This window comes from Anaerotignum lactatifermentans (genome assembly GCF_014982935.1).
GTDB lineage: Bacteria > Bacillota > Clostridia > Lachnospirales > Anaerotignaceae > Anaerotignum > Anaerotignum lactatifermentans.
Window position 1 is genome coordinate 1 of record NZ_JADCKK010000002.1, and the last position, 57,671, is coordinate 57,671.

The window sequence follows — 57,671 nt, forward strand, 5'->3', positions numbered from 1 at the left end:
TAATAACCATCGAATCAAAGCAAAGTTAAAGGGCTTGCCACCTGCAATTTACAGACAACAAGCCCTTCTGGCTTCTTAAACAATTTTAATTTGAAAATATTGTCTAACTTTTTGGGTTCAGTTCAAAATACAAAGGATTCCGGCTATGATTTTTTATGAGGATTGTTCAATGATGTCCAGATTCTTACAGCATAGTCTGTAATGTTTTATCATAAGCCGCCGCAATGAAAGGCACGGAAATTTTCTTTTCTCTTGCCAGTCTGACAGCATTGCCCACAATCTGCTCCAATTCATTCTGGGGTACACCATCTTTGATGTCACGATAGAGGGAAGATGTGGAGTTCAGAGGCATTTCCGCAAATTCCTGCAGATACCGTTCCTGAATATCTTCCGGCAGATGTACCCCTGCCCCTTCCGCCAAGCGGTACAGATCGTCATAAGTCCCTTTCAGAAAAGCCATCCGCTGAGAATCTTCCAGAATACCACCGGAAGGACAATCATAATACAGGAAGGCACAGCTATTGCCGCAGATCATCATAAACTTTGCCCAGATGGGTTCCAGAATATCCGCTGTATAAATGGTAGGCAGTCCACCTGCCTGCATCATTGCTGCCAACTGTTCTGCTCTTTCGTTTTTCCGTCCGTCAGGGAAGCCAAAGCCTGCACGCAGCAGTGTACCCACATTGACAACTTTCCCCTTCTCTACAATTTTAGACAGGCAGTAAATGAAGCCATGGGCAATCTGACCTTTTCCCAATGCTTCCTGTGCCTGCTGGGCAGCCATAAAGCCATTCTGCAAAGGAATGACCAGTGTATCATCCCGGACGATACTTCTGTATCTGTCGCATACATCTTTCAAGGAATAGCTTTTGCATGCCAGTACCAGCACATCTACGGTACCGATTTCTGCCGGATCATCGCTGACCAAAGCGGGATGGATGACCTGATCTTCCAAAACTTCAGATTCCAGAATCCAGCCTCTTTTCAAAACATTTTCCTTTGTTTCCCCTCTTGCAATCAAAACAATTTCCGCGTTTTTATCTTTCGCAACGGCACCGGCTACGGTGGCACCAACGCCGCCTGCGCCCAAAATACCAATTCTCATATATTTCCCTTCTCTCTTTATTCACGAATCTGTCCATCACCATAAATGATATATTTTGTGGTAGTCAATTCTGTCAAACCCATAGGCCCACGGGCATGGAGTTTCTGGGTACTGATGCCGATTTCCGCACCAAAGCCGAACTGTCCGCCGTCTGTGAAGCGAGTGGAGGCATTCACATAAACTGCCGCTGCGTCCACTTCATTGAGGAACCGCTGGGCATTTGTATAGTTTTCTGTCACAATGGCTTCAGAATGACCTGTGGAATAACGGCGGATATGGTTGATGGCTTCATCCAAATCCTTCACCACTCTTGTGGAAATGATATAATCTTCGTATTCTGTTGCCCAGTCTTCTTCTGTAGCCGCTACGGCGCCGGGCACTCTGGCACAGGTGTCTTCATCCCCACGGATTTCCACCTGTTTTTCCTGCAACGCCTTACCAATCATAGGCAGGAAGGTATCTTTCAGACTTTCATGCACCAGCAGGCTTTCGCAGGCATTGCAAACGCCGGGACGCTGTGTTTTGGCATTGATAACAATGCGCACTGCTTTTTCCAAGTCAGCGCTTTCATCCACATAAACATGGCAGTTGCCCACACCTGTCTGAATGACAGGAACGGTACTGTTCTGCACAACATTCTGAATGAGTCCTGCGCCGCCTCTGGGAATGAGCAAATCCAGATATCCGTTCAGACGCATCATTTCGTTTGCGGTTTCCCGATTGGTGTCCTGTACAATCTGCACACATGCACCGGGCAGACCTTCTTCTTCCAATGCTTTCTGGAATACAGAAACTACTTTTTTGTTGGTGCCGATGGCTTCCTTACCGCCACGGAGAATAACTGCACTGCCGGCTTTCAGGCACAGACCGAAAGCGTCTGCTGTTACATTAGGGCGTGCTTCAAAAATGATGCCGATAACGCCCATGGGCACACGTTTTTGACCGATAATCAAACCATTATCCAATGTTTTCATGGACAGGACTTTGCCTACAGGATCGTCCAGAGATGCCACCTGTCTTAAGCCGTCTGCCATTTCCTGCAATCTCTTTTCTGTCAGTGTCAAACGGTCAATGAATGCGCCTTTGATGCCTGCTTCCACTGCCGCTTCCACGTCTGCTTTATTTGCTGCCAAAATCTCATCCTTTGCTGCCAGCAAAGCATCTGCCGCATGACAAAGGGCTTTATTTTTTCTGGGTGTGGGAAGCACAGAAAGAACCACTGCCGCTTCCTTTGCCTGTTTTCCCATTTCTGTCAACATACTCATAAATATAACTGCCTCCTTAATCAAAAAGCCGTTTCTTTCCATTATACTTGTATCCCATGGAAAAAAACAGCTTTTTTTCGATTCTCTATGAAATTCTTTGTACAATTGTTGCCACTACAAATACAGTGAAAAATCCTCCTGCCAGCGAGCATAAGAAACAAGGGAATTTCTTTCCTGCTGTCACTGTCCGCAATATGAGAAACCAGAAGCAGCCATAAAAACAGACAACCCCCACTGCCGACACAATGGCAACAAGGAAATATGGCAAAATACCCAGCCATACCAGCAGACCATAAGCCACTGCCGCCAAAAGCAGACCTATCTGCTCTCCTGTATTTTTATAAACAGGGTTTACATTTTCTTTGGCAGGAGAAAAATTGGCAGCCAGCAAAAACAAGCCTGGCAATCCATAGCCAGCCAACACCCCCGTCAACACACGAAGCAAATTGTTGCTCTGCCAGAATCCCAGATAACTGCCGACACCGTCAATGGCAATGGGCAGGAAAGACAGCGCTGCCAGCACCACACCAGATGGCGAAAACGGTCGATTTCCGTCTTTTCTTCCTGCCAGCCATAAGAATATCACACCCAGTATGATACCGCCTTCAATGGCTGTACAGCGGGCACAGAGGGGGCTTTGACAGCTCCCCCAGAAAAAACTGCGCTCTGCCATCTGGTGGCAGACAGCAGAGCCAAAAAAGTCAAATACATTCATGATTCTCAGAAGTTATAGGTAATAGTATAAGGTACCGCTGCCAGACCAGACAGACCACCGATGATGCAGCAGATCAGGCTCAGACCCAGCATAATGGCACTGATGATGGTAATCAGTTTACCAAACTTCTGATTATCTTCCACAGGGCTTTTCATCAGCGCAATACCAGCAATGAGACCTGCAATGGCACCAATGCCGCCTACCAAAATGATCAATACAATCACAATGACTTTCAGTGCAGGATGAATGCCTTCATTAACAGGCTTATATTCTGTATTGGTACCGCCGCTTGCCCATGTACCACTGCTGGTGTTTTCTGTACTTTCGAATTTCTGATAAGTGCCTTTGGCATCCTCTACCGTAAAAGAATCCACTTTTTCCGCAGGCTGCTCATCGGGCTGCGTTGTTTCGGGGCGGGTGTTTTCTTTTACACCGCAAATAGGGCAGCCCAAGCTTTCATCAATAATTTCTCTTCCGCATTTCGGGCAAAAACTCATATTTCATCTCTCCTTTTGATTCCTTTTCCAAAGCAAGTTCCTACATCTTCGCCAGCCAAAATCCGATGGATCACCGTGGGGTCTTCCCCATGGGCAATAGCCATGGCTGTCCCGGCTTTTTCACAGATTTTTGCCGCTTCCAGTTTTGTCTGCATGCCGCCGACACTGAAGGCAGAGCCTTTTCCGCTTGCCATCTTTTCGATTTCCGGCGTTACTTTTTCCACATAAGAAATCTTCTTCGCGTCTGCATGTTCTCTGGGATTTTTGTCATACAGGGCGTCAATATCTGTCAGCAATACCAGCAGATCAGCCCCCGTTACCTCCGCTACCATAGCAGAGAGGCGATCGTTATCGGAAAATTCAATTTCATATGTAGAAATGGTGTCATTGGCATTGACAATGGGAATGATACCCATTTCAAACAATGTTTCAAATGTATTATGGGTATTGGTATATCTTTCTTCCGTACCCATTTCCTCCTTTGTCAGCAAAATCTGGGCAACGGTCTGATTATACCGGTCAAAAAAGTTATGATAGATCTGCATCAGCATTGCCTGACCAACTGCTGCCGCCGCCTGTTTTTCCCGGGTAACAGTGGGACGGGAAGGCATTGACATACGCACAGCGCCTACACCAATGGCACCGCTGGTGACCAGTGCCACATCCATACCGCGATTGCGCAGGTCTGTCAGAACCCATGCCAGTTCTTCGATCCGTTTCAAATTCAATCTGCCATTGGGATAGGTAATGGTTGCGGTACCTACCTTAATGACGATTCTCTTACAGTTTTTCAGCGTTTGACGCATATGCAATAACCCCCTCCTTCACTTCCATATTGTGAGTATACACTATTTTCCTTTTGGAAAAAAGCAATTTTTCCAATCTCAATAAAATTGTAACATTGTTGAAAGAAACCATAAAAAAACAGAGAGACTTCCCTTTAGGGGGAAATCTCTCCATTTCATCAGGCAAAGCCTGTTTTTATTTCATTTTGAAATCCTGTGAAACCTGATTACTGGTTAGCCAGTCTTTTGTAGTTTTCCAGTCTTTCTTTTGCGTTCTTTTCGGACTGTTCGAACAGTTCTTCCGCTACTTCGGGGAATGTTCTCTGCAGTGCGCTGTAACGAACTTCGCTCAGCAGGAAGTCTCTGAAGCTTGCTGTAGGTTCTTTAGAATCCAGAGTGAAGGGGTTCTTGCCTTCTTCTTTCAGAGTAGGGTTGAATCTGTACATATGCCAGTAACCTGCTTCAACTGCACGTTTGATTTCGTTCTGAGCGCCGCTCATGCCGCCTTTCAGACCGTGGTTGATACAAGGAGCGTAAGCGATGATCAGGGAAGGACCATGGTAGCTTTCAGCTTCCAGCAGAGCTTTTACCAGCTGGTTCTTGTCTGCGCCCATTGCAACCTGTGCAACGTAAACGTAGCCATAGCTCATAGCCATCATACCCAGGTCTTTTTTCTTAACTCTCTTACCGGAAGCAGCGAACTGAGCAACTGCACCAGCAGGAGTAGCTTTGGAAGCCTGACCGCCTGTGTTGGAGTAAACTTCTGTATCGAATACCAGAACGTTTACATCTTCGCCGGAAGCCAGTACGTGGTCCAGACCGCCGTAACCGATATCGTAAGCCCAGCCGTCACCACCGAAGATCCACTGAGATTTTTTAACCAGCTGATCTTTGTTTTCCAGTACGTAGGAAACGATGTTCTTAGCTTCTGCATCTGTGCCAGCATAGCCTTCCAGTGCAGCTACCAGAGCGTCGGATGCTTCTCTGGATTTTTCACCATCGAACATTGTGTCAACCCAAGCATCAACAACACCTGCAACGGAAGCGTCGATTGCTTTCAGGTTTTCCAGTTTATCTTTCAGACCGTTTCTCATCTGTTTAACAGCGGAAGCCATACCCAGACCATATTCTGCGTTGTCTTCGAACAGGGAGTTAGCCCAAGCGGGACCACGGCCGTCTTTGTTTGTTGTGTAAGGCATAGAAGGTGCGGAACCACCCCAGATGGAGGAGCAGCCTGTTGCGTTTGCAACGTACATTCTATCACCAAACAGCTGTGTTACCAGTTTTGCGTAAGGTGTTTCGCCACAGCCTGCGCATGCGCCGGAGAATTCCAGCAGAGGCTGTTCGAACTGAGAACCTTTTACGGAACCTTTGCCCATAGGGTTAGCTTTAGGAGCAACTTCGTCGATTGCGTAATCCCAGTTAGCAACTTCAGCTTCCTGTGTAGCCAGAGGTTTCATAACCAGAGCTTTGTTAGGAGCAGGGCATACTACTGCACAGCTACCGCAGCCCAGGCAGTCCAGAGCGGAAACCTGCATTCTGTATTTCAGACCAGCAAATGCAGCGCCGCCTTTAGCGTCTACTGCTTTGAATGCAGCAGGAGCTTTTGCAGCTTCTTCTTCTGTCAGCAGTACAGGACGGATTGCTGCGTGAGGACATACATAAGAGCACTGGTTACACTGGATACAGTTTTCAGCGTTCCATTCGGGTACGTCAACAGCAACACCACGTTTTTCGTAAGCAGCTGTACCGCAAGGGAATGTACCGTCTTCTCTACCGGAGAATGCGGATACGGGCAGTTTGTCGCCTTCCTGTGCGTTCATAGGAGCTACAACTTTATCAACGAATTCTGTGGATTTTCTAGCAGCTGCAACTTCTGCATCTTCTGCAGTTGCCCAGGAAGCAGGGATTTCAACTTTCACTGCACCGTCTACACCACGATCAACAGCAGCGTAGTTCATGTTCAGGATTGTGTCACCTTTCTTACCATAGGATTTTGTGATAGCAGCTTTCATGTATTCTACAGCCTGGTCAATGGGGATGATGTTTGCCAGTTTGAAGAATGCAGCCTGCAGTACAGTGTTGATTCTGTTGCCCAGACCGATTTCTTTCGCGATTTCTGTACCATTGATGATGTAGAAGTTTGCTTTCTTAGCAGCCAGCTGTCTTTTCAGTTTCGCGGGCAGGTGCTGTTCCAGTTCTTCTACTGTCCAGGTTGTGTTCAGCAGGAATGTACCGCCTTCGTTCAGTTCTGTAACCATGTCGTACAGGTGAACGTATTCCTGTTTATGACAAGCAACGAAGTCTGCTGTCTTAACCAGGTATGTGGAGCGGATAGGTTTGTGACCGAAACGCAGGTGGCTCTGTGTGATACCGCCGGACTTTTTGGAGTCGTAGCTGAAGTAAGCCTGTGCGTACATGTCTGTATGGTCACCGATGATTTTGATGGAGTTTTTGTTAGCACCAACAGTACCGTCAGCGCCCAGACCCCAGAATTTGCAGCTGATTGTGCCGTCATCACCTGTAACGTTAACTTCTTCGCCAACTTCCAGAGAGTGGTTGGTTACGTCGTCCACGATACCGATTGTGAAGTGGTTTTTGGGTTTGTCCAGAGACAGGTTAGCATATACAGCGATGAACTGTGCAGGTGTAACGTCTTTGGAACCCAGACCATAACGACCGCCAACAACAACAGGAGCGTTTTCTACTTCGAACATTGCTGTGCAAACGTCCATGTACAGAGGTTCGCCCTGTGCGCCGGGTTCTTTTGTTCTATCCAGAACAGCGATTTTCTTAACTGTTTTAGGGATAGCTTCCAGCAGTTTTTCAGCTACGAAAGGTCTGAACAGGTGAACTTTAACCAGACCAACTTTTTCGCCTTTAGCTGCCAGGTAGTCGATTGTTTCTTCAATAGCTTCACAAGCGGAGCCCATAGCGATGATGATTCTTTCAGCATCGGGAGCACCATAGTAGTTGAACAGTTTGTAATCTCTGCCTGTGATTCTGTTGATTTCACCCATGTATTCTTCTACTACTGCAGGCAGAGCATCATAGAATTTGTTTGCTGCTTCACGAGCCTGGAAGTAGATGTCAGGGTTCTGAGCTGTACCTCTGATAACGGGATGTTCAGGGTTCAGCGCATTTCTCTTGAATGCGTTAACTGCATCCATGTCGATGATTTTAGCCAGTTCATCATAGTCGATGCATTCGATTTTCTGGATTTCGTGAGATGTACGGAAACCATCAAAGAAATGCAGGAAAGGAACACGGCCTTTGATTGCGGACAGATGTGCTACGCAAGCCAGATCCATAACTTCCTGTACGCTGTTGGAAACCAGCAGAGCGAAACCTGTCTGACGACAAGCCATAACGTCGGAGTGGTCACCAAAGATAGACAGAGCGTGAGCTGCCAGCGCACGAGCTGTTACATGGAATACTGCGGGAAGCAGTTCACCGGAGATTTTGTACATGTTGGGGATCATCAGCAGCAGACCCTGAGATGCTGTATAAGTTGTTGTCAGAGCGCCAGCTGCCAGGGAACCGTGTACAGTACCGGAAGCACCTGCTTCAGACTGCATTTCTACTACTTTAACAGTCTGACCGAAAAGGTTTTTCTTGCCATTTGCTGCCCAATCGTCTGTTTTTTCAGCCATTGGGGAGGAAGGTGTGATGGGGAAAATACCAGCTACTTCTGTAAACGCATAGGAAGCGTATGCAGCAGCTTCGTTACCGTCCATCGTTTTCATTACTTTAGACATTTTTTGTTCTCCTCCTTATTTTGTAAATCTTCTGTATTTTACAAAACTTTGCTTTCGGGAAACCCCTAGGTCTGCACGGAAAACCGTGCATGCCGTGCTGCCTGCCCGGAAAGAGTATATTTATGACAAAAGCCTTGTCATACAACAGTCTTCTTTTGCCTGACCGCAGCACTGCTTCAAGTTCCTGTTTATTATACAATCAAATTCTTATGATTTCAACCGCAAAATGGAAATAAAACCGTTATGTTTCTAACAAAAGACCCTTTGTGCGAATTGACGGTGCCTATCATGTATAAAAAAATATTTTTATGCAATTTACATTCCTTTTCACGATGTATCTGCAAAAATACCGCGCTTATATGTCAGACAAACATCTTTTTCTTAGCAATATTTTGTACTGAAATTCATACACAATTACCAAGATTGATACGAAAATATCAAAGACGCAAAAAATATATTGTATACACAAAAACACCCCTATGATAGTTTCATAGAGGTGTTTTGAAACATCTATTTATGCAATTAAAAACTTGTATTTATCCTTCCAAACACTCTGTGCCATTTCCGCAGGTACGGAAACTGCCTGATATGTGCCGGTTTCTTCATCATTGGACAGCAAAATCCATTCTTTGTCCGCAGAAATATAGTAATTTTCAGGATCTACATCTTCTGCATAGACATGAAGCTCTGTTTCGATATCACGGCTGGCTGTCAAATCCAAAATATTGACATACTTCTGTTCCTGCAGGTCAACGTTGACACCCTGACTAGACAGTTTGCCGTCTACATCCACTTCCCAATAGAAGGAAAGGAATTCTGCACCGATATATCCCTTCACAAAACCAAGACGTACATGATCGGGTTTGGGCATATCCGCAGTTTCTTCTGCCGCTTCTGCCTGTTCGGCATTTGCCTCTGTTTCTGTATTGGCTTCTGCTTCCGCTGCTGTTCCTTCTTCAGCCTGTGCTTCCGCTTGTTCTTCTCCAGACTGTTCCACCGCTTCAGCTTCTTCTGCCGCTTCTTCTGCTTCTTCCGCAGGAACTACGTTGGGGAAGGATGCCAGCTGTTCCAGTGCAAAGGATTCAAAGGCATCATTCAGACTTTTTTCATAACTGATATCATTCAAACCAACTACAACAGGAATTTCCGCAGAGTAATTCCGCTCTCCGTCTACGCCTTCCAGCATACGTCCTGCAATAACCGGTTTGGTATTATCGCCTGTTTTGATGGTTACCAGCTGCTGGCTGCTGTCCCAGATGACTTCTGTAGCAAAATACTCAGAAAACACATCAGAAGATACATACAGACTGCCATTGATGGCTTCCACTTCCCGATCCAACGTGATTTCATAACCGTTCAGCTCCGCATCTCTGCTGCCGCGGTTCAAAAGCAGTTTCTTACCATAAAAAGAAATCTCTGTGGCTTTTTTCTCGCGATTCCAGGAAACACTGCCGCCCAGACCTTCCACCACGTTTCTGACAGGCAGAAGCAGCACTTCATCATCATCGTAATAAATCGGCATATTTTCCATATCTGCCAATGTTGTAGTATCCCCTGCCTGCGGCGGCTGAGGCTTCTGATCAGCGACCTCCATTTCCACTTCCTGCTGTCTTGTCAGGTACATGGAAAGGGACAGTGCGCCACCCACCAGGGCTGCCGCTGCCACAACAATGACCGTTAATTTTTTCCATCCCATATTTTTCCCTCTTTCTTTGGGTTTTTCCCGTGCATCATACCACAATGACAGGAAAAAATCAACAAAACCGTTGAAAAATTAGTATAATTGACAGATTTTTTAAGAATTTCCAGAATATGATTCCCAAACAGACATAAAAAAGCCCGCATGACTGATGCATGCAGGCTTTGTTTTCTACCTTATGCAGAAAGTTCTACAGCCAGATTTCTGCGAAGGAATACACGATTGAACCAGTTCGGTTCTTCCCCATCGGAAAGAACGATATCATCTGTCTGGGCATTCCAGGAAATGTCTGTTTCTGTTGCCCCAGCCAAATCTCTCAGCTTGTAATATGTTTTGCCTTCGTAAATACAATAGGAAATTTCTGTTGTTTTTCCTTCATATGTAATCTGTGTTGTTCCCATAGCATGAATCGTATCTGCAGGCTGTACAGGCTGAGAAAGCGTTTTGCCCAACTGCGCAAACACTTTGCCGGCATCGTCTGCCGTCAGATAATAAGTGCCGCCGCCATAAAAAGCGTCCACAGCAAAACTGCTTCTGGGGCTTTTGACATTGATGCTTTCCATTCTGGCATTGTCTGGTAGGACTTTATGCCAAGGGTTTGCTGGATCAGGGTCTGTAGGGTCCCATCCTCTCAGTTTTGTATCATTGACATCCAGTTTCTGAGGCTGTTCCGGCTGGATGGGCAAAGGATCGTTGTTCTTTACCATACGGATGGTGGTACCCGCAGGGCAGTTGTCATAAATCCATTTTGCGTTTTCCACTGTCAGACGCACACAGCCCATGGAGGCAGATGTACCAAGTTTGTTGTACTCCAAGTATTCCAGAGAGCCTTTATCGTACATGGTATAATAAGGTACAGAATGAAACAGGATACTGCCAGTGATACGTGTGGCATACTGTCCGTAAACATTGCCGAACAGGGCACGCCATACATATTTATCTGTGGTACGGAATGTACCTGAGGGTGTGGCAGGACCTACGGAGCAGACAAATGCTCTGTCAGGCACCGTATACTTCCCAGCGGCATCCTTTTTATAAACAGTGACCACATTCTGTGTCAGATTGACTTCTACCTCATACGGATATTCTGCTGCCTGCGCCATCTGCGGTACGCCCATAAACAGAAAAAACGCCATAAACAGCAATGATAACTTCTTTCTCATGTAAATCCCCCTTTTTTCGCACAAAATGATTCAAAAAAACGCAGAAGAACAGCGACTTCCACTTAAGAAAACATTGTTTTTTTATTTGATTGATTTCTTAAGGGGAAGTGCGACGGCTATCTTCATAAGAAAACATACGAAATAAAATCTAAGTTAGAATCAGAAAGCCGAAATCCGCAGTATCATCAGGATTTCGGCTTTCTTTGTTTGCTTATGATGATGTCCCTAATCTTCTGCGCAGCTTTTTTGGAACATCCCTTTGCCGCTTCCTGCGGCAAAATCTGTTTTGTTCTCAGAATGGAGATGAGGGGAGTCGAACCCCTGTCCGAAAACCCATCTGTAAGAACTTCTCCCATCACAGTCAGTCTTTTATTATTCCCTCAGACCATCGCCGAATGACAGGCTATGTTCCTCGGTAGCTTCATGAATCTTTTTCCGCCGCAAAGCTTAAGCGAAAAAGTGCCCCGCCAAGTCGATGCCAAGCTCCCCGGCGGCAGGAATCCGGGGGTTGACAGCTGCCGCAATTAGGCAGCGTATGCTAATTTATTGTTGTCGTTTCTTTTTAGAAAAGTTTCCGGCTTGATGACGCAGTTCACCGGGCTGCGGATGGCTATCCCTACTTTCAAGACTCCCGTCGAAACCATTACATCCCCGTGTGTCTTATAAAGTAAGATTACGAATCTTAAACTCTTTTTCCGCCTGACGACGCATATCATTTTTGGCAATGGTCTCACGCTTGTCATAAAGTTTTTTACCTTTTGCCAGCGCGATATCCACTTTCACCAGACTGCGGTCGAAGTAGACCTTCAAAGGTACCACCGTATATCCGGCAGCCTGTACCTGTGCGGCAATCTTGCGGATTTCGTTTTTGTGCAGCAGCAAACGTCTGGTACGCAGAGGGTCTTTGTTGAAAATATTCCCCTGTTCGTAAGGACTGATATGCATGTTCATAATGAAAGCCTGCCCGTTTTCAATACGGATGAAGCTTTCCTTCAGACTGCATTTGCCTGCCCGCAGACTTTTCACTTCTGTGCCAACGAGAGAAATGCCTGCCTGATACACGTCTTCGATGAAATAATCATGATATGCTTTTTTATTCTGTGCGATCAGCTTTGTGCCGTTTCCCTTTGCCATTGGCTCACTTCCGTTCTGTCTGCTTTGTGCGTTTTCTTCTGCATGATAGATTATATCACAGATTCCAGAAAAATCAAATGACGTTTCTGTTACAAATTTCAAAAGAAATATGACAGCTTTCGCATATTTCAAACAACTGTTTCTTCCATTATATTCTACCAGAGAAACACCTTCCATACAGGAATAATCTCCGGCAAAAGCTGAAATCATCGATTCCAGCTTTTGACAGATAATCATTTAAAATTCAAAGGCTTCTTCTGCAAATACAAAATCAATGGTTCCCAATTCCTTGGATACCTTTGCCACAGTCACCTGCACGGCATCTCCAAGGCGATAAATCTTACCGCCTCTCTTACCGACTACCTGCATGTTTCTGTCGTCAAATTCATAGTAATCATCATCCAGCTGATTCAGGGCAACCATGCCTTCTACAGTGTTTGCCAGTTCCACATAAATGCCCCAGTTGGTTACGCCAGAGATGATGCCTTCATAAGTTTCACCAATTTTATCCAGCATAAATTCCACTTTCTTCAGTGCATCTGTGTCCCGTTCGGCGTCCTCTGCCACGCGTTCCCGTTTGGAGCAGTGCTGGGCAATGTCCGGCATTTTCTTCCGATAGGACTGTTCCCGTTTGCCGCTCATTTCTCCAGCCAGTGTGAGTTTGATGAGGCGGTGAATTTCCAAGTCTGGATAACGACGGATGGGGGAAGTAAAGTGGCAGTAATATTTTGCTGCCAGACCAAAATGTCCCTGATTGTCCGCTGTATATCTTGCCTGCATCATGCTGCGCAGCACCATACGAGTAATGATGCGTTCTTCCGGCTTGCCTTCCGCTTTTGCCAGTACTCGCTGGATTTCTCTGGGATGGATTTCCCCATCTTTTTTCTTCACACGATAGCCAAAGCCACGGATGAACTGTTCCATCTTTTCTGTTTTTTCTTCATCCGGTTCCTGATGGGAACGGAACACAAAGGGGATTTCCTGCCAGAAGAAGTTTTCCGCAACAGTTTCGTTGCAGACCAACATAAATTCCTCAATGAGGTTTGTGGCAATATTCCGGTCATAGGGCTTGATGTCAATGGGTTTGCCCTGCTCGTCCAGAATGATCTTGGATTCCGGCAGGTCAAAGTTTACAGAACCACGTTTTTTCCGTTTTGCCACCAGAATTTCTCTCAGTTCGTTCATTTCTTCCAGCATGGGAACGATTTCTGCATATTTTTCCAAAAGCTCCGGTGTCTTGTCCTCCAGAATTTCCCTTACGGCTGTATATGTCATACGGTAGTCAGAATAAATCACAGAATTGACTACCCGATGGTTCACCACATACCCTCTGTGGTCGATTTCCATGATGCAGCTCAGTGCAAGACGATCTTCGTGGGGATTCAGGGAACAAATGCCATTGCTCAGCTTATGGGGCAACATGGGAATCACCCGATCTACCAGATACACACTGGTACCTCTTCCGTAAGCTTCCTTATCCAGAGCGGTATTCTCCTGCACATAATGGGAAACGTCCGCAATATGCACGCCCAGTTCATAATTGCCATTATCCAGTTTTGTCAGGGAAACAGCGTCGTCCAAGTCTTTGGAATCTTCCCCATCAATGGTGATGGTCAGCACATTACGCAGGTCTTCTCTGCCCATCATCTCTTTTTCATTGATTTCCAGTTCCACATTTTCGATTTCCTGATACACTTCCTCAGGGAATTCCACAGGCAGTTCATATCTGCGAATCACAGAAAGGATATCCACACCGGGATCGTTGATATGTCCCAGAATCTCAATGATCTTTCCTTCCGGATTCCGTCTGTCCTCACCGTAATCTGTGATTTCTACCACAACTTTATGCCCTGTCACAGCACCCATGCTGTTTTCTCTGGAAATAAAAATATCTTTTGCTACCTTCTTATCGTCTGCTGTAACAAAGCCAAAGCCTTTCACCTGCTCATACAGCCCCACCAGACGGGTCATGCCTCTTTCCAGCACACGGATGATGGTGCCTTCCGCTTTTCTGCCGCTGCCGCCGCCACCGGTCACTTTATACAAGACGCGGTCTTTCTGCATAGCACCGTTGGTTTCTGATGCGGGAATGAAAATATCTGCGCCGCCTTCATCCGGTGTTACAAAGCCAAAGCCTTTTGCATGGCTGATGAATATTCCCGTTGCCATCTGCAATGTTTCCGGCACAGCCAGCTTTCCTCTTTTTGTTTCAAATATTTTTCCTTCATCAATGAGTTCTGCGATGATTTGTTCAAAATATGTCCGATCTTCTTCCGGCACACCCAACAGCACACGCATGTCTTTCCGCTTCATGGGCACATATGCCGGACTTTTCATACATTCCAGAATGCGTTCTTTTCTTTCCTGTAATTGTTCTTTCTCCATAGTTCCTCCTTTTCTCCTTTCTTTCTACAAAAAAAGGGACGCATTTCTGCATCCCTCATTCGTTCTTATCCAATCAGATTGATTACCAGTGCCAGAATCATGAACAGAGCGCCGCCGATTTTTGTATATCTTTCCAAAGCGCCTTCCATAGAACTGCCTTTATTTTTGCTCCAGTATGTGTCGCCGCTGCCGCCGCCGCCAATTGCGCCCAGACCAGCAGAACGTTTGGACTGTAACAGAATGATTACACACAGTAATACAGATAAAATAACCAATACCACTGATAATACTAAACTAAGTGTTGCCATGTGTCAAAACCTCCCAATATTATTTGTAATGGTCATAAAAAACCATTCTCATTTTCAAACAGTAAAGGTATTGTATCATACTCACGCTCTGCCTGCAAGTCTTTTTCCAAAAAAGTCAGGCTTTCTAAGGCATTTTAAGAAAAATATCATTTTTCCGACAAACAAAAAACGGAAAAGATTTTTCTCCAATCCTTTCCGTTTCTTTCCGAAAAACAAACCCATGTATTTTGCTTATGCACGAACATACTTCGACAGATCTGCAAAAGGAATCTCGCCATAAGTCCAGCCGCTTTCTTTCAATTGTCCATGTGTCAGCGCGCCCACTTTTCCGTGGGTATTGGTATTGAGCAGCACCTCAAATACCAAATTGGCTGGAATCAGTGTTTTCCAATAAGATAAAATCTGTTCCTTTTTTTCCTTTTCTTTCAGTTCCAGTACAATGGTCAACCGATAAGCCCCATAATCCAGCTTTGCCTGATAATTTCCTGCACCACAAAACGTATCCAGCCATTCCTGCATCATGAAAAATGTATATGGTCTTCTGCTGTTCCAGTAGGAAAGCGCCCTTTCCCGCAAAATTTCTGTATCTTCCGTTTCCGAAACAGATAAGCCCATCATGGCTGCCCTGCGCAAAAGCCCTTTTCGTGTGGCTGTCAAAATCCATTGATCCTGCTCCATCTCCTGCTTTGCCTTTGCTTCTTCCTCCAGAATGTCTCCTTCGATTTCTCCTAACTTCTGAAATTCCACATATTCTGCCACAAAGTCAGGCAAATACTGCAAATATCTCTGTGCTGTCATGCCACCACCTCAAATTCTCCCAAAACAGGAATCTCATCCGCCTCCATCTGCAAATTGCTCCCCTGTCCATTGATGGTGCAGTTCTGCACATCAAGCACCCCTGTTGCCGCAAGAGCTGCCGATTCCAGATAGCTGATTCTTACAATGAGATACTCCGATTCCGCCCATGCTTTCCGCAGTTCCAGCAGATATGCTTCGATTCTTTCCTGTATCTCCCGCTTGCCGCTTTCCGTATCCGCACCTGCCTGCCAAGTAATCTCCATGGAAACATTGCATTTCACCTCTGTCACACCCGCCACTGTTACACGGTGTCCGATGGGCGCCATGCCATATCCTTCTCCCCGCTTCTCCGGGTCGATTTCTTTCTGCAAAGCCTCCAGTTCCATTTCCGTAGGTGCTTTCCATCCTTGGTCGATAATCACCAGCTTTACGGTACCACCGCCCTGCCATACAGGATAGACTTTCACGCCGCCCACATTCTGCAAAGCCCCAACTTTCAGCTTGTAGTCCGCAACATTTCCCCCAAAAGCGTCAGCTGAAAAACTGTCCATATACCGTTTTCGCAGCATATCGTCACTTTCTGCATCCTCGCCGTCTGTTCGCAGCTCTGTCAGCTTTGCCTCTGCCAGCCCTTCCAGATGGTTCACCGGCAGCAGTGTCCCCAGATAACTGTTGCCATCCTCTCCGGCTGTTTCGCATTCCAGCACCACTCTGCCGTTTTCTTCCATGAGAACCTGATAGTAATAGGGCTCCAGATAAAACCGTTCTCCCTGTTTCAGAGGATAAGCTTCTCCTTCTGCATCCACAAAGCTTCCGTAAAAAGTCGCCTTTGTTGCCTCTTTGCGAATCACGCCACGCTCTGCACATCGTCTGGTCAGATCATCCCCCGTTGCCGTATCCGCAAAGGTTCTGTCCTCCAGCATAGTCAGGTCTGCGTAAAAAGCCGCTGTTTCTGCCGCATTAGGTCCCATAGCATCGAAGATCAGACTCCCCTGCCGCCTATCCCTTTTGTCCTGGGTCATTGCCAGCTTTCTTTCCATCAATTCTTCATAGCTTTCGTACATTCAGATTTCCACCGTCCTTTCTGCCTCCAAATCCCCCCATATGGTCTGTACCCGAAAAGCCGCCGTTACACTACCCTTCTCTGTTTCAAAAGAAAAATCTGTTACCGTTTCGATACGGTCATCCGTAAGAAGCGCTTCCGTGATTCTTCTTTGCAGCTCTGGAATCACAAAACTGACTGCTTTTCCAAAAAGGTCTTCCAGTTCCACACCATAATTCCAGTCATAAATGACATATTTGTACCGTTCCGTCTGCAATATCTTGTAAACAGCCTGCTTCACCGCGTCCATGCCGTCCAAAGCCCCGCGAACTTCCTTTTTTTCTGCCGCCATACGGTATGTCATGGAAGGCATATGCTCTGATGTATCCAGTATCAATATTTCCGTTCCTGTAGGAATCATTGACCTCCTCCTTTCACCCTGTCCAGCACAATGTACTGCTGTCCGCCCGCTGCCTTTGCCAGCAGCACTTTTTCTCCTGCCTGCAAAGCCTTGCCCCGAATCATGCGATAAAAAGACCATCGGTCTCCTTCCGTATCTGTCCATGTGCGAATCTGCCCCAATTCCTCATGTTCCGTCACATTTCGGCTCAAAAGCAAAAACCTTTCTGCCAGCAAAGGACCATTTTCAATCTGAATGGAAAGGGGTGCCGCCGATACAATAGTTCCTGTGCAGAAATCCGCCAAACTGCCTCTGTCTACTGCCTCCAAAGCAATTTCTTTCAATAACTCGATCATTTCTCAACCCCCTCTTGCCTTTCTCACACCGGAAAGATGGGCTTCCCGTAGTTTTGTCGTCAACGCCTCCATGACCTGATTCACATCAGCACTTTCTCGTACCTGCCCAATGGAAATAGAAATCTGCTGCGTTCCTTCAGAAGTATTTTCTTTTTTCTGCCATTGCCGCAGCAGCCGCAGGATTTCTCCTTCTGTACCATCTGCCGCAAAAATTGGCGAAAGCAAGGTTTCTCCCATTTTCTCCATCCCTGTTCCAGCCATTTCTTCTGGCATTTTCATAGGTCTTTCTGTCTGTGCCATCCAAAAACTTTCTTCTGCTTTCCCAAACCTACTTTCCTGTATTCTCTTTCCAATGACTTCCATATTGGCAGCAATCTTCTTTTTTCTTTCCTCTATAAAAGAAATGTTTTCCCTTGCATTTTGTCCTTTTTCCAAAATGGTCATCAAATTTCTTTGAGAAACAGCCTTTTCCAAGGCATCCACTGTCGTTTTCCCATTCTCTGCCGAAAACTCTCTTCTAGGCAAAAACTTAATGATTTCTTTCATTACTTCATCATGTTTCGTTTCTTTTTCCTGAAAAGTACCAGCCTCCTCCGGCATCTTCAACCCCTTTTCCTCTGCTTCGTTCCAGACATCCATCCACATTTTCAGAAAAGATACTATTTCCATAACCTTACCCCCTTTCCGCCTCCTGCATTTTTTCTATTTCCAAATCAATGACAGCACAGTAAAACATCCGCTCTGCCAAATCCATCTGCACCCATTCCTTTGGACGCACCCCATATTTTCGGAGGGCATAACTGGCATAATCTGCCTCGTCAATGCCCTCCCGTATCAGTTTTTTGCCGTTTCTCTCCGTTCTGCCTTTCGCTTCTGAAATCCGTTCAGTGCCATAACTGCCTTTTGCAGCCGCAGATATTCTGCTGGTGTCAGCATTTTTTGCAGTACCTCCGCACTGCTTTTTGCCCCATAGCTTTCCCATAACTTTCTGTCCTGTAAGTCAGGAAAAACCACTGCCGCCGCACAGAGATTTTCTTCTGTTTCTCTCTCCATTTTTCGCAGTTCCGCTTCTCTTACCGCCCGAATTTCCCAAAGCAGCTCCCCATCTCCAAATCTATCAGACACCATGATTCTTTCATTGGACGGCAGATAGCAGTTCTCCTGAAAAAAACATTCCAGCTCTCTCATGTTACTCCTCCACTCTCATTTCCAACTTCATTTTGTGTTCCCCATCTTTGAAAATATGGGTGGACTTCTCAATGAGGCTCATTTTCGCAATGCCAATCTCCGCCAGATCTGGAATTTCCAAATATACTGACTGTCCTGCTGTCAAAAACAAATCCCCATTGATGTTCTCCACTGTCAACTCCTTCACCACACGGCATTTTTCCTGCAAAACGCTTTCAGCCATTTCCTTCAGCTGAGCTTCTGTTAAGGTAAAGGGCACATGGGCGTAATACTGCAATTTTCCCCATGTTCCCACCTTCTCCGCATTTTCTGCCTGAAACGCCAGATGTTCTGTTTCCTTTCGTCCAGCTTGATAGAGCTTCACCGCATTGCAGGTATCTTTGCTGATGTCCGTCCGATACCAGTAATCACTGATACCTCCGTCACAGCGAAGCACCCCATTTGTCACCAACTCCTGCCGTTCCCGTAACATCAGCCTGCCGCCACCATCAAAGAAAAAATATTCCTTTCCCGTTGCTTTTTCCGCCAAGTCCAAAGCCGACTGAATCATATCCAGCAGCGTCTGCCCTTCCTCAATCCGCTGGGGAATCTTCCATCCCGTATCCGTCATGGTTCCCACTGGCAGCCCAGCCCCTGCGGCAATCATTTTTGCCACTTCCGTTGCTGTCTTGTCCCAGTACACATAGGTATCCTTGTTTTTCGCCAGATAAAAGAGCATGTCATAAGCCGTCACCGCAATGATCTGGGCTGAAGTTCTCTCCTTCGTCATAACCCAGCCCGCAAACCGCAGCAGCCCGTCCACATAAAACTGCACCTTGTCCCCTTCCACAAAGTTCAAAATACCATCGCGTACCACCGAAAACCGCAGACAGCCCGCTTCCATGCGAATACTCTGGACAAGTTCCACACCTTCCAATGTCACCGGCGTGGCATCATATACCGTACCATTATGGGCAATCAAAATCCGAAATTCCATTCCTTCGCCCCCTTACAGCTTAATGACCTGTCCTGGATAGATCAAAGAAGGATTGCTGATGCCGTTTTTCTTTGCCAGTTCTCCAAATTTCGATCCATCCCCCAGTTCCTTCTTTGCAATATTCCAAAGGTTATCTCCTTTTTTCACCACATAAGTTTTCGCCATTTCCTTGGCAGGACGCTGAGCAGGCTGTTTTTCCAGTGTATTTCCGCCGCTTGCGGGTCTGTAAGCAATACTCTGCATTTTCCGGTATTCCTTCAGGGAAATTTCCACCCAAAAATCCCCCTGTTCGCCGCCCTGTTCCACAATGGTGTATTCCTCCAGACCCATTTCCACATTGCTGCAAAAAATCTGACTGCCATCCGCCAGCCTGCGGAAAATGATGAGCTGTACAGGCTTTTGGGCTTTTTTGTAATCTTTCAGCCGTTCCAGAAAATAAGACGGCTCTCGAAATCCTTCTTCCACCTGCACAAAATGATACTGCCTGCCGGGAAACAACGCCCGAAACCGCACTTCTTCCAGTCCGGCGTTTTTCAGCAAATTTGCCTGCCCCATCTGTAAAATCTGTACTGTCTCATTGCAGTTTCCTACTTTCGTCTGCACCTGTGACGGCGTCACGGGGAACAAAAACTGTGTTTCCCCCTGTTTCAAATAAAATCGGTACAATCTCGTCCCCCCTTACTGATTCACCGCTTCCACGGCATCCTGCAAAGCGGCAAATTCCCCAGCCGTCAGCATTTTTTCCAGCAGATTTTCCGCCCCCATAACGCCATAGCTGTCCTGCAAATCCGCCCCTTTCAGGTCAGGAAATACCACAGAAGCCGCCAGCACCATGCTTTCATATCTTTTCGGATTTTCGCCGCTTTTCTTCCAGATTTCCGCGTTTTCCGCCTGAGAAATACCGCAAATTTTCCATAACATCTCTTTTCCATCCAGCTGAAACCTTGGTGCAATGGAGCACTCCGTTTCTCGAAAAGCCTTTGCATTTTCTTTGTAAAACGCTTCCTGCATACTTCTCCTCCTTTTTATCCCTGCCGCCCGCCCATTTTCTTACAGTTCGTCAAAAGCATCCAGCAGATCCGCATCCCCAAAGGTAAATGTCATATCTTCCTCCAAAGCAAACTGATCCACATCCAGCTTCCCGATGACCATTTCATCAATGTTCACATCTTTGAGCAGCACTGTCTGTTTTCCTGTTTCCCCCGTAGGATCTTCGTTTGTCAGCATCAGTTCAAAGTATGTGTCCACGCCATTTTTCATATAATCCAGCATCACCTTGCGGAACAGACTGGAAACATAATACACCGTCATTTTTCCAGTGCCTTCCCAGCCGCCGCTTTTGTGCTGTTTCCCTGTCAGCCCCAGAATGGGAATTTCCGTTCTGGTTTTCTTTACGATAGCTGTCACGTTTTTCACCTGCATCAATTCGTGACGCTCTCCGTCAATTCTGGCGTAACAAGTGCCCAAGGCACCGTTTACCGTATCTTTTGCCCGTAAATATGCCATACTTCTCCTCCTTTTACACAACTTCCACTCTCATGTACAGTTTTTCCATGGCGTCGGTGGGCTGTACGCTTTCATATACCACCACATCCTGTTTTTCCACGCCCTGCTGCACCGTAATGTCCTCCGCCGTAAAGTTTTCGATTGCCTCCAGCTGCAACAGCTGTTCATGGTAGGCAATGATTTCCGCTTTCAGCAGATTTCTGCCGTCAGCGTTGTTGCTGCGCTTACCCAGATAATACTGGCTGAAAATCCTTGCCACATCATTGGCAATGCTGTCCAGCACCCTTACCACACGGTTAGAGGAAAAATCACTGTTTTTGTTGCTTTCAAAAGAAGTGAAACAGTTGATGTCACGCAGTACACGCACCTCGCCGCCGTCATCGTAAAACAGGAATTTCCCTGCCTGAATCCCCTTGATGAAATTGCTTTTGGTGTCTTTTGCATCCACTTCATATTCCCCGTCATACTTGCGGTTGGTCAGACTTTCGTTGACAGCCGCGCCAGCTTCCATGCCCGCTGTCCAGCAAACCAGTTCTTTCGATGTGCCCACAGAAATGATGCCCTCGTAATCCGCTTGAGGATAATCATAAAGCACTGTCACAAACTTCACGCCTTCTTCATCTCTCAGACGTTTTGTAAAGCTCACAAACAGCTTTTTCGTCACCTCGTCTGTACCATTATACGCCAGCACATTGAAATCTTCTTTTTCCGCCGCCGCCAGAAAATCTGTGTATCCGCTGCCGGAAACCTCCTCTGTGGTACCGCCAGTCAAAGGGGTTGCCGCTGTAGGTGTCAGTGCACCGGTACCGTTGAATTTCACAAACTTGTTTTCTTCCAGACTGTCAATGTCTGCCACGGTCTGTACATCCACCTGTTCCATTTCCATATAGGTAGCCACGTCAAACATGCCTTCTTCGTCCACGTTTTCCGCCACCACCACACGCAGGTCATTGCCTCTCAAACCGCCATATTTCGCTGTCACTGTCAGTTCTCCGATTTTTGCCGTTGCCGCTGTCCCGCTGTTAATGCGATAAATCTTCGCTGTTTTCGCCCCACAGAACAGCTCTCGCATATCCTTCATTTTGTCATGGCTGTATCCAAAACCAAATACCTCCATGGCCTTTGTCTGGAAATCTGCCGCTTCCACAGCCATCATTTCCTGAGGACCCCAGTCCAGTTCCATACCCATGCAGACCACGCCTCTTTCGCCCATAACGCCCATGGCTCTTGGTCTGGATACAAAATTGATGTACGCCCCCGGCAATACCTTGTTCTGCACCAAAAAGGTGCCGCCGCCTAATGCCATATTACTTCTCCTCCTTTACTTTCCCCTGCAAATATGCCTCTGCCGCCTTTGCGGCTTCTTCCTTTGTATACCTTTTTCCATCCTCCAGCACTGCTTCCAGCAAATCCCTGCCATACCCCAGTGTTTTGCTTTCCAAAAGCTGCGCCTTTTCAAACTTCGTTTTCTTCATATCCAATCACCTTTTCCCCGTTGTATTCCAGCCGCTCCATAAGGGCTTCCTGCTGTTCCACAATGATCTGCCAGCCATAGGTAACAAAAAAATCCACGCCGTCCTCTGTCATGGTATGGGACATACTCCTTGCCCCAAATCGCTCCGCACTGCCCACCAGCCAAAGCACCTCATACAACCCATCTGCCACTGCAGCCGCCGTTTCCTTTTTGTCTTTTTCTTCTGCCCCTGTGTAGCGCACTTTCAGCTTTGCCTCCACTTCCCTGCGCCTGCCAAGCAGTCTTTTCTGATTAGTTTCTTCCACCGTCACAGAAAAACAGGGTACTTTCGCCTTTTGTGGCACACGCTCTCCATACACAGAAATGGAAAATCCTTCTTTTAACGTCTGTATCACTGCCCGTTTCAGCAGTGTCATCATATCTTTTCTTTCCATCACGCATCCACCCCCCCTTAAAAGGGACACTTCCGTGTCAATACCGTTTCTTTGTGGGTGCTGTAAGAAAGGGTTTCTCCCGTGGTAAAAAAGATGACCTCCCTGCCATCTGGCTTTGTCACTTCCACCTGACTGCCTGCCGCAATGTGATTTTCCGTAGGATATAACAATACCCCTTCCCATTGCCCATAAGCCAGCAGCCCCTCAATATCACTGCCGTCCCCTTCTTCCACCAGCCTGCAAGTCATTTCTTTCCCCTGCACAGCGCTGAAACGGGTCTCCCCCCAAGACGTTTCTTCTTCTGTAAATTCCGTCACACGGCACTTGTCCGTAAAATAGCTTTCCACAGCCCTTTTCGCCGCCTGCCAGCTTCCTGCCATGGTATCCCCCCTTTTCTCACCACTGCATCTTTCGAAAACGGTTCAGTTCCTCCTGATAATGTAGCAAAAATGCCCCTGCCGTATCTGCTCCGTCTGCAAATGTCACAGAAACCTTTCCTTCTGTAATTTCCTTGATGCCGCCTTCCTGCAAACCGCCTTTGTCATAGATTTCCAATCCGATACAAACACAAACGTGTTCCAATTCCGCTGGAACTTCTTCCAGATTGCAGTAAGCCTGCACCATTTCCATACTTCTCTCTGCCGCAAAGGCAAGGGCGGCATCTTCCGCCCCCACCTGCCGCAGTTCTGCCATTTTTGCCAAAATCGCTTCTTTCATGGCTCCACCGCCTTTATTCGGCGCTGTTTACGCTGACCAGCACACCTTCCATGCCGTTGTCTGTGATCCACAGATCATGGTATTTTCTGTAGTCGATTTTCCACGCGTTTGCGTTCTGGTTTGTCATGGGGTCAAAAATACGTGTCACATCGGTTTTAGAAACAGCAATGGGTGCCTGTCTCACGGCAATGATCCAGTTGATGTCTTTTGCATCTGCCGCCGCCACAAAACCGCCTGTTTCCTTACTTTCGGAAACGCCGTCGTAAAAATCATATTTTGTTTTGAATCTGGCAGAAGGCACACGAATGATAGGACAACCATCAATTTCCTTCACCTTCAGTGTCATGTTGCCCTGGGTAAATTCACCGCTTTCAATGACGTTGTTGCCGCCCTTCGCCAAATCCAGCATACCAGCCACCTTCGCGGACATAGTCACAACGATTTCTGCGCCATCCCCCACCAGATCACGAATTTCTGTCATATCATTCAGCAGTGTTTCCAGAATGGTATCTGCCGCTGGTGTGTAATCTTTTTTCTTACCTTTTGTTTCTGCCAGCTGGGCAATGGTGCTGTAACGATAAGCGTCAATTTCAGGAATAACTTTTGTTCTCTGGAATTCCCCCATGACATTGCCTGCCACTGCCGCAAAATTAGTTTCGTCCACATCCATGGCGTCCACCTGGAAAGCACGACCTCTGTCCTGTGTCAGTTTCTTTGTTTCGTAGTTGACAGTCACACTGCCTGTGGCAAAGCCTTTGTCCCTGTCATAATTTCCCAAACCGCTCAGCTCCATTTTGGGAATCTTCACTTCTGCGCCGCCGCTGTACTGCACCTGTCCGGCGTTGTCCTCCATCCAGCCGCTGGTAGCACATTCCACCATCTGACTGTCCAGTTCCTGCATAAATACTGCTGCATATTCCATTGTGTTGATGCTCATATTCTCTCCCCCTTATCTTCTCAGCGCTTTTCTGAATGTCTGCGCAATCTCGTTTTCCTTTGTTGTTTTCTTTTTGGTATAAGCCGCCTGAAAACCTGTGCCTTTTGTCTTTTCCTCTTTTTCATTGAACAGATAAGGCGCTTCGGCTTTCACCGCTTCCAGATCCAGCCCTTCCAGTTCCCCTTTTTCGTTCATTGTCACTTCATCTGCGTCAATGAGTGCCAGAATGGCTTTGGCATTCTTGCCGCCGGCTTCCAAAATGGCTTTTTCCATAGCCGCGATTTTTTTCGCGTTCTGCAGGGCTTCTTCTGCCAGTGTTTTTTCTCTTTCCAGTGCCGCACTTTTTTCTGTCAGCAGTCTGTTTCTTTCTTCCAGCGCCAGCAAAAACTGTTCCACCTTTTCCGCTGTTTCCGGGCTCTGAATCCCCAATCTCTGCATCAATTCCTGTGTCATGTTGTTTCCTCCTTCTTGCTTCTTTCTCTCTTCAACTGTTCCATCTCACTGTTCACATCCTCCACAAAAGGATGTTTGCCCAGCAGTGTCTTTTCACTGACAAGTCCTTGGGACTCTCGAATCATCTGTACGGTCTCCAGATCATCCGTAATGCCGCTGGTGTTCAGCTGTACCTGAATTTTCCGCCAGTCCCTTTGCCCGCCATCTCTGCGGTTCCAGTCCTCTGTAGCAAATCGCAGCACTTCTTTCACCGCCCTGCGAATCTCCGGCATAACGCCGTTGATTTTCAAATAAAACATGGCATACTGAAACTGCAACGCCACACCACTGGGTGCCTTTCCCCAGTCCTCACTGTCCGTATCAACACCCATGCCAAAATGAAAAATATCCTTCCGCAGCATCTTCATCCAGCTCATGCGGCTTTCCACAGGCAGTTCCACCTGCTTTGCCTCCACATGTCCGCTGCTATCGCTGATCTGCACTGCCTTGTTGATCTGCAATTTCTTCGCCATAGCGCCTGCCGCTTCGCCGCCATAGCCTTGAATGACCCAGTATAAATCCACCAAGTCCAGCAGATTGTTGGTTCCTTCGCTGCTCAGCAAATCGTAAGCATCCACCAGCCCTTTGATGAGCTCCAAATCCGTGGTTTCCTCGCCGTTATTCTGCAAAGGAATAAAAGGCAGCCGCCCCCAGTTGTGTGCAATCCGTTCTACTTCCTCGCCGTTTTCCTCTTTTGTCACCAGCCAGTGAGGCACCTGTTTTTTCTGTAAAAATTCCCCCTGACTGTTTTCAGAAAAATAGGTCACATCGTCTTTTGTCCACCATTCCACCTGCCTGCGGAGATGTTCTTTCCCATCCTCCAGCACTTTGATGTCGTAGTATCGAATAACGTCGGTCATTTCCTCCTGATGTACCGCGTCATAGCAAACAATCAGTTCTTCCGCCGGCACAATACAGGTGCAGAACTCCCCATCCTCGTTGTAATACACATGGAGATATTCCACCCCTTTGTTTGCCGCGCCCACTACCCAGCGATGCAGCAGCCGATTGAACCCCGCATCACAAAATGCCGCCAGTTCTCCTTCGTATTCACTTTTTCCCTCACCTTTCACCATGATGGTAGGCTCTCTCCCCACCAAGTACGCCGCTTTCTGGGCTACCAGCGTATGATGAAAAGGATTTACATTGTGGTGATTGCTGCGATTGGGATTAAAAAATGGTTTCAATTCCTCTGCGCCATTTTTCGTTTCTGAAATGGTTGTCCTGCGAAAATCCTTTCGTAAAATATCATGGTCGCAGCGGTAATATCTCTCTCCCTCCCGCATTTTTCGTTTCTGTTCGCTCTGGCTGTCCTCCCGCAGAATCTCCTGTAAAATCCTGCTTTGACTGAGCCTGCCTTCCGCCGTCAGTCTGGCTTTGAGCAAATCCATTTCCGATAAATACATGCTTTCTCCTTTCTGCCAAAATGCTTCTATCAAAAACCGCCTGCTCTCCTTTTTCAATTCCTTTCTCAAATTTCAACAGACGATTTCTCCCTGAAAAACCCTTTGGCAAAATTTCTTTTTCTCTTCTACCTCTAAAATTCCCCTTCCTATGCCGCCCTATCTGCTCACATTTCCAACATCCTCTTATCTTTACCAAATCCGCACCGGTCGCATATCTCTTTCCCGACTGTACCTTACCGCATCTATGGCATGATTGTTTCTGTCTGGGAAATAAGCCTTCCAGCCCCCATTCCCATCGCTTTCCAGCTCATATTCCGTAAATTCCTTTGCCGTCATAGGACACCGCTTCGGGTCAATGACAATTTCCTCCAAATCCTGTAACCACTTCATGCCATAAACCACACTGTCAGGACCTTTTTTCGCTCCCATGGCAGATATGCCGTATTCCTGCAATTCGGCAATAGATTTCGGCTCGGCGCTGTCGCAAACCACCAACTCATTTCCTTTGTTTTCTTTCTGGATCTCTGCCGCCAGCAGTCGATTGCTCATGCCAACCTTATGCAATTCAAAGAAAATATACAGCCGCCGTCTGGTACTGTCGTAATGGTTCACAGTATAGTGCAAGGGGTCTACGGCATATCCCCAGTCCAAGCCCCTTGCCACATGGTCAAAGGTTCTGATTTCTTCTTCTGTGATTTGCCGTAAAACGATATTGTGGAATACCTCGCCACCGCATCCCACGGCTTCCCCCAGATATTCATGTCGGTAGCTTTCGTTGTGCCGCTTTTCCATATAAGCCGCTTCCAGAAAAAACTGCTCTCCCAGCCATTCCTTGGGCATGGTCTGATAGGTGCTGTGATGTACCAGCTTGTCCTCTCGTTCTTCCGCCGCTTCCCCATTAACCCAGCTTTGGAGGCTTCTGGGCGGATTAAAGGAGTAAAACACCACAAAATCCTCTCCACCTCGCATCAGGCTCTGGTTAATGGTGCGAATTTCCCCCATTCCTGAAAACTCATCCACTTCCTCGTACCAGATGTATTTCACATATCCTTCCCGAAACTTGGCAGACTTGATTTTTCTGGGCTTGTCTGCCCCTTTGAAAATGATTTTTTGTCCGGTCTTTTTGTAAACCATTTCCATAGGGGACAGCTTGCTTTCCCATTGATCTTCCACCCCCAGACTGCGGATCGCCCACCAGAGCTGTTCAAAAACGCTGTCCTTTAGGTTTACCGCCACCTTTCGCAGCACCACGGCGTGGGCTTTCGGGTCAGCCATCATCCCCAATATGATTTCCAGCGAAACAAAAGAAGATTTTCCACTGCCCCTGCCGCCTTTTAGCCAGTAATGCACATGCCTGTGGGCTGCAATGTCCCGATGCACCTCGTAAAACGCCGGTCCAATGAGAGAAGAAAGGAATATTTTTTTCTCTTTCACCCTTCTTCCCTCCCAATGTCATCGATGATGATGACTCGGCTGTTTTCCGTTTCCTCTTTCGCAAAAGCCCCGTTCCGCCTGCCCAGCAGTTCCGCCGCACGCATACGGGTCTTAATGTCCGTTTCTTCACTGCCCCGCATGGTTTCCGTCAGAAAAGCCAGTATCTCATCCCCCGGTGCAATTTTCCCTTCCTGTTTTTTCTGACTGGAAGGTATCACTTCCTTTTCCATTTCTGCCAGAAAAGCCCGAATTTTCTCTTTTTGCAATAGCTGTTTTCCGTAACTTCCGCTTGCATATCCCGCCGCTTTTGCCGCTTCTGCCGCTGTCATGCCCCCTGCATATGCCCTGCAAAAGTCTTTTTCCTTCTCACTCAATGTTTCATGGGACATCTCCTCCCTCCTTTGCTTCTTTTGTCGGCCGCAAACAAATCCTATCACACCAAAACTCTCAAAAAGTCCCAACTTCCTATCTGTTAATTTTTTTCACGTTTATCACAAAAAAATCCGTCCGATTCCAACTTATCCGCCAATTCCGTCAATATCCTGTCATGAATGCGGAAACAAGTAGACCGCCCCATATTCAGCTTCAAAGCAATGTAATCATATCCATATCCCTTTTGATACCGTAAAAACAGCAGCTCCTGTTCCTCCTTAGACAACAGTGCCACCATACCATCAATTTTTCTTTTTTCTGTGAGTTTTCGTTCAATTTCCTCCTGCAAAACAGCAATGTTGTGGTCATAGGCTTCCTCAATTAGAGAAAATCCCTTTTCCATGCTCCTGCTTTTCACCTCTGCCGCCAACCCTTCACATTCTGCTTTCAGCCGCAGAATTTTGCGGATTTCTTCTTGTTTCCTTCCGCATTGGTCTAAACTTGCTCCCCATTCCAAAAGCATCCGCTTCACCTTTCCTCTGGTGCTTTCGGCTTCTTTCTGCAAATACGCATGCATTTTGGATACATCTTCCTTCTTCCCCATAAACACCCAGCTTTCGTTAATTATTTTCACATAAACTGTAGAAAATCGTGATGCTTCTGCTTTATTTTCTGTAAATCACTATATTTTATCGACAATTCTCGACAAAATCCTGCAATAGTATTCACATTACGAAAAGTAACAATGTTTTTAATCACGATTTGACTATGTTTTTATCATCATATCACGAACATCTGTTCATGTCAACTTTTTTCACAAATTCCGTTGTCTTTTTTTCTTTCTTCTGTTATACTGAACGAAAATATATAGGAGGTTTTGTATATGTTTCAAAAAGTGAAATTCAAAGAACAGTTGCAAAAACTCATAGGCAATTCCACCACCACCGAATTTTCTGAGCGTACAGGCTTTAACCGCACATATCTGTCCAAATACCTGAACCTGCGTCTGGATCGTCCTCCTTCTCCTGATCTGCTTCGTGCCATTGCCGGTCCCGAGGTATCTTATGAAGAATTGATGGTATCCTGTGGTTATCTGCCAGCGGAAAGCTTCTCTTTGCGTCATTCTGTGCGGATTCCCATTTTGGGTGCCGTTCATGCGGGCATGCCAGCCCTTGCCGTGGAAAACATCGAAGGCTATGAAACCGTAGACGCTTCGGAAGTTTCAGCCTGCCATGAATATTTCTATCTTCGCGTCCAAGGTGACAGTATGATCAATGCCCGCATCTATCCCAATGACCTTGTTTTTGTCCGCAAACAGGATGATGTGGAATCCGGCGACATTGCCGTTGTCATCATCGACAACGAAACAGCCACCCTCAAACGTGTGCTGAAAAAAGATGGTCTGCTGATCCTGCAAGCAGAAAATCCCGCATATGCGCCCATGGTTTTTACGCCTGCTGAACTTCCCTGCCTGCACATCATCGGTAAGGTGCTCCATGTAAAATTCAAGCTGTAATTTGTCTATTTCCAAAGGCACAAAAAACCAGAAATTCAATTCTTTTCTGAATTTCTGGTTTTTCTCGTGTTTTTTTCACATTTTATGGAATCAGCAATTCCTGTCCGCATACAATATGATTGGGATTATCCAGTCCATTGGCATTCATGATTTTTTCTACACCATTTCCATCACCATAGTATTTCTGGCTGATGCTGCCTAATGTTTCCCCGGCTTCCACAACGTGTATCCGTCCTTCTGTTTTCTGAGTTTCTTCCGGTTCTTCTGTTTCTTCTTCTGCCGCCGCAGTCATGCGCGGTGCAAAAGCCGCCTGTACTTTCACATCCTCCACATTCTCCGCCAGTACCGTATAAGAATCCTGTACCATGGCCATTTTCGTTTCCAGATCTTCCAGCCTGTTCAAATTGCTGAATAGCCCATATCCCAGACAAAGACAAATCACGCATAAGATGCAGCTTACACTGGTCAGCATGGTATACTTGCTCCGTTGTGCCGCTTCCGCCTCTTTTGCCCGTCGCTGCAATACCCGCCGGATTTCCTGTGCCGCGTCAATACGTTCTTCTGGTGTGGGACGCCGCCTTCTCCGTGGACCTTCCTGTGATTTTATTTCTTCTTTTTCCATCTTTGCCTGTTCTTCATTCTCTGATTTTTCTTCTGGATTTTTCGCCTCTTTGGGCTTCACCACACTGTGATCCAACATGTATTCCTGCATTTCTTCATTCTTTTCGTAGTAAACAAAATACCCTTTTGCCTGCTGTAATACGTCCGCTTCTTCGTTGTATATGTAGAAAGTATCCAGCTTGTCCACAGGGTCTACCACAAAAAGCACCTGCCATGGCTCTTGAAAATATAACTTGTGAAACGCCTCATCCTTAGACATGAGAAAGGCGCCAAATCCCGGCTGACAATGTACCCAGCCCACCAGCGTCATCCCCTGGAAATACTTGTCCATCTGACTGCCCACATATTCCCATGTTGCCGCGCTGAATGTCAGTGTACCATTTTCCTCTGTGGCATCTTTCCCCTGAATGGCACCGCAGATCATGAGAATTTCTTCTCCGTCTATCTCAATCTGCCTGCCTACCAGTGCCGCTACCTTTTCCGTACAGCTGTGACTTTTGCCATATTGATATAAGTATGTATACACATAATCCTCTACATAGATTTTCCGTCTATGGTCAACGGCGCCCATCTGCTTTACTTTTGTGGGAAATGTAAAGGGCTTTTCATCGGAATGATATCCGTATAGATTGCTGTCCCCATCGAAATAATACCGCATCTTTTTTCCTCCTTGGTTTTGCTATGTCATTTCTTTATGAAATATAACACCTTTTCCCTGCAAAACCTGTCAAAGGCTGTCGCACCCTCTTTTTTTCCTACCGCATTTCTCTGCAAAAATAGACATTTTTCCCACAAAAAAAGCTGGAATCCTTCGTATTTCAAGAACTCCAGCTATCTGCATTTTCTTACATCAACGGCGCCAGCAATTTCAATGCTTTGCCGCAAATTTTCTGTATTATATTTCCTTTTCTGTAATCTGCCATGGTCACTTCCTGACATTCTGCCAATGTATGTTCAAAATCCTTTTCGATTTCTTCAATGACTGGCAGATTAAATAAAAAGGCACCGCATTCAAAATGCAGATACAAACTGCGGTAATCCAGATTAATGGTTCCCACAACGGCTTTTCTGCCGTCGCTGGAAAATACCTTTGCGTGCACAAATCCCGGCGTATATTCAAAAATCCGTACTCCAGCTTTCAATAACTGAGGATAATGGGTCTTTGCCAAAGCAAAAGGCATTTTTTTATCTGGAATATGCGGCAAAATCAACTTCACGTCCACACCTCTTTTTGCCGCGTAACATAATGCCGTTTCCATTTCATGGTCGATAATAAGATATGGCGTCATAATATGTACATAGTCCTCCGCCCGGTTGATGATGTCCATATAAACCGTTTCCCCAATGAGTTCCCGGTCAAAAGGACTGTCCCCAAAAGGCAGAATAAAGCCGCTGTCATCCTGTATGCCGCAATTTTCTTTCTGTAAATACTTACCGAAATCTTCGCATTTTTCCGTAACATTCCACATCTGCAAAAACATCTGTGTCAGCCCTTCCACCCCATCGCCTTCCAGCATGATGGCTGTATCTTTCCAGTGCCCAAAGGGAGCACGACGGTTGATGTACTCATCCCCAATATTCACGCCTCCGGTAAATCCCACTTTTCCGTCAATGACCAGTATTTTTCGGTGATCGCGGTTGTTATAATGGGTGGATAATATGGGCAAAATAGGCGAAAACATTTTGCATTGAATGCCCATTTTCTTGATTTCATCAGGGTAACGGTAAGGCAAATAGTTAAATGCGCAAGTGCCGTCATACATCAAACGTACCTCCACACCTTCTGCCACTTTTCGCTGCAAAACCTCCAATACTTTCGCCCACATATACCCTTTTTCCACAATAAAATATTCCAGAAAAATAAATTTTTCAGCTTTTTCCAATTCCTGCAGCATGGCTTCAAACTTGTTTTCCCCTAAAGGAAAATATGTCACTTTCGTATTCTGATATACAGAAAAATTTCCATGCTTACGGATGTAGTCTGCCATCCTTGCAGTTCCTTTGTCCCGCTTCGCTAGCTTCTGGGCAATTTCTTCATCTTGCGTAATATACTTTGCCGTCTGCTTATAAAGGGTTTCCAGCCGCTTTTCCAAAATCCGCTGTCCCGGATGGGTTTCCACATAAAAATAAAACAATCCACCCACAACGGGCGAAATCATGATAATGACCACCCAGGAAAGCTGCATAGCAGGATTTGACGGACGATTCAGCACAATAAAAACAAGTGCCAGTGCAATGATTAAATGCCCCCCAAAGAAATAAGGTGCACTTTTTCGGAAATAGTCAAATACCCAAAACATTAAGATCAGCTGAATCAAAATCAGTACCAGCACCACTGCGGAACGTCCGAAAATCACATGCAGTACACCGCTGCGCCCTTTTTCCAATAAACCATTTTTGTTGTTTGCCCCTGCATCGTTCATGCTTTTCCCTCGATTTTATTTCGAATTTCCTGCATCCGACAATCCATAGCGGAAATTACGTCAGCGCATTCTTTCAATTCTGCCACAATTTCTTCTGAATGTTCCACATCCTTTTTGTATTTTACCTTGTGTTCCAGACTTGCCCAGAAATCCATAGCAATGGTACGGAACTGTACTTCCACCTTCATGTGTTTCTTTCCAGAAGAAAGGAAAATGGGAATATCCAAAATCAAATGTAAACTCCGGTATCCGTTGGGTTTGGGATTTTTGATGTAGTCTTTTACATCCACCAGAATGATGTCATCCTGTCCCGTCAGCATGCTGGCAATGGCATAAATGTCATCGCAGAAAGAACAAATGACGCGAATCCCGGCAATGTCAAATAAATTCTTTTCCATGCTTTCAACAGATAATTCAAAACCTTTTCGTTTCATTTTGTTGATGATACTCAACGGCTCTTTGATTCTGGATTTAATGGATTCAAAAGGATTGCGCTGGTATTTTGCCGCAAATTCCTCATTCAAAACATTCAGCTTTGTTTCCACTTCCATCAAAGCACATTGATATTCCATCATCAAGTCCATAAAAGGTCTTGCCTTTTTCAAAATCAATTCAGGATGTTCCATCTGCATAATATCTTTAAATTGAAAATCCAATTCCGGCACGATACTCACCTTCCTATTTTGTTTTCTTGCAGTATACCATATGTCATACAAAAAGTCTATTTTTTGCGCTTTTTCTCACGAATTTCTTATGCAAAAATCATATACAGCCCCTTGAAAATCCATATTTTCCCATATATGATTTTATTTTTCGCCTAAATTTTTTTCATTTATCTTTCTTCCGATTTTTTCCCATTTCCACATTTCATCCACTGTTTTTTGCCCTAAATGTAATACCGCATAAACTGCCGCATCCGTTTTTCCACAAAAAAAGGCTTCCCTTTCGGGAAGCCCTTTGTAGCAAACGAATTAGTTTGTAGCTTTGTTAGCTTTGTATTTTCTGATAGCATCAGCCAGTTTAGGCAGGATCTGTTTAACGTCACCTACGATACCCAGGTCAGATACTTCGAAAATAGGAGCTGTGTCGTTTTTGTTGATGGAGATTACCAGTTCGGAACCTTCCATACCAGCTACGTGCTGGATAGCACCGGAGATACCGCATGCCATGTACAGGTCAGGACGTACTGTTTTACCTGTCTGACCAACCTGACGATCTTTTTCGATCCAGCCAGCGTCTACACATGCTCTGGAAGAACCAACTTCTGCGCCCAGTGCATCTGCAACGTCTCTGATCATGTCGAAGCCCTGAGGACCGCCGATACCACGACCGCCGGAAACGATCAGTTTAGCTTCTGTCAGGTCAACAGATTTCTTATCGGATTTAACAACTTCCAGAATTTCAACGTTCATGTCTGCTTCTGTGAAGTCAACGTCAAATTTGATCAGTTCGCCTTTTCTTGTTTCGTCCTTGTCGATTCTCTTCATAACGCCAGGACGTACTGTAGCCATCTGAGGTTTTGTTCTAGGGCACATCAGTGTAGCCATGATGTTACCACCGAATGCAGGACGAGTCATCAGCAGAGCTCTTGTAGGATCTGCGCAACCCATGGATGCTTCTTTGTCATATTCTTCCTGTGTTTTAGCCATTCTCAGACCTGTTGTATCAGCAACCAGACCTGTTCTTACACGGCTAGCTACACGAGGTGCAACGTCACGACCGATGGAAGAAGCGCCGAACAGCATGATTTCGGGATCGAATTTTTTGATGATTTCTGTAACAGCTTTTGTATAAGGTTCTGTTACATATTCTTTCAGGTAAGGATGGTCAACCAGGATTACCTTGTCTGCGCCATAGTGGTACAGTTTGTCAACTTCGCCTTCGATACCGCTGCCCAGCAGGACTGCATATACATCATCTTTCAGATCTGCTTTCAGTCTTGTAGCTTCGCCGATCAGTTCCAGACCTACGTTCTGAACCTTACCGCTTCTTTGTTCAACTACTACATAAATACCATTACTCATTGTAGGGTTTCCTCCTTATATTCCAAATTTTCGTATTAGCTTCTTTTTCAGCAGAAACAGCGTTTTTCTGCTTCTTTCCGTCCTTAACAAACGGATCCGCAAGCATTCATCAGATGATGAATTTTTCTTCCAGTTTAGCAACGATTGCTTTAACAGCTTCGTCTGCGGACAGGTCTTTCAGGATTGTACCAGCGCCTTTTACTTCTTTTGTGAAGGACTGATATACGTTTGTAGGGGAACCCTTCAAGCCGATCATATCCAGTTCCAGGCCATCTTTCAGAGCTTCGAAGTCCAGAATCTTGATTTCTTTTTCGTAAGCTTCTACGATACCTCTAACTGTCATGTATCTAGGTGTTGCCAGTTCTGCGATAGCTGTCAGCAGGCAAGGAGTTTTGATTTTGATGATGTGGTAGCCATCTTCGAACTGTCTTCTAACTACTACATAATCTTCTGTAGCTTCTTTGATTTCTTCAACATAAGAAACCTGAGGAACATGCAGTTTTTCAGCAATCTGAGGACCAACCTGAGCTGTGTCACCGTCGATTGCCTGACGACCTGTGATGATCAGATCGTAACCGATTTTCTTCAGAGCAGCTGCCAGGATACCGGATGTAGCGTATGTATCGGAACCACCGAATTCTCTGCCGGAAACCAGGATAGCTTCGTCACAACCCATAGCCAGAGCTTCTCTCAGAGCAACGTCTGCCTGAGGGGGACCCATGGATACTACTGTAACTGTGCCGCCCAGCTGTTCTTTCAGAGTCAGAGCAGCTTCGATACCTGTTTTGTCGTCGTGGTTGATAATAGAGGGAACACCGTCACGGATCAGAGTGCCGGTTTTAGGATCAATTTTAACTTCAACTGTATCTGGTACTTGTTTAATGCATACAACGATTTTCATTATAGTTCTCCTTCCAAAATATTAGTAATTTAGCTTCGTCATCTAAATTTGAGAATATCTACTAGATCAAACCTTCATGGAGCCGGAGATGATCATCTTCATAGCTTCGTTTGTACCTTCGTAGATTTCTGTGATTTTAGCGTCACGCATAGCTCTTTCAACGGGATATTCACGGCAGTAACCGTAACCACCGAACAGCTGTACGCACTGTCTTGTAACTTCGTTTGCTACATCAGATGCGAAGTATTTGCACATAGCAGCATAAGGAGCGTAGTTGCCATGGTTGTCTTTTTCAGTAGCAGCTCTCCATACCATCAGTCTAGCAGCATCAACTTTTGTCTGGCATTCAGCAAGTTTGAACTGTGTATTCTGATATTTACCGATGGGTTTGCCACCCTGTTTTCTTTCTTTAACATATTTCAGTGTTTCATCAATAGCACCCTGTGCGATACCTACGGACTGAGCACCGATACCGATACGACCGCCGCCCAGAGCTGTCATAGCGATCTTGTAGCCCTGACCTTCTTTGCCCAGCAGGTTTTCTTTGGGAACTCTTACGTTTTCATAGATTACTTCACAGTTGGAAGCAGCTCTGATACCCATACGTTCGATGTTGGGACCAACTGTCAGACCTTCGTAGCCTCTTTCTACGATGAAAGCGGACATACCTTTAGGACCTTTGGATTTGTCTGTCAGAGCGAATACGATGAAGATATCAGCAAAACCGGAGTTTGTTGTGAACATCTTTGTACCGTTCAGTACATAGTAGTCGCCATCAAGTGTAGCTTCTGTACGTACGCCAGCAGCGTCTGTACCAGCACCGGGTTCTGTCAGACCAAAGCAGCCGATCTTAGAACCGTCAACCAGAGGTCTCAGATATTTCTGTTTCTGTTCTTCTGTACCAAATTCATTGATACAAGGGCAGCAAAGAGATGTATGTACGGACAGTGTGATACCTGTGGAAGCATCAACTTTGGACATTTCTTCCATGCACAGTGTGTATGTCAGAACGTCTGCACCCTGACCGCCATATTCTCTGGAATAAGGAATACCGAACGCACCGATTTTCTGCAATTTCTGCAGCAGTTCAGCAGAGTATTCTTCTTTTTCGTCCATGTCCTTTGCGATGGGTTTAACTTCTGTTTCAGCAAATTTTCTGAACAACTCTTGCTGAAGCATCTGAGTTTTTGTCAATTTGAAATCCATTTAATATTCCTCCTATTTTTTAATAAATTTAAAGCAACCGTCCTTGCGCCCCGGTCGCTTTATAAAAACAACCTACATCCGACGCTGCCGTCATGAAGTCCACATTCGCTTTTTTGCATCTCAACAGAAAAGCATTTGTGCGCTTCTAAAAGAACTATACCATTTTTGTCTAAAAATTGTCAACATCTTTGTCGATTAAATATTAGATAAAAAACGGTCACAATTTATGGTAATACCGACAGTTCTCACTGTCTTTTCGCCACAAAAAAACCAACAAAAATCCATGGTTCTTCCGGCATCTTCCTTTCGCCTCTTTTACCCAAATTCTCTTGCCTTCAGCCACGATCGCTTCTCGATTCTTCCGGAAAATGTCCGTTCCATGGATCTGTGAATGGCAAAGAAACCTTTGTTTTTCTCAATACTTTGTATGCGAAATATACTGCCGAAAAAATAACACACTGCCTGCTGATTTTGTGTGTTCCTTGTCTTTTTGCTTAACCCTACTTTACACTATTGTCTTTTCTCTGTCAATATCCCCACTGTCTCCAACATGGTTTTTGCCCTTATGTTGTCATACAAGCATTGTGTACTTTTCATAATGAACATCCCTTGCTTTTTCCTTCTTTTCCCAATCTTTCGGGCTTTTTCCCTTTTTTTCGGTAAAAAATAAACCTTTTTCTTTCCCTCGAATGGGCTTCTTCCCTGCCATGAACCGTTCTTATCACATTTTTTCATACCGTCATATTTTTGTGAAAAATTACGCTAAATATCCTTTTGTCCCCTTTCTCCTTTTTTGTCTATTCTTCCGAAACAGAAAATATTTCTTTTCGTCATTCCGTTTCCATTTCTTCCTTAATATATGGCAGCACACAAAAAAGGAGTATCCCTAAGGATACTCCTTTTGCATTTACCGTATGGAGTTGAAATTATTCGATAACTTCTACTACGGAACCTGCGCCTACTGTTCTACCACCTTCACGGATAGCGAAACGCAGACCCTGGTTCATAGCAACGGGTGTGATCAGTTCGATTGTCATTTCAACGTTGTCGCCAGGCATGCACATTTCTGTACCTTCGGGCAGAGAGATAACGCCTGTAACGTCTGTTGTTCTGAAGTAGAACTGAGGTCTGTAGTTGTTGAAGAAAGGTGTATGACGGCCACCTTCTTCTTTGCTCAGAACGTAAACCTGTGCTTTGAATTTTGTATGAGGTGTGATGGAACCGGGTTTAGCCAGAACCTGACCTCTTTCGATTTCGTTTCTCTGAACACCACGCAGCAGAACACCGATGTTGTCACCAGCTTCAGCCTGATCCAGCAGTTTTCTGAACATTTCTACGCCAGTTACAACTACTTTTCTGATTTCGTCTGTCAGACCAACGATTTCAACTTCGTCCTGTACTTTAACAACGCCGCTTTCTACTCTACCTGTAGCAACTGTACCACGGCCTGTGATGGAGAATACGTCTTCGACGGGCATCAGGAAAGGTTTGTCTGTGTCACGTTCGGGTTCGGGAATGTAGGATTCGATTGCATCGAACAGTTCGATGATCTTGTCGCCCCAAGGACCAGCGGGATCCTGCAGAGCCTGGAATGCGGAACCTCTGATGATGGGAATATCATCACCGGGGAATTCATATTCGTTCAGCAGTTCTCTGATTTCCATTTCAACCAGATCCAGCAGTTCTTCGTCTTCAACCATGTCGCATTTGTTCATGAATACAACAATGTAAGGTACGCCTACCTGACGGGACAGCAGGATGTGTTCTCTTGTCTGAGCCATAGGACCGTCTGTAGCAGCTACTACCAGGATAGCGCCGTCCATCTGAGCAGCACCTGTGATCATGTTTTTAACATAGTCAGCGTGACCCGGGCAGTCAACGTGTGCATAGTGTCTTACAGGTGTTTCGTATTCAACGTGAGCTGTGGAGATTGTGATACCACGTTCTCTTTCTTCGGGAGCTTTGTCGATGTTTTCGAAAGCAACTGCTTCACCGATCTGATATCTTTCATGCAGTGTTTTTGTGATAGCTGCAGTCAGAGTTGTTTTACCATGGTCAACGTGACCGATAGTACCAATATTCATATGAGGTTTGGTTCTTTCAAATTTCTGTTTTGCCATTTTTAAATATCCTCCTTTAAAATTTACTAAGGCAAATAGATTCATACATTATCGCATAAATGTACCTATCGTCCTTAATTATATTAAACTTCCGCAGTTTTTGCAATACCAAAATACAATTATATTCCGGTTTTTGCAATTATTTTCTGCCTTCCAGAACTTTTTCCTGAACGGATTTCGGGCAGGGTTCGTAGTGGTCTACTTCCATTACGTAGTTACCACGGCCCTGAGATCTGGAACGCAGGTCTGTGGAGTAACCGAACATTTCAGCCAGAGGTACGAAGGAGTGAATTACCTGTACGCCGTTTCTAGCTTCCATACCTTCGATACGGCCACGACGGGAGTTGATGTCACCAATAACGTCACCCATGTATTCTTCGGGTACTGTTACTGTAACTTTCATGATGGGTTCCAGCAGTACAGCGTCACCTTTTCTCATAGCTTCTTTGAAAGCCATGGAACCAGCAACCATGAACGCAGTTTCAGAGGAGTCGACTTCATGGTAGGAACCATCGTAAACTTCTGCTCTTACGCCCAGTACGGGATAACCGCCCAGGATACCGCTCTGCATAGCCTGCTGAATACCTTTGTCGATAGCGGGGATATATTCCTTAGGAATAGAACCACCAACGGTGCTGTTGATGAATTCGTAGTTGTGTTCTGCATCTGTAGGGATAGGTGCAAATTTCACTTTACAGTGACCATACTGACCTTTACCACCAGACTGACGAACGAATTTACCTTCAACGTCAACAGCTTTACGGAATGTTTCTTTGTAAGCAACCTGAGGAGCACCAACGTTTGCTTCTACTTTGAATTCTCTCAGCAGACGGTCAACGATGATTTCCAGGTGCAGTTCACCCATACCGGAGATGATTGTGTCACCGGTTTCGGAGTCTGTATATGTTTTGAATGTGGGATCTTCTTCTGCCAGTTTTGCCAGAGCGATACCCATTTTGTCTCTACCTGCTTTTGTTTTAGGTTCAATTGCAACGGAGATAACGGGTTCAGGGAATACCATGGATTCCAGAATTACTTCGTGATCTTCATCACAGATTGTGTCACCTGTTGTTGTCAGTTTGAAACCTACTGCAGCCGCAATATCACCGGAGTAAACCTTGTCGATTTCTTCTCTGTGGTTTGCGTGCATCTGCAGGATACGGCCTACACGTTCTTTTTTACCCTTTGTAGAGTTGTAAACGTAAGAACCTGCATCCAGTGTACCGGAGTACACACGGAAGAATGCCAGCTTACCAACGAAGGGGTCATTCATGATCTTGAATGCCAGAGCGGAGAAAGGTTCTTCGTCGGAAGAATGTCTTTCTACTTCTTGGTCTGTTTCGGGATCGATACCTTTGATAGCGGGGATATCGATGGGAGCGGGCATATATTCGATAACGCCGTCCAGCAGTTTCTGAACGCCTTTGTTTCTGTAAGCGGAACCGCAGAATACGGGAACCAGTTCGCAGTTGATACATGCTTTACGCAGTGCTTCTTTCAGTTCTTCTTCTGTGATTTCTTCTTCAGCGAAGAATTTTTCCATCAGTTCTTCGTCTGTTTCGCAGATTGCTTCGATCATTTTTGCTCTGTATTCTTCAGCTTTGTCCAAGTATTCTGCGGGGATGTCTTCTTCGTCGATTTCTTTACCCAGATCATCTTCATAGATCAGAGCTTTCATTTTCATCAGGTCGATGATACCAACGAAATCGCTTTCTGCACCGATAGGCAGAGTAACAGCAACAGGTGTGCAACCCAGTCTGTCTACCATCATCTGCAGTACATTATAGAAGTTTGCACCCATGATGTCCATTTTGTTAACAAATGCCATTCTGGGTACGTTGTAGTTGTCAGCCTGACGCCATACAGTTTCGGACTGAGGTTCTACACCGCCTTTTGCGCAGAATACGCAAACGGCACCGTCCAGTACACGCAGGGAACGTTCAACTTCTACTGTGAAGTCAACGTGACCTGGTGTGTCAATGATGTTGATTCTGTTACCATTCCACTGACAAGTTGTCGCTGCGGAAGTAATTGTGATACCTCTTTCCTGTTCCTGTTCCATCCAGTCCATGGTTGCTGTACCTTCGTGGGTATCACCGATTTTGTAGTTACGGCCTGTGTAGAACAGAATACGCTCTGTAAGTGTTGTCTTACCTGCGTCGATGTGTGCCATAATACCAATATTTCTGGTTTTGGCCAGCGGGAACGCTCTGTTTGCCACGCTTACTCCTCCTTCGTGTCATACTAAAATCGGGCAATACCCGAAAAAACTGCTAATCAGTCTTTTCGGGCTTGCCTTGATCCATAAGTTTCTTAGTTTAAAATTACCATTTGAAATGAGAGAAAGCTTTGTTTGCTTCTGCCATTTTGTGTGTTTCGTCTTTTTTCTTGCAAGCGCCGCCAGCATTGTTCAGCGCGTCCATGATTTCTGCTGCCAGACGATCTACCATAGTTTTTTCGCCACGTTTTCTAGCGTAAACTGTCAGCCATCTCAGACCCAGAGTCTGTCTTCTTTCAGGTCTGATTTCCATGGGAACCTGGTAAGTAGCACCACCAACACGGCGAGCTTTAACTTCCAGTACGGGCATGATATTGCCCAGTGCTTCTTCAAATGCTTCCAGGGGTTCTTTACCTGTTTTTTCTGCTACTTTGTCGAATGCACCATAAACGATTTTTTCAGCAACACCTTTCTTGCCGTCCAGCATAATGCTGTTGATCAGCTTTGTAACCAGCTTGCTGTTGTAAATAGGGTCTGCTAAAACCTCTCTTTTTGCAACATGTCCTTTTCTTGGCACGATTCTTCCCTCCTTAATGAATAATGATATTCTCGGTACTTCACAGGACTTTTCGCCTGTGTTTTCATGCCTTATCTCTCAACTTATATCCGTCCTTCTAAGCAATCGCAGATTGTATTGATTGGTATAAGGCATTTCTTCTTTTTACGATGATTGAATTACTTCTTGGATGCTTTAGGGCGTTTAGCGCCGTATTTGGAACGCGCCTGCATTCTGTTTGCAACCCCTGCTGTATCCAGTGTACCTCTGATGATGTGGTAACGAACACCAGGCAGGTCTTTTACTCTACCGCCTCTGATCAGAACAACGGAGTGTTCCTGCAGGTTGTGGCCTTCACCGGGGATGTAAGCTGTTACTTCAATCCCGTTGGAAAGACGAACTCTGGCGATCTTTCTCAAAGCGGAGTTAGGTTTTTTAGGTGTAGAAGTTTTTACTGCTGTGCAAACACCGCGTTTCTGAGGAGAAGAAACATCAGTTGCTTTCTTCTGCAGAGAATTCAGGCCTTTCTGCAAAGCGGGTGCTGTGGATTTTTTCTCAACAGTCTGTCTGCCTTTTCTTACTAACTGGTTAAACGTTGGCATTAAAATGCACCTCCTTATAGAATCTCATACGTTCTGCTCTTGCATTATTTCAGTATGCTTGATGTCGCGTCTTAGAAGCCGCTTAGAAAACTTCCAGCCCGCAGACACTAGAAAATTTTATCACCCAAAAAATCAAAAGTCAATACCCTTTTCCCCTGAAAACCCTTGATTTTACGCAGATTTTACCCTTTTCGGCTTTGTATACAAAAAATCTCTGCAAAACACCGCATTTCACCGACAAAATCCCCGAAAGCCTTTGTTTTCGGCGCTTTATGCTGCTAACGCAAAAAAATGGATACAACCCATTGGGGATTGTATCCATTTTGCTCATTTTCTATACGCCATCTTATAGCATTTCGTCTTCGTCGATATAAGTGCCGTCAGCCTGATAATCCTGCGCATCTTCGGTCTGTTCTGTTTCCAGTTCGATGTTGCGGTAACGGCTCATGCCGGTACCAGCGGGAATCAGCTTACCGATGATAACGTTTTCTTTCAGACCAATCAGTGGATCGATCTTGCCTTTGATTGCTGCTTCTGTCAGGACTCTTGTTGTTTCCTGGAAGGAAGCTGCGGACAAGAAGGAATCTGTTGCCAGGGATGCTTTTGTGATACCCAGCAGTACACGGGAACCTTTTGCAGGTTCTTTGCCTTCTGCTTCCAGAACTGCATTTGTGTTTTCAAATGTCAGCCAGTCAACCAGAGAGCCGGGCAGGAAATCTGTATCGCCGTTTTCTTCGATCTTGACACGTTTCAGCATCTGACGAACGATAACTTCGATATGCTTGTCGCTGATTTCTACACCCTGCAGACGGTATACACGCTGTACTTCCTGAATCATATAGTCCTGAACGCCTCTCAGGCCTTTGATCTTCAGAATGTCGTGAGGGTTTACGCTACCTTCTGTGATTTCATCACCGGCTTCAATGATGTCGCCGTCGTAAACTTTGATTCTGGAACCGTAAGGAATCAGATAATCTTTTGTTTCGCCTGTTTCAGGGTTTGTGATGATTACTTCACGTTTTTTCTTGGTATCGTTCAGTGTTACATTACCGCCGAATTCTGCGATGATTGCAAGACCCTTAGGTTTTCTTGCTTCAAACAATTCTTCGACACGAGGAAGACCCTGTGTGATGTCATCGCCGGCGATACCGCCAGTATGGAATGTACGCATTGTCAGCTGTGTACCAGGTTCACCGATGGACTGCGCCGCGATGATACCTACGGATTCACCGATACGTACATATCTGCCGGATGCCATGTTGGCACCGTAACATTTTGCACAGATACCAACTTCGGAACGACATGTCAGTACAGTTCTGATCCAAACTTTCTTGATACCTGCTTTTTCCACTGCTTCTGCCTGATCTACGGTGATCATGGTGTCAGCAGGAACAATGATTTCGCCTGTTTCGGGATGGATGATGTCATAAGCAGACCATCTGCCGCGGATACGATCCTGCAGATCTTCGATGACTTCGTTGCCATCCATGAAAGCGGAAATTTCCATACAAGGTGTTTCGATGTTTCTGCCTTCGCAGCAGTCCCATTCTCTAACGATAATATCCTGAGATACGTCTACCAGACGACGTGTCAGGTAACCGGAGTCGGCTGTCTTCAGCGCTGTATCGGTCAGACCTTTACGAGCACCGTGCGCGGAAATGAAGTATTCCAGTACGGACAGGCCTTCACGGAAGTTCGCTTTGATAGGCAGTTCGATGATACCGCCGTTAGGGGATGCCATCAGACCACGCATACCAGCCAGCTGTTTGATCTGTCTGTTGGAACCACGGGCACCGGAGTTAGCCATCATGAAGATGTTGTTGTATTTACCCAGACCAGCCAGCAGAGCCACAGTGATCTTATCATCGGCAATGTTCCATGCTTCGATAACTTTCTGGTGACGTTCTTCGTCTGTCATCAAACCACGACGGAATTTTCTTGTGATCAGATCTACTTTTGCTTCTGCTTCTGCCAGATATTCCGCTTTTTCCTTAGGAATTTCCATATCGGATACGGATACTGTCATAGCTGCTCTTGTGGAGAATTTGTAACCCAGGGATTTGATCTTATCCAGTACATCAGCTGTCTGTGTTGCGCCGCAGCGGTTGATGCACTTGTTGATGATCTTACCGATGGCTTTTTTATCTACCAGGAAACCAACTTCGTAGTCAAATTTGGTTTCGTCGTTTGTTCTGTCAACGTAACCCAGATTCTGAGGAATTGCTTCGTTGAAGATGATACGACCAACGGTAGCTTTTACCAGTCTGGTTTCTTTTACGCCGTTAAATTCCATGGTTCTTCTGACTTTGATAACTTCCTGCAGATAAATTTCGTGGTTATCGTAAGCCAGCATGGCTTCTTTTTCATCTTTAAATACTTTGATGATAGGGTCGCCTTTGGCAACGATGACATTGCCTTCTGCGTCCAGAATATCTTCTTCATATTTTTTATTCAAATCTTCTCTTTCCAGTGTCAGGTAATACATACCCAGGATCATATCCTGAGAGGGTACGGTTACAGGAGCACCATCGGAAGGTTTCAGCAAGTTGTTAGGAGAAAGCAGCAGGAATCTGCATTCTGCCTGTGCTTCTACGGACAGAGGTACGTGAACCGCCATCTGGTCACCGTCGAAGTCGGCGTTGTACGCTGTACATACCAGAGGATGCAGTTTGATTGCACGTCCTTCTACCAGTACGGGTTCAAATGCCTGGATACCCAGTCTGTGCAGAGTTGGGGCACGGTTCAGCATAACGGGATGTTCTTTGATGACATCTTCCAAGATGTCCCAAACTTCTGTCTGCAGTCTTTCTACCATTCTCTTAGCGGATTTGATGTTGTGAGCCAGACCATCTTCCACCAGTTTCTTCATTACAAAAGGTTTGAACAGCTCGATAGCCATTTCTTTCGGCAGACCGCACTGGAAAATCTTCAGTTCGGGGCCTACAACGATAACGGAACGGCCGGAGTAGTCAACACGTTTACCCAGCAGGTTCTGACGGAAACGACCCTGTTTCCCTTTCAGCATATCGGACAGAGATTTCAGCGCTCTGTTGCCGGGGCCTGTTACAGGTCTGCCGCGTCTGCCGTTGTCGATCAGGGCGTCAACAGCTTCCTGCAGCATTCTTTTTTCGTTTCTAACGATGATGTCAGGCGCGCCCAGATCCAGCAGTCTTTTCAGACGGTTGTTTCTGTTGATAACACGTCTGTACAGATCATTCAGGTCACTGGTTGCGAAACGGCCGCCGTCCAGCTGTACCATAGGACGGATGTCGGGAGGAATAACCGGGATAGCATCCAGAATCATCCATTCAGGCTTGTTGCCGGATACGCGGAAGCTTTCCACAACTTCCAGTTTCTTGATGATACGCACACGTTTCTGACCTGTGGTGTCGACGAGCTGTTTTTTCAGCTCGTCGGCTTCTTTTTCCAGATCAATGTCCTGGAGCAGTCTTTTGATTGCTTCCGCACCCATTGCTGCTTCAAAACGGTTGCCGTATTTATCATATGCTTCTCTGTATTCTCTTTCGCTCAGCAGCTGTTTGTACTGCAGTTCTGTGTCCCCTGCATCCAGTACGATATAAGACGCAAAGTACAGAACCTTTTCCAGTGCTCTGGGGCTCATGGAAAGAATCAGACCCATTCTGGAAGGGATACCCTTGAAATACCAGATGTGGGAAACGGGTGCAGCCAGTTCGATGTGACCCATTCTTTCTCTTCTAACCTTTGCCTTTGTTACTTCAACGCCGCAGCGGTCGCAGACAACGCCTTTGTAACGGATTCTTTTATATTTCCCACAGTGGCATTCCCAGTCCTTTGTGGGCCCGAAGATTCTTTCGCAGAACAGACCGTCTTTTTCAGGTTTCAGTGTTCTGTAGTTGATGGTTTCGGGTTTCTTTACTTCGCCTCTGGACCATTCATGGATTTTTTCAGGAGAAGCCAATCCAATCTTAATGGAATCAAAAACAATTCCCTGTTCTGTGTTTTGTGTGCTCATGGGCTTGTTCTCCTTTCTTATTCTTCGTCATAATCGTCCAACAGTTCTTCGCCGCCGGCATAATCATCGGACAGCAGATCGCTGTTGTCGTGTACGGTGCCTTCTTCATCATCAAAGAGGAAGTCCACCAGTTCTTCTTCGGCTGTCATAGGTCTGGGACGACGGAATTCATCGTCTTCACCTTCAAAGCCGTCGATATTTACATTCAGATCATCCACATCTTCAATGGATTCCTTGATTTCTACTTCAGTCTGGTCTTCACGCAGTACGCGGATATCCAGTGCCAGGGACTGCAGTTCTTTCAGCAGTACCTTGAAGGATTCAGGCACGCCGGGTTCGGGGATGTTTTCGCCCTTAACAATAGCTTCGTAAGTTTTTACACGACCTACGATATCGTCGGACTTCACTGTCAGGATTTCCTGCAGTGTGTAAGCTGCGCCGTATGCTTCCAGCGCCCAAACTTCCATTTCACCGAAACGCTGACCGCCGAACTGTGCCTTACCACCCAGAGGCTGCTGGGTAACCAGGGAGTACGGGCCAGTGGAACGTGCGTGGATCTTATCGTCTACCAGGTGGTGCAGTTTCAGGTAGTGCATGTAACCGATGGTTACGCGGTTATCGAAGAATTCGCCGGTACGACCGTCACGCAGGGAAACTTTACCGTCTCTGCTGATGGCAACGCCTTTCCATTCTTCTCTGTGATCTCTGTTTGCATACAGTTCATCATAGATGTCGCCTTCCAGCAGGGGTTTCCATTTTTCGGAGAATTCTTCCCATTCTGTGTTGACATAGTCGTTTGCCATTTCCAGTGTATCCATGATGTCGATTTCGTTTGCACCGTCGAATACGGGTGTGCTGATTTTCCAGCCCAGAACTTTTGCAGCCAGGGACAGGTGGGTTTCCAATACCTGCCCGATATTCATACGGGAAGGAATACCCAGAGGGTTCAGTACGATGTCCAGTGGACGGCCGTTGGGCAGGAAGGGCATATCTTCCACAGGCAGTACACGGGACACAACCCCTTTGTTACCGTGACGACCAGCCATCTTGTCGCCGACGGAGATTTTACGTTTCTGTGCAATATAAACTCTTACCAGCTGGTTTACGCCGGGACCTACGTCGTCGCCGTTTTCTCTGGTAAAGATCTTAACGTCTACGATGATACCTGTTTCACCGTGAGGAACACGCAGGGAGGTATCTCTAACTTCTCTTGCTTTTTCACCGAAGATTGCGCGCAGCAGTCTTTCTTCTGCGGTCAGCTCGGTTTCGCCCTTCGGTGTTACTTTACCAACCAGGATGTCGTTGGGGTGTACTTCCGCACCGATGCGGACGATACCTCTTTCATCCAGGTCACGCAGTGCGTCTTCGCCTACGTTAGGGATATCTCTTGTGATTTCTTCAGGCCCCAGTTTTGTATCTCTGGCGTCTGCTTCAAATTCATTGATATGAACGGAAGTATATACGTCGTCCTGCACCAGTTTTTCACTGAGCAGAACCGCGTCTTCGTAGTTGTAACCTTCCCATGTCATAAAACCGATCAGAGGGTTTTTACCCAGTGCCAGTTCCCCCTGACAAGTGGAAGCGCCGTCGGCGATGATCTGACCTGCTTCAACTCTGTCGCCTACGTTTACAATAGGTTTCTGGTTCAGGCAGGTGCTCTGGTTACTTCTCTGATACTTGATCAGTTTGTATGTGTCACGCATGGATTCATCGTTACGGATGACGATTTCGTTTGCGGAAACTCTTTCTACCACACCGCTGTTTTTCGCGATAGCACAGATACCGGAGTCTTTTGCTGTTTTGTATTCCATACCGGTACCAACGATAGGAGAGTCAGTTACCATCAGAGGTACAGCCTGACGCTGCATGTTGGAACCCATCAGCGCACGGTTCGCGTCGTCGTTTTCCAGGAAAGGAATCAGCGCTGTTGCAACGGATACCATCTGTTTAGGAGATACGTCCATCAGGTGGATCTGGCTTCTGTCAACTTCGATGATGTCTTCACGGTGACGACCGGTTACTTTCTTATGAACGAAATGGCCTTCTGCGTCCAGAGGTTCGTTCGCCTGCGCTACATTGTAGTTTTCTTCTTCGTCAGCGGTAACGTAAATGAACTCGTCTGTTACGCGAGGTTCATCGCCGCTCTGGTCTACTTTTCTGTAAGGCGCTTCAATGAAACCATATTCATTGATGCGGGCAAATGTTGCCAGTGTATTGATCAGACCGATGTTAGGACCTTCTGGTGTTTCGATAGGACACATTCTGCCGTAGTGAGAATGGTGAACGTCTCGAACTTCGAAGCCTGCTCTTTCTCTGGACAGACCGCCGGGACCCAGTGCGGACAGACGTCTCTTATGTGTCAATTCACTCAGAGGGTTGTTCTGGTCCATGAACTGAGACAGCTGGGAGGAACCGAAGAATTCCTTGATAGCAGCTGTTACAGGACGTACGTTGATCAGCGCCTGAGGTGTTACCACAGCCAGATCCTGTGTTGTCATTCTTTCACGAACAACTCTTTCCATTCTGGACAGACCGATACGGAACTGGTTCTGCAGCAGTTCCCCTACAGAGCGGATACGTCTGTTGCCCAGATGGTCGATATCGTCCACGTTGCCGTAGCCGTAATCCAGCTGCATCACATAGTTGATGGAAGCCATGATGTCTTCCAGTGTGATGTGCTTAGGCACCAGTTCGTGGATGTTTTCTTTGATGGCAGCTTTCAGTTCTTCTGCTGTTGTGTATTCGTTCAGCAGCTGTTCCAGCACAGGGAAGTAAACTCTTTCTTTGATGTTTACATCGTCTGCTGTCAGACCGAATTCTTCCAGATATGCATCAATTGCAACTGCACGGTTTGTCAGGATTTTTACTTTTCTTTCTTCTACTTCAATATACAGGTGGTCGATACCGCTGTCCTGGATGGTATCGCACAGTTCCATTGTCAGCACTGCGCCTTCTTCAGCCAGAACTTCCCCTGTCATAGGGTCAACCACTGCTTCCGCCAGTTTTGCACCGCGGATTCTGTTTCTCAGAGCCAGTTTCTTGTTGAATTTGTAACGGCCTACTTTTGCCAGGTCATAACGTTTGGGATCGAAGAACATGCCGCGCAGCAGGGATTCGGAACTTTCCACTGTGGGAGGTTCGCCGGGACGCAGCTTTTTATAGATTTCGATCAGACCTTCTTCGTAAGATTTGGAAACGTCTTTTTCCAGCGTTGCCAGAATCTTAGGTTCTTCGCCGAACAGGTCAATGATTTCCGCGTCGGAGCCAATGCCCAGTGCACGAATCAGAACTGTCACGGGAACTTTTCTGGTACGGTCAACTCTTACATAGAATACGTCGTTGGAGTCTGTTTCATATTCCAGCCAAGCGCCTCTGTTGGGGATAACAGTTGCGGAAAGCAGCTTTTTCCCAACTTTGTCAAAATCAGAAGCATAGTAAATGCCGGGGGAACGAACCAACTGGCTGACGATAACACGTTCTGCACCGTTGATGATGAAGGTGCCTGTTTCTGTCATCAGAGGGAAATCGCCCATGAAGATTTCCTGTTCCTTCAGTTCGTCCAATTCTCTGTTATACAGTCTTGCTTTTACTTTCAATGCTGCCGCATAGGTGGCATCACGTTCCTTACATTCTTCAATGGAGAATTTGGGTTCGGAATCCAATGTAAAATCAATGAATTCCAGCACCAGATTGCCGCTGAAGTCTGTGATGGGGGAAATATCTTCAAATACTTCCTTCAAACCTTCCTTCAAAAACCACTGGTAACTGTCCTTCTGCACCTCGATCAGATTGGGCATATCCAAAACTTCGTTGATTTTGGAATAGCTCATTCGTGTCGTGTCGCCAAAACGGAGTGCATGAATTCTGTTTTTTTCCATCTTGTCACCTCTCGAATTTATCTATCACACCGACATTACCACTGCCCTACGGACACTTGATACAGAAAAACGACCTGTCGTTTCTCTCTATCAGGCGTCCATGGCAGCTGCTTTTTTGCAGAAATTTTCTGCTTTTGCGCAAAAAATTTAGAATTGCCCAAACAAAGCTAGACCTTTGCCTGCACCACCTTTGATCAGTGGTCGTGACAAAAGCCTCTTTTATCTAAGAAATTCTAATGCAACTTTTGAACAGTTTGCCATACAGCCTCCCGTTCACCATATAAAAGCCAATGATTCCAAACAAAGCGCAATCCTTATGTGTCAGAAATCCCCTGTATTTCAAGGTTCCTGCCGAATTCTGCAAAAAGATGTTGAATTTTGCAAACCTCTATGCTATACTGACCATAAATCATGGATATGTGTGCTTGTTTGCCAATGTGTGAGATATTTTACCACATCTAAAACTGGCTGTCAAGCCCTTTTTCCTTGAATTTCCGGCGGTTTCCCGCCTTTTTTTATTGCTTTTTTTCCTTCTCCCATTTGCACAACCCCTTTCCCTCTTTTCTCCGTTCTTTCCCATTGCATTTTGGGCGCAAGTGACATTTTGTATAAAACACCGCTAAAATTCCGTTAAAATTTCATGACTGTTTTTTGATTTTACCATCTCAAAAAATCGTAATTTTGTGAACTATTTTTGTTCTTTTTTAAATACATCACACTTCTTTACATTTTCTTCCTTACCTGTTACACTGTTTGAGATAGAAACGAGGTGTTGATCTTGCAGAAAGAGAATTATCAGATTGTGCTGGAACGCACGTTAAAGACCATAGAAAAGGAAGAACGCCGTCCCCGTCTGCTGCTTCATAGCTGCTGCGGTCCCTGTTCTTCTTATGTATTGGAGTATCTCTCCCATTATTTTGATATTACCGTATATTACTATAACCCCAATATCTCCCCTGCGGCAGAATTTACCCACCGTGCGGAAGAACAGCAGAAACTCATTGCTCAGATGCCTTTGGAAGGAGAAGTGTCCTGCATCGTTGGAGAATATGATCCGGAAACCTTTTTCGCCATGGCAAAAGGCAGAGAGCAGGAACTGGAAGGGGGACAGCGTTGCTTCGACTGCTATACCCTTCGTCTGAAAAAGACAGCGGAAGCGGCAAAGGCTGGCGGCTTTGATTACTTCACCACCACCCTTTCCATCAGCCCTCATAAAAACGCACAGGTGCTCAATGCCATCGGCAAAGAACTGGCAGAAACCTACGGCGTTTCTTATCTCTTTTCCGATTTCAAAAAGAAAAACGGCTATAAACGCTCCTGCGAACTGTCAGAACAGTACCACCTCTACCGTCAGGATTACTGCGGCTGTCCTTTCTCCAAAGCGGAAGCCGAAGCCCGCAGAAAAGCCATCCACGGCGAATAAAACCAAATCAGACAGCAAAAACCTTCTAAAAGGCTTTCTTGCTGTTCTTTTTTGGAAAAAAGCCGGATTTTCTCTTTTCTTTCCTCCAAAACCGTCGTATAATAAACCCCGTGCGATTTTTTCTGAAAGGAGTTTTCTTATGACACAAAAACAAAAAGGGATTTTGTGCATCACCGCATCATCCTTCTTTTTCGCTTTGATGAATTTGTTTGTGCGGCTTTCCGGCGACCTGCCTTCCATGCAGAAAAGTTTTTTCCGTAATTTCGTGGCACTGCTCTTTGCCGCTGTGATTTTGTATCGGGAACGCCCCAAAGTAACTTTTACCCCTAAAGCCAAACTGCATCTGTTCTGGCGGGCATTGGCAGGCACCGTGGGTGTTCTGTGCAACTTCTATGCCGTAGACCATCTGGTTCTGGCAGACGCATCCATGCTCAATAAGATGTCACCCTTCTTTGCGGTTATTTTTGCCATTTTCCTGCTGAAAGAAAAACCCAACCGCTTCCAGACATTGTCCATCATCACCGCCTTCATCGGTGTTCTGTTCATTGTCAAACCCACAGGCAATATGAATCTCATTCCTGCTCTCATCGGGCTTATGGGTGGTCTTGGCGCTGGTCTTGCGTATACCTATGTCCGCTCTTTGGGACAGCAGGGAATTGCCGGACCATTTATCGTGTTCTTCTTCTCGGCATTCTCCTGCGTGGTGCTGCTGCCCTTCCTGATTTTCGATTTCCACCCTATGACTTGGGTGCAGCTTGGCACACTTCTTCTTGCAGGTCTTTCTGCCGCCGGCGGTCAGTTCACCATCACTGCCGCTTACTGCTACGCGCCTGCAAGGGAAATTTCTGTTTTCGACTACTTCCAGATTCCCTTCTCAGCGCTTCTGGGCTTCATTATATTCGGGCAGATTCCCGACTGGCTCAGCTGGGTAGGTTACGCCATCATTTGCGGCACAGCCATTGCCATGTTCCTGCGCACCACCCGAACAGAAAAAGCATAAACACAAATTTCTTCATTAGAAAACAAAGAAAGCTGGAATCTCTGCAAAAAGATTTCAGCTTTCTTCTTTTTTGCAAAATTTCAGGCATCTTTTCCATTCTCTTTTTTTCTTTTCCATTTTCTGCTATACTATTGCAAAATATCACAAAAGGAGTCTCCCATGTTATTAGAACGAACCCTGTCCACATTGCAGGCACTGGGCAATGAACGCCTGCAATTACCCATATTCTACGAAAGTCCCCTGTCCCTCCGTTTCGAAATCGGTCCCGAGGACATTCCCGTCAATGACCCCCGTTATTTCCGTATGGCATACTGGCGCACCTCTTTTCTTTATGAAAAAGCGCCTGCCTTCGATACCCTCCTTTGGGTGCTCTACCGCACACCGGATATGGATTCCGACATCAACGAGCTTCTCGACCGTTTCTGCAAACTTGCTCGCCTGCCAGAACCTGCGGAGGTCTATGAACAGGAAACCGTAGACCGTGACGGCGAACCCTTTACTCGTATCTTCTTTTTCTGGGATATGGAAGAAACGCCCCCTAAAACCGCCGCCCTGCTGGACGGTATCCTGAAAACTGATTTCGCCGGATTTCTGGAGCTTTCCTCTGCTGTTTTCTTTTTCAACACCCAGACACCTTTCCTCCTCCATCTCTATGATGACAGAGGTATGGACTTGGTAGCGGCGGACAAGACCCTTCTTTCTCCTTTTTATGAGGACTGCCATAATTGGCTCTTAGACTACGACCTGCCCCGTATGGACGAAATCTTTGCAAATACAAAAGGCACAGAACCCATCTAAAATTCTCAGACTGTCAAAAAATTATATTTTACACTTTTGCAAGAACGCGGAAGGGTTTGGGAAACGAAGCGTGTCCCAAATGGAATCCGCAGTCGGAATTCACTTCCGACGAGGAAAACAGCACGTTTCAAGGCATTTTTATGCCGATGGAACGTACTGTTTATACATACAGTAACCACGTCAAAATCCTGATTTTGACGAAGGGTGTCGACTTTTTCGACACCCTCAATTCTGTGCCTTTTTTGTGTTACGGAACATACTGTTCTTCCACTTTTGTCACAACACCATTTTCCGAAGTAATCCAGAAAGGCAGGTATCCGCCTTCTTCTTCCAGATGCTTCTGCAGTTCTTTCCAGCTTTTCAGCTGTTTCTGCTCCACACCGTTTTCCGTGAATTCCACCACCAGAATTTCTGGTCGTTTTCCCATATCCATGGTTCTGTCGTTTTCCCATGTGCGAATATAATATCCGTTTGGCATTTCCATATTGGGGTCCAGATGCACCTGTGCCAGACGTTCTCTGTTTTCCTCTGTATACCACTGGGCTTCGTTCAATCTGAGCCACTCATTTTCAAAATCCAACTCTAAGATATACCCGAACTGTTTAGAGGACATATCTCCGTAAAAATCCTCTAGAGTTCCTTCTCTCACCACAATATCATCCGTAGTCACAGACCAAAGCCCCATTTCATCCCGCAGAAATGTCATGGCAACATCTTCGGGATTCAAAAGCCCTACCTTGTGTCCTTCGTCACACTGTGCCTGCTGTTCGGCGTAATAAACGTCTTCTTCCGCACCGCTGACATAGTTGTAATAAAGGTGTCCCAGTTCATCGCTCCATCGTTCCACGCACCAGATACCGCCATCCCCCTGTTTCACAGGCTGGGACAGAAGCAGCCGCTGATCACTATATCCTTTCTGCTGATGGAGAGATACGTCCACAATGATATGATTTCCCGGGTATGTTTCCGGTGTGAGATATCCTTTTTCCTCCAGAAGGACCCGCACCATAGTCCCCATTTCCTCTTGGGGCATAGTCTGTTCATAGAAACGCAGACTGCCAAAGCATACGCCAAATAAAGCCGCCTGTTCCTCTGTATAGGAAAATTCCGCAACGCCGCTTTCATCGGGTTCCGGCAGACTCATTGCCCCAAAGGCGTATTTTTCTGATTCCAGATACAGATAATCGCCTTCCTGTGTAACGCCCTCCGGCAGCTGCAAAGGCTTGTCGCTGTCCAGCTGGTATTGACATTCTCCCGACCAGACTTCCACAGCGATACCTTCCCCCAGCAATCCATCCACACAAGCATGCTGTGTCGCTTGCATCACTTCTCTGTCAATGATATGACTGCCCTGACTTTCCACCATAGAGACAATCTTTTCTTCCTCCATTCTGGCGATGTCATTGCTGTCATCCACTTTTTCCGGCGCACTCCAAATGGCGCATCCCACTGCCACCGCTGCCACAACTGCCAGCCCTGCCACAACAGAAACGGGCTTTTTGTATTGGAGAATATGCTTTACCCTTGTTTTGATGGGCTTTTCCCCAAAAGCCAAAGGGGTACCGAACCATCTTTCCTCTGCCGACAGCCGCACCAAAGAAAGAGAATATCCTTTTTTGATGTCTGTCCCCATTTTTTCCAACACCTTTTCATCACAGGAGCTTTCCATATCCGCTTCCATACACCGGAATGCCAGCCAAACCAGCGGATTGAACCAATGCAGACAAAGAATGACAAAAGCCCCTTGTTTCATGCGCATATCATGCCGTTTGATATGGATTCTCTCATGACAAAGCACATACTCCCGTTCTTCCTCTGTCAAATCCGCCGGAAGATAGATGCAGGGCGGCATTCCCATAACAAACGCTGTGGGCAGTCCTTCCACCTGATATACATTCGGTTCCAGCTTTTCCCCATTTTTCAGTTTCTTCCGCAGTTTCCAAGAAGAAATCATGCCGTATGCCAGCAAGATCACTGTCCCTGCAAACCAAACCACAGAAGCCCCTTCCACCATCCGTTCCATGGGAAAAACTTCTTCTCCCAATTTCCGCACTGGTGTCCGTTCTGCCACAAAATCATCCACGAGGGAAATCCCGCTTTCCACTTGCGGCACTGCTTGATAGAGCTTTTCCTGCCGAAAACTTTCCACCCCCACAGGCATAGGACTATAGGAAGTCTTAATGCGTACAGGCAGAATCAGTGCCAGAAATACCACCAGCCACAAACCATAAGAAATGGACTTAGGGCTTTTTTTCAGCAAAAACCGCAGAATCAGCACTGCCACAATGGCAAAACTGCCGTAAAGGGATAAATTCAAAATTTCCAGAAACAGTCCATCCATACTCAGCCCTCCTCGTATGTCTCAATAAGCTTTTTCATCTCCTCCACTTCTTTTGCTGTCAGCCCTTTCCCCTTTGCAAAGGCTGTGAGAAACTTTGGCAGGGAACCACCGAAGCTGTCTTTGACAAATTGTCTGCTTTCCTGTGCCTGCCATTCCTCTTTGGTATATACCGCCCGAATCATGCCTTTTTCATTGACAAAGACCCCTTTTTGCTCCAGTTTTTTCAGCATGGTATAGGTGGTAGACTTCTTCCAGTCCATTTCCTCTCCACAGATTTTCACCAATTCTGCCGAGGACATAGGAACATGCTTCCATAAAATCTCTGCCAATCGTTCTTCTGTTTCCGTCAATTGGTATCCCATGGTATCCCCCCTTTCGGTCTATAAGTTTTAGACTTCTTTTCTTTTAGTCTATAATCTATAGACCAATTTGTCAATGATTTGTTTCTATTTTCATACAAAAAAACAAAACAACAGTCTTTCCTTCAGAAAACATTGTTTTAAAAGAAAATATTTCCATAAAATCCTGATAAACAAGGAAAGCTGGAATCCTTCGCAAGAATTCCAGCTTTCTTTATCCCCCAAATATTCAGGGAAAATCTCCATATTTTATTTCACGGTGCTCCAGATATTACTGTAAGCCGTTGTATTTTCATCAGGAATCAATCCCAATCTCCAGAAAGATACCCCATTAACGCCCATCATTTTTGCCAGATCCATTTTATCCTGAATACTGCGGCTGTCCTCATACCAGATAACCTTGGTGGTATCTCCATCCTGCACTGTCATGTAAGGATTCCGGTACTTTTCAGAATATTCGGATTTCGCGCCGCTCTGCAAATAAGTCTGCAAGGTGTCATAATCATTGTCGATGCCCTGACTGTTGACAATAACGCCATTTTGCAGATCCCATTCCACGTTGGAAGAAGGGCTCATCCCCAGCACGACCTTGCTGCTGTCCGTCACACCGGTATTCTCATCAGTAATGGCATGGAGTCCATAATATACCTGATCAAAAGGAGAAACAGGCGTTGTAGTAAAGCCGCTTTGCTGTACATCAGCGGAAATATTCTTTGCCTCGTAATCATAAGCCATCATAATGACTTTGTCCGCAATTTCGCCAATGGCTTTGTAGTCATATCCATCGTAATAACTGCCGTCTTTTGTTGCCGGATGAACTGCCACATACAGACTCTTTCCTTCTGCTGTCAATGCTGTATCCAGTTCTTTCAGGAACGCCACGAAATTCTGTTTCAATGTACTGCCGCGAAGCCCTTCAAAGTCAATGGTGACTCCTTCATAAGGATTTCTGCCCAGTTTCTTATAAGTCACTGTCACTTCTTCCATAATGGCGTTCACTGCTGCTGTGCGGTTTTCCGCATTGTTCAAAATGGTCTGCGCCTGTGTGGCATCCGACAGGAAAACATTCAGATTGGTCTGGACACCGCTATTCTGCAGTTCTTCTACAATCTGTTCATAGCCTTCCGGCACTGCCCATTCATTGTTGTTCTCATAAAGGGTATTGACCACAATACTTCCGTCGTCACGATATTCCATTTTGCTCCAGCCAAAAGAAACAGCGTCCATTTCCTTTGCCAGATCTTTCTGCCCATAGGAAGAAAAAGCGTAGAATCCATGGACAAAATCTGTATCACTGTTCATTTTGTTATAGCACCGCAGCATCATGGCTGCCGCTTCTTCTCTG

53 protein-coding genes and 1 other RNA gene (1 of these 54 running past the window's edge) are annotated in these 57,671 nt (G+C 46.0%); 5 read left to right on the forward strand and 49 right to left on the reverse strand.

Annotated features, from left to right (window positions below):
• Positions 1-79, forward strand: a 79-nt coding sequence (locus INF29_RS15285) for an IS3 family transposase (RefSeq protein WP_408626509.1), incomplete at its 5' end; no start/stop codon positions are given.
• 105 nt (positions 80-184) lie between these two features.
• Here the strand turns inward: INF29_RS15285 and INF29_RS00685 are convergent.
• The 33 genes from INF29_RS00685 to INF29_RS00845 all read right to left on the reverse strand — a co-directional run bounded on the left by INF29_RS00685 (position 185) and on the right by INF29_RS00845 (position 28,950).
• A complete protein-coding gene (locus tag INF29_RS00685; RefSeq protein ID WP_193484062.1) occupies positions 185-1,105 on the reverse strand; it encodes a ketopantoate reductase family protein in 921 nt (306 codons plus the stop codon).
• A 17-nt stretch (positions 1,106-1,122) separates the two neighbouring features.
• The gene (locus INF29_RS00690) at positions 1,123-2,364 is read right to left on the reverse strand and encodes a glutamate-5-semialdehyde dehydrogenase (RefSeq protein WP_193484117.1); all 1,242 of its coding nucleotides are present in this window, start codon (positions 2,362-2,364) and stop codon (positions 1,123-1,125) included.
• Between the two features lie 91 nt (positions 2,365-2,455).
• The gene (locus INF29_RS00695) at positions 2,456-3,085 is read right to left on the reverse strand and encodes a DUF2085 domain-containing protein (protein WP_193484063.1); all 630 of its coding nucleotides are present in this window, start codon (positions 3,083-3,085) and stop codon (positions 2,456-2,458) included.
• 5 nt (positions 3,086-3,090) lie between these two features.
• Complete coding sequence (locus INF29_RS00700; RefSeq protein ID WP_087990261.1) at positions 3,091-3,582, reverse strand: hypothetical protein; 492 nt, start codon at positions 3,580-3,582, stop codon at positions 3,091-3,093.
• A complete protein-coding gene (gene proB / locus INF29_RS00705) occupies positions 3,579-4,388 on the reverse strand; it encodes a glutamate 5-kinase (RefSeq protein WP_072850334.1) in 810 nt (269 codons plus the stop codon). The genes INF29_RS00700 and proB overlap by 4 nt, the downstream gene beginning before the upstream one ends.
• A 206-nt stretch (positions 4,389-4,594) precedes the next feature.
• The gene (gene nifJ / locus INF29_RS00710) at positions 4,595-8,125 is read right to left on the reverse strand and encodes a pyruvate:ferredoxin (flavodoxin) oxidoreductase (protein WP_072850336.1); all 3,531 of its coding nucleotides are present in this window, start codon (positions 8,123-8,125) and stop codon (positions 4,595-4,597) included.
• A 514-nt stretch (positions 8,126-8,639) separates the two neighbouring features.
• Positions 8,640-9,821 carry a copper amine oxidase N-terminal domain-containing protein gene (locus INF29_RS00715; protein ID WP_193484064.1) on the reverse strand — a complete coding sequence of 394 codons (1,182 nt, stop codon included), beginning with the start codon at positions 9,819-9,821 and terminating at the stop codon, positions 8,640-8,642.
• Positions 9,822-10,000: 179 nt separating this feature from the next.
• Positions 10,001-10,987, reverse strand: coding sequence for a L,D-transpeptidase (locus INF29_RS00720; protein ID WP_193484065.1), 987 nt, complete (start codon positions 10,985-10,987; stop codon positions 10,001-10,003).
• A gap of 295 nt (positions 10,988-11,282) precedes the next feature.
• Positions 11,283-11,640: a transfer-messenger RNA gene (ssrA, locus tag INF29_RS00725) on the reverse strand.
• Between the two features lie 7 nt (positions 11,641-11,647).
• Positions 11,648-12,121 (reverse strand): SsrA-binding protein SmpB, encoded by a 474-nt coding sequence (smpB, locus tag INF29_RS00730; RefSeq protein ID WP_022254334.1) that lies wholly within the window; start codon positions 12,119-12,121, stop codon positions 11,648-11,650.
• 237 nt (positions 12,122-12,358) lie between these two features.
• Entirely contained in the window at positions 12,359-14,506 is a 2,148-nt protein-coding gene (rnr, locus tag INF29_RS00735; RefSeq protein ID WP_193484066.1) for a ribonuclease R, read from the reverse strand.
• A gap of 65 nt (positions 14,507-14,571) precedes the next feature.
• A complete protein-coding gene (gene secG, locus INF29_RS00740) occupies positions 14,572-14,814 on the reverse strand; it encodes a preprotein translocase subunit SecG (RefSeq protein ID WP_072850344.1) in 243 nt (80 codons plus the stop codon).
• A 231-nt stretch (positions 14,815-15,045) separates the two neighbouring features.
• A complete protein-coding gene (locus tag INF29_RS00745; RefSeq protein WP_193484067.1) occupies positions 15,046-15,612 on the reverse strand; it encodes a putative phage tail protein in 567 nt (188 codons plus the stop codon).
• On the reverse strand, positions 15,609-16,676 hold the full coding sequence (locus tag INF29_RS00750) for a baseplate J/gp47 family protein (RefSeq protein ID WP_193484068.1): 1,068 nt from the start codon (positions 16,674-16,676) through the stop codon (positions 15,609-15,611). The genes INF29_RS00745 and INF29_RS00750 overlap by 4 nt, the downstream gene beginning before the upstream one ends.
• On the reverse strand, positions 16,677-17,075 hold the full coding sequence (locus INF29_RS00755) for a DUF2634 domain-containing protein (protein WP_193484069.1): 399 nt from the start codon (positions 17,073-17,075) through the stop codon (positions 16,677-16,679).
• Entirely contained in the window at positions 17,072-17,410 is a 339-nt protein-coding gene (locus tag INF29_RS00760; protein ID WP_193484070.1) for a DUF2577 domain-containing protein, read from the reverse strand. The genes INF29_RS00755 and INF29_RS00760 overlap by 4 nt, the downstream gene beginning before the upstream one ends.
• A gap of 3 nt (positions 17,411-17,413) precedes the next feature.
• Positions 17,414-18,079 (reverse strand): hypothetical protein, encoded by a 666-nt coding sequence (locus INF29_RS00765; protein WP_193484071.1) that lies wholly within the window; start codon positions 18,077-18,079, stop codon positions 17,414-17,416.
• 165 nt (positions 18,080-18,244) lie between these two features.
• A complete protein-coding gene (locus INF29_RS00770; protein ID WP_193484072.1) occupies positions 18,245-18,598 on the reverse strand; it encodes a phage tail assembly chaperone in 354 nt (117 codons plus the stop codon).
• A gap of 1 nt (position 18,599) precedes the next feature.
• Positions 18,600-19,574, reverse strand: a complete 975-nt coding sequence (locus tag INF29_RS00775) for an XkdQ/YqbQ family protein (protein ID WP_193484073.1) — start codon at positions 19,572-19,574, stop codon at positions 18,600-18,602.
• Positions 19,575-19,586: 12 nt separating this feature from the next.
• Positions 19,587-20,240 (reverse strand): LysM peptidoglycan-binding domain-containing protein, encoded by a 654-nt coding sequence (locus tag INF29_RS00780; protein ID WP_193484074.1) that lies wholly within the window; start codon positions 20,238-20,240, stop codon positions 19,587-19,589.
• Between the two features lie 12 nt (positions 20,241-20,252).
• The gene (locus tag INF29_RS00785) at positions 20,253-20,585 is read right to left on the reverse strand and encodes a phage tail assembly chaperone (RefSeq protein ID WP_193484075.1); all 333 of its coding nucleotides are present in this window, start codon (positions 20,583-20,585) and stop codon (positions 20,253-20,255) included.
• Between the two features lie 39 nt (positions 20,586-20,624).
• On the reverse strand, positions 20,625-21,080 hold the full coding sequence (locus tag INF29_RS00790; protein WP_022254322.1) for a phage tail tube protein: 456 nt from the start codon (positions 21,078-21,080) through the stop codon (positions 20,625-20,627).
• 13 nt (positions 21,081-21,093) lie between these two features.
• Positions 21,094-22,386 (reverse strand): phage tail sheath family protein, encoded by a 1,293-nt coding sequence (locus INF29_RS00795; protein WP_193484076.1) that lies wholly within the window; start codon positions 22,384-22,386, stop codon positions 21,094-21,096.
• Position 22,387: 1 nt separating this feature from the next.
• The gene (locus INF29_RS00800) at positions 22,388-22,555 is read right to left on the reverse strand and encodes a hypothetical protein (protein WP_087989091.1); all 168 of its coding nucleotides are present in this window, start codon (positions 22,553-22,555) and stop codon (positions 22,388-22,390) included.
• Positions 22,536-22,988, reverse strand: coding sequence for a phage tail terminator family protein (locus INF29_RS00805; RefSeq protein ID WP_193484077.1), 453 nt, complete (start codon positions 22,986-22,988; stop codon positions 22,536-22,538). The genes INF29_RS00800 and INF29_RS00805 overlap by 20 nt, the downstream gene beginning before the upstream one ends.
• Before the next feature lie 17 nt (positions 22,989-23,005).
• The gene (locus tag INF29_RS00810; protein ID WP_193484078.1) at positions 23,006-23,368 is read right to left on the reverse strand and encodes a hypothetical protein; all 363 of its coding nucleotides are present in this window, start codon (positions 23,366-23,368) and stop codon (positions 23,006-23,008) included.
• A gap of 16 nt (positions 23,369-23,384) precedes the next feature.
• Complete coding sequence (locus tag INF29_RS00815; RefSeq protein WP_193484079.1) at positions 23,385-23,705, reverse strand: head-tail connector protein; 321 nt, start codon at positions 23,703-23,705, stop codon at positions 23,385-23,387.
• 13 nt (positions 23,706-23,718) lie between these two features.
• A complete protein-coding gene (locus INF29_RS00820) occupies positions 23,719-24,642 on the reverse strand; it encodes a hypothetical protein (RefSeq protein ID WP_193484080.1) in 924 nt (307 codons plus the stop codon).
• Positions 24,643-24,654: 12 nt separating this feature from the next.
• Positions 24,655-25,095: a phage scaffolding protein gene (locus tag INF29_RS00825; RefSeq protein WP_193484081.1), complete on the reverse strand. Its 441-nt coding sequence runs from the start codon at positions 25,093-25,095 to the stop codon at positions 24,655-24,657.
• The gene (locus tag INF29_RS00830; protein ID WP_243184053.1) at positions 25,092-26,573 is read right to left on the reverse strand and encodes a phage portal protein; all 1,482 of its coding nucleotides are present in this window, start codon (positions 26,571-26,573) and stop codon (positions 25,092-25,094) included. Before INF29_RS00830 ends, INF29_RS00825 begins: the two co-directional genes overlap by 4 nt.
• 156 nt (positions 26,574-26,729) lie before the next feature.
• On the reverse strand, positions 26,730-27,974 hold the full coding sequence (locus INF29_RS00835) for a PBSX family phage terminase large subunit (protein WP_072850377.1): 1,245 nt from the start codon (positions 27,972-27,974) through the stop codon (positions 26,730-26,732).
• Positions 27,971-28,363: a terminase small subunit gene (locus INF29_RS00840; protein ID WP_072850379.1), complete on the reverse strand. Its 393-nt coding sequence runs from the start codon at positions 28,361-28,363 to the stop codon at positions 27,971-27,973. The genes INF29_RS00835 and INF29_RS00840 overlap by 4 nt, the downstream gene beginning before the upstream one ends.
• 83 nt (positions 28,364-28,446) lie before the next feature.
• Entirely contained in the window at positions 28,447-28,950 is a 504-nt protein-coding gene (locus tag INF29_RS00845) for a sigma-70 RNA polymerase sigma factor region 4 domain-containing protein (protein WP_072850381.1), read from the reverse strand.
• Positions 28,951-29,229: 279 nt separating this feature from the next.
• On the opposite strand from INF29_RS00845, the gene INF29_RS00850 reads away from it, so the two are divergent.
• A complete protein-coding gene (locus INF29_RS00850; RefSeq protein ID WP_193484082.1) occupies positions 29,230-29,862 on the forward strand; it encodes a LexA family protein in 633 nt (210 codons plus the stop codon).
• Between the two features lie 82 nt (positions 29,863-29,944).
• Here INF29_RS00850 and INF29_RS00855 read toward each other — a convergent pair whose 3' ends face one another.
• The 13 genes from INF29_RS00855 to rpoB form a co-directional block, all read right to left on the reverse strand.
• The gene (locus tag INF29_RS00855) at positions 29,945-31,141 is read right to left on the reverse strand and encodes a LysM peptidoglycan-binding domain-containing protein (RefSeq protein WP_193484083.1); all 1,197 of its coding nucleotides are present in this window, start codon (positions 31,139-31,141) and stop codon (positions 29,945-29,947) included.
• Positions 31,142-31,328: 187 nt separating this feature from the next.
• Complete coding sequence (gene cls, locus INF29_RS00860) at positions 31,329-32,906, reverse strand: cardiolipin synthase (protein WP_193484084.1); 1,578 nt, start codon at positions 32,904-32,906, stop codon at positions 31,329-31,331.
• Positions 32,903-33,538, reverse strand: coding sequence for a GTP pyrophosphokinase (locus tag INF29_RS00865; RefSeq protein ID WP_072850395.1), 636 nt, complete (start codon positions 33,536-33,538; stop codon positions 32,903-32,905). Before INF29_RS00865 ends, cls begins: the two co-directional genes overlap by 4 nt.
• A 339-nt stretch (positions 33,539-33,877) precedes the next feature.
• Positions 33,878-34,930 carry an electron transfer flavoprotein subunit alpha/FixB family protein gene (locus tag INF29_RS00870; RefSeq protein ID WP_193484085.1) on the reverse strand — a complete coding sequence of 351 codons (1,053 nt, stop codon included), beginning with the start codon at positions 34,928-34,930 and terminating at the stop codon, positions 33,878-33,880.
• 109 nt (positions 34,931-35,039) lie between these two features.
• On the reverse strand, positions 35,040-35,831 hold the full coding sequence (locus INF29_RS00875; RefSeq protein ID WP_087989101.1) for an electron transfer flavoprotein subunit beta/FixA family protein: 792 nt from the start codon (positions 35,829-35,831) through the stop codon (positions 35,040-35,042).
• Between the two features lie 66 nt (positions 35,832-35,897).
• Positions 35,898-37,037, reverse strand: a complete 1,140-nt coding sequence (locus tag INF29_RS00880; RefSeq protein WP_072851238.1) for an acyl-CoA dehydrogenase family protein — start codon at positions 37,035-37,037, stop codon at positions 35,898-35,900.
• Between the two features lie 571 nt (positions 37,038-37,608).
• The gene (locus tag INF29_RS00885; protein ID WP_193484086.1) at positions 37,609-37,746 is read right to left on the reverse strand and encodes a hypothetical protein; all 138 of its coding nucleotides are present in this window, start codon (positions 37,744-37,746) and stop codon (positions 37,609-37,611) included.
• Between the two features lie 217 nt (positions 37,747-37,963).
• Positions 37,964-39,157: an elongation factor Tu gene (gene tuf / locus INF29_RS00890; protein ID WP_087989102.1), complete on the reverse strand. Its 1,194-nt coding sequence runs from the start codon at positions 39,155-39,157 to the stop codon at positions 37,964-37,966.
• A gap of 139 nt (positions 39,158-39,296) precedes the next feature.
• Positions 39,297-41,378, reverse strand: coding sequence for an elongation factor G (gene fusA / locus INF29_RS00895; protein ID WP_193484087.1), 2,082 nt, complete (start codon positions 41,376-41,378; stop codon positions 39,297-39,299).
• A gap of 103 nt (positions 41,379-41,481) precedes the next feature.
• Complete coding sequence (rpsG, locus tag INF29_RS00900) at positions 41,482-41,952, reverse strand: 30S ribosomal protein S7 (RefSeq protein WP_072851245.1); 471 nt, start codon at positions 41,950-41,952, stop codon at positions 41,482-41,484.
• 158 nt (positions 41,953-42,110) lie between these two features.
• The gene (rpsL, locus tag INF29_RS00905) at positions 42,111-42,533 is read right to left on the reverse strand and encodes a 30S ribosomal protein S12 (protein ID WP_022365480.1); all 423 of its coding nucleotides are present in this window, start codon (positions 42,531-42,533) and stop codon (positions 42,111-42,113) included.
• A gap of 346 nt (positions 42,534-42,879) precedes the next feature.
• Entirely contained in the window at positions 42,880-46,527 is a 3,648-nt protein-coding gene (rpoC, locus tag INF29_RS00910; protein ID WP_193484088.1) for a DNA-directed RNA polymerase subunit beta', read from the reverse strand.
• A gap of 17 nt (positions 46,528-46,544) precedes the next feature.
• The gene (gene rpoB, locus INF29_RS00915) at positions 46,545-50,405 is read right to left on the reverse strand and encodes a DNA-directed RNA polymerase subunit beta (RefSeq protein ID WP_087989105.1); all 3,861 of its coding nucleotides are present in this window, start codon (positions 50,403-50,405) and stop codon (positions 46,545-46,547) included.
• A 772-nt stretch (positions 50,406-51,177) separates the two neighbouring features.
• On the opposite strand from rpoB, the gene INF29_RS00920 reads away from it, so the two are divergent.
• From INF29_RS00920 to INF29_RS00930, 3 genes are all read left to right on the forward strand, one after another.
• Complete coding sequence (locus INF29_RS00920; RefSeq protein WP_193484089.1) at positions 51,178-51,828, forward strand: epoxyqueuosine reductase QueH; 651 nt, start codon at positions 51,178-51,180, stop codon at positions 51,826-51,828.
• A gap of 139 nt (positions 51,829-51,967) precedes the next feature.
• Entirely contained in the window at positions 51,968-52,828 is an 861-nt protein-coding gene (locus tag INF29_RS00925) for a DMT family transporter (RefSeq protein ID WP_193484090.1), read from the forward strand.
• 159 nt (positions 52,829-52,987) lie between these two features.
• A complete protein-coding gene (locus INF29_RS00930; protein ID WP_193484091.1) occupies positions 52,988-53,626 on the forward strand; it encodes a DUF3885 domain-containing protein in 639 nt (212 codons plus the stop codon).
• Between the two features lie 247 nt (positions 53,627-53,873).
• Here INF29_RS00930 and INF29_RS00935 read toward each other — a convergent pair whose 3' ends face one another.
• From INF29_RS00935 to INF29_RS00945, 3 genes are all read right to left on the reverse strand, one after another.
• On the reverse strand, positions 53,874-55,967 hold the full coding sequence (locus tag INF29_RS00935; RefSeq protein ID WP_193484092.1) for a M56 family metallopeptidase: 2,094 nt from the start codon (positions 55,965-55,967) through the stop codon (positions 53,874-53,876).
• 2 nt (positions 55,968-55,969) lie between these two features.
• Entirely contained in the window at positions 55,970-56,329 is a 360-nt protein-coding gene (locus INF29_RS00940; RefSeq protein ID WP_193484093.1) for a BlaI/MecI/CopY family transcriptional regulator, read from the reverse strand.
• 246 nt (positions 56,330-56,575) lie between these two features.
• A protein-coding gene (locus INF29_RS00945; protein ID WP_193484094.1) for an S-layer homology domain-containing protein crosses the window boundary here: on the reverse strand, positions 56,576-57,671 show its 3' portion. 554 nt of this gene lie beyond the right edge of the window; 1,096 of the gene's 1,650 nt are visible here — the last part of the coding sequence; the start codon falls outside the window, past its right edge; it ends in the stop codon at positions 56,576-56,578.

Bases quoted from the DNA above. Each gene is read 5' to 3' on its own strand.
- INF29_RS00880 (WP_072851238.1), bottom strand. From the start codon at position 37,037: ATGGATTTCAAATTGACAAAAACTCAGATGCTTCAGCAAGAGTTGTTC.
- nifJ (WP_072850336.1), bottom strand. From the start codon at position 8,125: ATGTCTAAAGTAATGAAAACGATGGACGGTAACGAAGCTGCTGCATAC.
- INF29_RS00765 (WP_193484071.1), bottom strand. From the start codon at position 18,079: ATGGAAATAGTATCTTTTCTGAAAATGTGGATGGATGTCTGGAACGAA.
- INF29_RS00690 (WP_193484117.1), bottom strand. From the start codon at position 2,364: ATGTTGACAGAAATGGGAAAACAGGCAAAGGAAGCGGCAGTGGTTCTT.
- INF29_RS00935 (WP_193484092.1), bottom strand. From the start codon at position 55,967: ATGGATGGACTGTTTCTGGAAATTTTGAATTTATCCCTTTACGGCAGT.
- INF29_RS00925 (WP_193484090.1), top strand. From the start codon at position 51,968: ATGACACAAAAACAAAAAGGGATTTTGTGCATCACCGCATCATCCTTC.
- INF29_RS00815 (WP_193484079.1), bottom strand. From the start codon at position 23,705: ATGAAAGAAGCGATTTTGGCAAAAATGGCAGAACTGCGGCAGGTGGGG.
- secG (WP_072850344.1), bottom strand. From the start codon at position 14,814: ATGGCAACACTTAGTTTAGTATTATCAGTGGTATTGGTTATTTTATCT.
- INF29_RS00840 (WP_072850379.1), bottom strand. From the start codon at position 28,363: ATGTCCCATGAAACATTGAGTGAGAAGGAAAAAGACTTTTGCAGGGCA.
- INF29_RS00720 (WP_193484065.1), bottom strand. From the start codon at position 10,987: ATGAGAAAGAAGTTATCATTGCTGTTTATGGCGTTTTTTCTGTTTATG.
- INF29_RS00750 (WP_193484068.1), bottom strand. From the start codon at position 16,676: ATGTACGAAAGCTATGAAGAATTGATGGAAAGAAAGCTGGCAATGACC.
- rpoB (WP_087989105.1), bottom strand. From the start codon at position 50,405: ATGGAAAAAAACAGAATTCATGCACTCCGTTTTGGCGACACGACACGA.
- INF29_RS00820 (WP_193484080.1), bottom strand. From the start codon at position 24,642: ATGAGCATCAACACAATGGAATATGCAGCAGTATTTATGCAGGAACTG.
- INF29_RS00790 (WP_022254322.1), bottom strand. From the start codon at position 21,080: ATGGCATATTTACGGGCAAAAGATACGGTAAACGGTGCCTTGGGCACT.
- INF29_RS00760 (WP_193484070.1), bottom strand. From the start codon at position 17,410: ATGATCGAGTTATTGAAAGAAATTGCTTTGGAGGCAGTAGACAGAGGC.
- INF29_RS00685 (WP_193484062.1), bottom strand. From the start codon at position 1,105: ATGAGAATTGGTATTTTGGGCGCAGGCGGCGTTGGTGCCACCGTAGCC.
- INF29_RS00810 (WP_193484078.1), bottom strand. From the start codon at position 23,368: ATGGCAGGAAGCTGGCAGGCGGCGAAAAGGGCTGTGGAAAGCTATTTT.
- INF29_RS00800 (WP_087989091.1), bottom strand. From the start codon at position 22,555: ATGAAGAAAACGAAGTTTGAAAAGGCGCAGCTTTTGGAAAGCAAAACA.
- INF29_RS00785 (WP_193484075.1), bottom strand. From the start codon at position 20,585: ATGCAGGAAGCGTTTTACAAAGAAAATGCAAAGGCTTTTCGAGAAACG.
- INF29_RS00875 (WP_087989101.1), bottom strand. From the start codon at position 35,831: ATGAAAATCGTTGTATGCATTAAACAAGTACCAGATACAGTTGAAGTT.
- INF29_RS00930 (WP_193484091.1), top strand. From the start codon at position 52,988: ATGTTATTAGAACGAACCCTGTCCACATTGCAGGCACTGGGCAATGAA.
- INF29_RS00695 (WP_193484063.1), bottom strand. From the start codon at position 3,085: ATGAATGTATTTGACTTTTTTGGCTCTGCTGTCTGCCACCAGATGGCA.
- tuf (WP_087989102.1), bottom strand. From the start codon at position 39,157: ATGGCAAAACAGAAATTTGAAAGAACCAAACCTCATATGAATATTGGT.
- proB (WP_072850334.1), bottom strand. From the start codon at position 4,388: ATGCGTCAAACGCTGAAAAACTGTAAGAGAATCGTCATTAAGGTAGGT.
- rpsL (WP_022365480.1), bottom strand. From the start codon at position 42,533: ATGCCAACGTTTAACCAGTTAGTAAGAAAAGGCAGACAGACTGTTGAG.
- INF29_RS00885 (WP_193484086.1), bottom strand. From the start codon at position 37,746: ATGGCAGGGAAGAAGCCCATTCGAGGGAAAGAAAAAGGTTTATTTTTT.
- INF29_RS00850 (WP_193484082.1), top strand. From the start codon at position 29,230: ATGTTTCAAAAAGTGAAATTCAAAGAACAGTTGCAAAAACTCATAGGC.
- INF29_RS00755 (WP_193484069.1), bottom strand. From the start codon at position 17,075: ATGATTCCTACAGGAACGGAAATATTGATACTGGATACATCAGAGCAT.
- INF29_RS00795 (WP_193484076.1), bottom strand. From the start codon at position 22,386: ATGGCATTAGGCGGCGGCACCTTTTTGGTGCAGAACAAGGTATTGCCG.
- INF29_RS00775 (WP_193484073.1), bottom strand. From the start codon at position 19,574: ATGGAATTTCGGATTTTGATTGCCCATAATGGTACGGTATATGATGCC.
- INF29_RS00865 (WP_072850395.1), bottom strand. From the start codon at position 33,538: ATGCAGATGGAACATCCTGAATTGATTTTGAAAAAGGCAAGACCTTTT.
- INF29_RS00715 (WP_193484064.1), bottom strand. From the start codon at position 9,821: ATGGGATGGAAAAAATTAACGGTCATTGTTGTGGCAGCGGCAGCCCTG.
- INF29_RS00770 (WP_193484072.1), bottom strand. From the start codon at position 18,598: ATGAGAGAGCTGGAATGTTTTTTTCAGGAGAACTGCTATCTGCCGTCC.
- INF29_RS00805 (WP_193484077.1), bottom strand. From the start codon at position 22,988: ATGGAAAGAAAAGATATGATGACACTGCTGAAACGGGCAGTGATACAG.
- cls (WP_193484084.1), bottom strand. From the start codon at position 32,906: ATGAACGATGCAGGGGCAAACAACAAAAATGGTTTATTGGAAAAAGGG.
- INF29_RS00870 (WP_193484085.1), bottom strand. From the start codon at position 34,930: ATGAGTAATGGTATTTATGTAGTAGTTGAACAAAGAAGCGGTAAGGTT.
- INF29_RS00825 (WP_193484081.1), bottom strand. From the start codon at position 25,095: ATGACACAGGAATTGATGCAGAGATTGGGGATTCAGAGCCCGGAAACA.
- INF29_RS00940 (WP_193484093.1), bottom strand. From the start codon at position 56,329: ATGGGATACCAATTGACGGAAACAGAAGAACGATTGGCAGAGATTTTA.
- rnr (WP_193484066.1), bottom strand. From the start codon at position 14,506: ATGGAGAAAGAACAATTACAGGAAAGAAAAGAACGCATTCTGGAATGT.
- smpB (WP_022254334.1), bottom strand. From the start codon at position 12,121: ATGGCAAAGGGAAACGGCACAAAGCTGATCGCACAGAATAAAAAAGCA.
- INF29_RS00700 (WP_087990261.1), bottom strand. From the start codon at position 3,582: ATGAGTTTTTGCCCGAAATGCGGAAGAGAAATTATTGATGAAAGCTTG.
- INF29_RS00845 (WP_072850381.1), bottom strand. From the start codon at position 28,950: ATGGGGAAGAAGGAAGATGTATCCAAAATGCATGCGTATTTGCAGAAA.
- INF29_RS00745 (WP_193484067.1), bottom strand. From the start codon at position 15,612: ATGACAGCACAGAGATATTTGCAGTATTTGCCTGACTTTGTGGCAGAA.
- INF29_RS00855 (WP_193484083.1), bottom strand. From the start codon at position 31,141: ATGCGGTATTATTTCGATGGGGACAGCAATCTATACGGATATCATTCC.
- rpoC (WP_193484088.1), bottom strand. From the start codon at position 46,527: ATGAGCACACAAAACACAGAACAGGGAATTGTTTTTGATTCCATTAAG.